Source organism: Marinobacter sp. 3-2 (assembly GCF_003751355.1).
Lineage (GTDB): Bacteria > Pseudomonadota > Gammaproteobacteria > Pseudomonadales > Oleiphilaceae > Marinobacter > Marinobacter adhaerens.
In genome coordinates this window covers 113840-169969 of record NZ_RJUQ01000015.1, presented here as the reverse complement: position 1 = coordinate 169969, position 56130 = coordinate 113840, and the positions used below count along the sequence as shown (strand labels likewise).

General features: G+C 57.1%; 56 protein-coding genes, 1 tRNA gene and 1 pseudogene (2 of these 58 only partly in view). 27 read left to right on the top strand and 31 right to left on the bottom strand.

Annotated features, from left to right (window positions below; all coding sequences use genetic code 11):
- The 12 genes and pseudogenes from trpA to cobA form a co-directional block, all read left to right on the top strand.
- Positions 1–112, top strand: partial view of a tryptophan synthase subunit alpha gene (trpA, locus tag EDB94_RS14975; protein ID WP_008171746.1) — the 3' portion only. Its footprint begins 701 nt before the window's first position; 112 of the gene's 813 nt are visible here — the last part of the coding sequence; the start codon falls outside the window, past its left edge; it ends in the stop codon at positions 110–112.
- Positions 113–158: 46 nt separating this feature from the next.
- On the top strand, positions 159–1085 hold the full coding sequence (gene accD, locus EDB94_RS14970; RefSeq protein ID WP_108018652.1) for an acetyl-CoA carboxylase, carboxyltransferase subunit beta: 927 nt from the start codon (positions 159–161) through the stop codon (positions 1083–1085).
- Positions 1069–2391: a bifunctional tetrahydrofolate synthase/dihydrofolate synthase gene (folC, locus tag EDB94_RS14965; protein WP_108018651.1), complete on the top strand. Its 1323-nt coding sequence runs from the start codon at positions 1069–1071 to the stop codon at positions 2389–2391. Before accD ends, folC begins: the two co-directional genes overlap by 17 nt.
- 123 nt (positions 2392–2514) lie before the next feature.
- The gene (locus EDB94_RS14960; protein WP_014577183.1) at positions 2515–3186 is read left to right on the top strand and encodes an SPOR domain-containing protein; all 672 of its coding nucleotides are present in this window, start codon (positions 2515–2517) and stop codon (positions 3184–3186) included.
- 91 nt (positions 3187–3277) lie between these two features.
- Positions 3278–3847 (top strand): CvpA family protein, encoded by a 570-nt coding sequence (locus EDB94_RS14955; protein ID WP_008171742.1) that lies wholly within the window; start codon positions 3278–3280, stop codon positions 3845–3847.
- Between the two features lie 34 nt (positions 3848–3881).
- Positions 3882–5408 carry an amidophosphoribosyltransferase gene (gene purF, locus EDB94_RS14950; RefSeq protein ID WP_014577182.1) on the top strand — a complete coding sequence of 509 codons (1527 nt, stop codon included), beginning with the start codon at positions 3882–3884 and terminating at the stop codon, positions 5406–5408.
- Positions 5409–5434: 26 nt separating this feature from the next.
- Complete coding sequence (locus EDB94_RS14945; protein ID WP_108018650.1) at positions 5435–6676, top strand: O-succinylhomoserine sulfhydrylase; 1242 nt, start codon at positions 5435–5437, stop codon at positions 6674–6676.
- A 6-nt stretch (positions 6677–6682) separates the two neighbouring features.
- Complete coding sequence (locus EDB94_RS14940) at positions 6683–9265, top strand: DNA translocase FtsK (RefSeq protein WP_108018649.1); 2583 nt, start codon at positions 6683–6685, stop codon at positions 9263–9265.
- Between the two features lie 12 nt (positions 9266–9277).
- On the top strand, positions 9278–9925 hold the full coding sequence (gene lolA, locus EDB94_RS14935) for an outer membrane lipoprotein chaperone LolA (protein WP_108018648.1): 648 nt from the start codon (positions 9278–9280) through the stop codon (positions 9923–9925).
- Positions 9925–11262, top strand: coding sequence for a replication-associated recombination protein A (locus tag EDB94_RS14930; protein ID WP_108018647.1), 1338 nt, complete (start codon positions 9925–9927; stop codon positions 11260–11262). Before lolA ends, EDB94_RS14930 begins: the two co-directional genes overlap by 1 nt.
- Before the next feature lie 87 nt (positions 11263–11349).
- Complete coding sequence (gene serS / locus EDB94_RS14925; RefSeq protein WP_014577177.1) at positions 11350–12624, top strand: serine--tRNA ligase; 1275 nt, start codon at positions 11350–11352, stop codon at positions 12622–12624.
- Positions 12537–13478: pseudogene (gene cobA, locus EDB94_RS14920) on the top strand (uroporphyrinogen-III C-methyltransferase); the annotation flags it as partial. The gene serS and the pseudogene cobA, both read left to right, overlap by 88 nt.
- Before the next feature lie 27 nt (positions 13479–13505).
- On the opposite strand, the gene EDB94_RS14915 reads toward cobA, so the two are convergent.
- Positions 13506–14582, bottom strand: a complete 1077-nt coding sequence (locus EDB94_RS14915) for a 3-deoxy-7-phosphoheptulonate synthase (protein ID WP_008171726.1) — start codon at positions 14580–14582, stop codon at positions 13506–13508.
- Positions 14583–14757: 175 nt separating this feature from the next.
- Between EDB94_RS14915 and EDB94_RS14910 the strand changes: the two genes are divergently transcribed.
- Positions 14758–16581 (top strand): DUF1631 family protein, encoded by a 1824-nt coding sequence (locus tag EDB94_RS14910; protein WP_108018645.1) that lies wholly within the window; start codon positions 14758–14760, stop codon positions 16579–16581.
- A gap of 25 nt (positions 16582–16606) precedes the next feature.
- Positions 16607–17011 (top strand): PilZ domain-containing protein, encoded by a 405-nt coding sequence (locus EDB94_RS14905; RefSeq protein ID WP_088828306.1) that lies wholly within the window; start codon positions 16607–16609, stop codon positions 17009–17011.
- Positions 17012–17082: 71 nt separating this feature from the next.
- On the opposite strand, the gene EDB94_RS14900 is transcribed toward EDB94_RS14905, so the two are convergent.
- The 7 genes from EDB94_RS14900 to gloB form a co-directional block, all read right to left on the bottom strand.
- The gene (locus tag EDB94_RS14900) at positions 17083–17868 is read right to left on the bottom strand and encodes an enoyl-ACP reductase (protein WP_008171720.1); all 786 of its coding nucleotides are present in this window, start codon (positions 17866–17868) and stop codon (positions 17083–17085) included.
- A 65-nt stretch (positions 17869–17933) separates the two neighbouring features.
- A complete protein-coding gene (locus EDB94_RS14895; protein ID WP_108018644.1) occupies positions 17934–19538 on the bottom strand; it encodes an ABC transporter ATP-binding protein in 1605 nt (534 codons plus the stop codon).
- Between the two features lies 1 nt (position 19539).
- Positions 19540–20568 (bottom strand): ABC transporter permease, encoded by a 1029-nt coding sequence (locus tag EDB94_RS14890; RefSeq protein ID WP_108018643.1) that lies wholly within the window; start codon positions 20566–20568, stop codon positions 19540–19542.
- Positions 20565–21650 (bottom strand): microcin C ABC transporter permease YejB, encoded by a 1086-nt coding sequence (locus EDB94_RS14885; RefSeq protein ID WP_008171714.1) that lies wholly within the window; start codon positions 21648–21650, stop codon positions 20565–20567. Before EDB94_RS14885 ends, EDB94_RS14890 begins: the two co-directional genes overlap by 4 nt.
- 15 nt (positions 21651–21665) lie before the next feature.
- Positions 21666–23489: an extracellular solute-binding protein gene (locus EDB94_RS14880; RefSeq protein ID WP_108018642.1), complete on the bottom strand. Its 1824-nt coding sequence runs from the start codon at positions 23487–23489 to the stop codon at positions 21666–21668.
- 12 nt (positions 23490–23501) lie between these two features.
- Positions 23502–25202 carry a LysM peptidoglycan-binding domain-containing protein gene (locus EDB94_RS14875; RefSeq protein WP_108018641.1) on the bottom strand — a complete coding sequence of 567 codons (1701 nt, stop codon included), beginning with the start codon at positions 25200–25202 and terminating at the stop codon, positions 23502–23504.
- A 168-nt stretch (positions 25203–25370) separates the two neighbouring features.
- Positions 25371–26165, bottom strand: coding sequence for a hydroxyacylglutathione hydrolase (gene gloB / locus EDB94_RS14870; RefSeq protein WP_108018640.1), 795 nt, complete (start codon positions 26163–26165; stop codon positions 25371–25373).
- Between the two features lie 96 nt (positions 26166–26261).
- Here gloB and EDB94_RS14865 point away from each other — a divergent pair, with 96 nt between their 5' ends.
- From EDB94_RS14865 to EDB94_RS14845, 5 genes are all read left to right on the top strand, one after another.
- Positions 26262–27056, top strand: coding sequence for a class I SAM-dependent methyltransferase (locus EDB94_RS14865; protein ID WP_108018721.1), 795 nt, complete (start codon positions 26262–26264; stop codon positions 27054–27056).
- A gap of 28 nt (positions 27057–27084) precedes the next feature.
- Positions 27085–27528, top strand: coding sequence for a ribonuclease HI (rnhA, locus tag EDB94_RS14860; RefSeq protein ID WP_108018639.1), 444 nt, complete (start codon positions 27085–27087; stop codon positions 27526–27528).
- Between the two features lie 38 nt (positions 27529–27566).
- Positions 27567–28277: a DNA polymerase III subunit epsilon gene (gene dnaQ / locus EDB94_RS14855; protein ID WP_108018638.1), complete on the top strand. Its 711-nt coding sequence runs from the start codon at positions 27567–27569 to the stop codon at positions 28275–28277.
- A gap of 218 nt (positions 28278–28495) precedes the next feature.
- Entirely contained in the window at positions 28496–30202 is a 1707-nt protein-coding gene (locus EDB94_RS14850; protein WP_062784213.1) for a hypothetical protein, read from the top strand.
- Between the two features lie 4 nt (positions 30203–30206).
- The gene (locus tag EDB94_RS14845; protein ID WP_008171698.1) at positions 30207–30854 is read left to right on the top strand and encodes a hypothetical protein; all 648 of its coding nucleotides are present in this window, start codon (positions 30207–30209) and stop codon (positions 30852–30854) included.
- 62 nt (positions 30855–30916) lie between these two features.
- On the opposite strand, the gene EDB94_RS14840 is transcribed toward EDB94_RS14845, so the two are convergent.
- Positions 30917–31231 (bottom strand): SCP2 sterol-binding domain-containing protein, encoded by a 315-nt coding sequence (locus tag EDB94_RS14840; RefSeq protein WP_008171697.1) that lies wholly within the window; start codon positions 31229–31231, stop codon positions 30917–30919.
- A 231-nt stretch (positions 31232–31462) separates the two neighbouring features.
- Between EDB94_RS14840 and sohB the strand changes: the two genes are divergently transcribed.
- Both sohB and EDB94_RS14830 read left to right on the top strand, forming a co-directional pair.
- Complete coding sequence (gene sohB, locus EDB94_RS14835) at positions 31463–32524, top strand: protease SohB (protein ID WP_014577164.1); 1062 nt, start codon at positions 31463–31465, stop codon at positions 32522–32524.
- Positions 32525–32547: 23 nt separating this feature from the next.
- Positions 32548–33546, top strand: coding sequence for a YhdH/YhfP family quinone oxidoreductase (locus EDB94_RS14830; RefSeq protein WP_108018637.1), 999 nt, complete (start codon positions 32548–32550; stop codon positions 33544–33546).
- 74 nt (positions 33547–33620) lie between these two features.
- Here EDB94_RS14830 and EDB94_RS14825 read toward each other — a convergent pair whose 3' ends face one another.
- The 4 genes from EDB94_RS14825 to metH form a co-directional block, all read right to left on the bottom strand.
- On the bottom strand, positions 33621–34127 hold the full coding sequence (locus EDB94_RS14825) for a DUF934 domain-containing protein (RefSeq protein ID WP_008171689.1): 507 nt from the start codon (positions 34125–34127) through the stop codon (positions 33621–33623).
- Positions 34120–35772 (bottom strand): nitrite/sulfite reductase, encoded by a 1653-nt coding sequence (locus EDB94_RS14820; protein ID WP_062784219.1) that lies wholly within the window; start codon positions 35770–35772, stop codon positions 34120–34122. Before EDB94_RS14820 ends, EDB94_RS14825 begins: the two co-directional genes overlap by 8 nt.
- A gap of 360 nt (positions 35773–36132) precedes the next feature.
- Positions 36133–36369 carry a DUF2970 domain-containing protein gene (locus EDB94_RS14815; RefSeq protein ID WP_008171686.1) on the bottom strand — a complete coding sequence of 79 codons (237 nt, stop codon included), beginning with the start codon at positions 36367–36369 and terminating at the stop codon, positions 36133–36135.
- Positions 36370–36402: 33 nt separating this feature from the next.
- A complete protein-coding gene (gene metH / locus EDB94_RS14810; RefSeq protein ID WP_008171685.1) occupies positions 36403–40101 on the bottom strand; it encodes a methionine synthase in 3699 nt (1232 codons plus the stop codon).
- Between the two features lie 232 nt (positions 40102–40333).
- On the opposite strand from metH, the gene nfuA reads away from it, so the two are divergent.
- From nfuA to EDB94_RS14795, 3 genes are all read left to right on the top strand, one after another.
- Positions 40334–40921 (top strand): Fe-S biogenesis protein NfuA, encoded by a 588-nt coding sequence (nfuA, locus tag EDB94_RS14805; RefSeq protein WP_014577160.1) that lies wholly within the window; start codon positions 40334–40336, stop codon positions 40919–40921.
- A 219-nt stretch (positions 40922–41140) separates the two neighbouring features.
- Positions 41141–42340, top strand: a complete 1200-nt coding sequence (locus EDB94_RS14800) for a hypothetical protein (protein WP_219908259.1) — start codon at positions 41141–41143, stop codon at positions 42338–42340.
- Positions 42341–42381: 41 nt separating this feature from the next.
- A complete protein-coding gene (locus EDB94_RS14795; protein WP_062784225.1) occupies positions 42382–42750 on the top strand; it encodes a hypothetical protein in 369 nt (122 codons plus the stop codon).
- Here the strand turns inward: EDB94_RS14795 and EDB94_RS14790 are convergent.
- The 5 genes from EDB94_RS14790 to EDB94_RS14770 form a co-directional block, all read right to left on the bottom strand.
- A complete protein-coding gene (locus tag EDB94_RS14790) occupies positions 42737–43063 on the bottom strand; it encodes a TusE/DsrC/DsvC family sulfur relay protein (protein ID WP_062784227.1) in 327 nt (108 codons plus the stop codon). The two genes, EDB94_RS14795 and EDB94_RS14790, sit on opposite strands and share 14 nt — an antisense overlap.
- Before the next feature lie 3 nt (positions 43064–43066).
- Positions 43067–43351, bottom strand: coding sequence for a sulfurtransferase complex subunit TusB (tusB, locus tag EDB94_RS14785; protein ID WP_062784229.1), 285 nt, complete (start codon positions 43349–43351; stop codon positions 43067–43069).
- Positions 43352–43356: 5 nt separating this feature from the next.
- Complete coding sequence (locus tag EDB94_RS14780; RefSeq protein ID WP_108018636.1) at positions 43357–43707, bottom strand: DsrE family protein; 351 nt, start codon at positions 43705–43707, stop codon at positions 43357–43359.
- Positions 43708–43709: 2 nt separating this feature from the next.
- The gene (gene tusD, locus EDB94_RS14775; RefSeq protein WP_014577155.1) at positions 43710–44114 is read right to left on the bottom strand and encodes a sulfurtransferase complex subunit TusD; all 405 of its coding nucleotides are present in this window, start codon (positions 44112–44114) and stop codon (positions 43710–43712) included.
- Between the two features lie 103 nt (positions 44115–44217).
- Positions 44218–44916 carry a Bax inhibitor-1/YccA family protein gene (locus EDB94_RS14770; RefSeq protein WP_014577154.1) on the bottom strand — a complete coding sequence of 233 codons (699 nt, stop codon included), beginning with the start codon at positions 44914–44916 and terminating at the stop codon, positions 44218–44220.
- A gap of 211 nt (positions 44917–45127) precedes the next feature.
- On the opposite strand from EDB94_RS14770, the gene EDB94_RS14765 reads away from it, so the two are divergent.
- A tRNA-Ser gene (locus EDB94_RS14765) sits at positions 45128–45218 on the top strand.
- A gap of 138 nt (positions 45219–45356) precedes the next feature.
- Complete coding sequence (locus EDB94_RS14760; protein WP_062784231.1) at positions 45357–45575, top strand: hypothetical protein; 219 nt, start codon at positions 45357–45359, stop codon at positions 45573–45575.
- A 29-nt stretch (positions 45576–45604) separates the two neighbouring features.
- Here the strand turns inward: EDB94_RS14760 and hemH are convergent, their stop codons facing one another.
- The 4 genes from hemH to EDB94_RS14740 form a co-directional block, all read right to left on the bottom strand.
- On the bottom strand, positions 45605–46714 hold the full coding sequence (gene hemH / locus EDB94_RS14755) for a ferrochelatase (RefSeq protein WP_108018635.1): 1110 nt from the start codon (positions 46712–46714) through the stop codon (positions 45605–45607).
- A 37-nt stretch (positions 46715–46751) separates the two neighbouring features.
- Entirely contained in the window at positions 46752–47183 is a 432-nt protein-coding gene (locus tag EDB94_RS14750; protein ID WP_008171670.1) for a TIGR01244 family sulfur transferase, read from the bottom strand.
- A gap of 97 nt (positions 47184–47280) precedes the next feature.
- Complete coding sequence (locus EDB94_RS14745; protein ID WP_008171667.1) at positions 47281–47706, bottom strand: YeeE/YedE family protein; 426 nt, start codon at positions 47704–47706, stop codon at positions 47281–47283.
- Positions 47707–47710: 4 nt separating this feature from the next.
- A complete protein-coding gene (locus tag EDB94_RS14740; RefSeq protein ID WP_014577151.1) occupies positions 47711–48148 on the bottom strand; it encodes a YeeE/YedE family protein in 438 nt (145 codons plus the stop codon).
- 346 nt (positions 48149–48494) lie between these two features.
- Between EDB94_RS14740 and EDB94_RS14735 the strand changes: the two genes are divergently transcribed.
- Positions 48495–48908, top strand: a complete 414-nt coding sequence (locus EDB94_RS14735; protein ID WP_008171665.1) for a phasin family protein — start codon at positions 48495–48497, stop codon at positions 48906–48908.
- A 9-nt stretch (positions 48909–48917) separates the two neighbouring features.
- Here EDB94_RS14735 and EDB94_RS14730 read toward each other — a convergent pair whose 3' ends face one another.
- The 9 genes from EDB94_RS14730 to EDB94_RS14690 all read right to left on the bottom strand — a co-directional run.
- Positions 48918–49547 (bottom strand): TetR/AcrR family transcriptional regulator, encoded by a 630-nt coding sequence (locus EDB94_RS14730; protein WP_108018634.1) that lies wholly within the window; start codon positions 49545–49547, stop codon positions 48918–48920.
- 18 nt (positions 49548–49565) lie between these two features.
- A complete protein-coding gene (gene xthA, locus EDB94_RS14725) occupies positions 49566–50378 on the bottom strand; it encodes an exodeoxyribonuclease III (RefSeq protein ID WP_108018633.1) in 813 nt (270 codons plus the stop codon).
- A gap of 81 nt (positions 50379–50459) precedes the next feature.
- Positions 50460–51200 carry a hypothetical protein gene (locus EDB94_RS14720; protein ID WP_108018632.1) on the bottom strand — a complete coding sequence of 247 codons (741 nt, stop codon included), beginning with the start codon at positions 51198–51200 and terminating at the stop codon, positions 50460–50462.
- Positions 51197–51718, bottom strand: coding sequence for a DUF2878 domain-containing protein (locus tag EDB94_RS14715; RefSeq protein WP_108018631.1), 522 nt, complete (start codon positions 51716–51718; stop codon positions 51197–51199). The genes EDB94_RS14720 and EDB94_RS14715 overlap by 4 nt, the downstream gene beginning before the upstream one ends.
- Positions 51715–52989, bottom strand: coding sequence for a cyclopropane-fatty-acyl-phospholipid synthase family protein (locus EDB94_RS14710; RefSeq protein WP_108018630.1), 1275 nt, complete (start codon positions 52987–52989; stop codon positions 51715–51717). The genes EDB94_RS14715 and EDB94_RS14710 overlap by 4 nt, the downstream gene beginning before the upstream one ends.
- Positions 52977–53861 (bottom strand): DUF1365 domain-containing protein, encoded by an 885-nt coding sequence (locus tag EDB94_RS14705; RefSeq protein ID WP_108018629.1) that lies wholly within the window; start codon positions 53859–53861, stop codon positions 52977–52979. Before EDB94_RS14705 ends, EDB94_RS14710 begins: the two co-directional genes overlap by 13 nt.
- Positions 53862–53863: 2 nt before the next feature.
- Positions 53864–55129, bottom strand: a complete 1266-nt coding sequence (locus tag EDB94_RS14700; RefSeq protein ID WP_108018628.1) for an NAD(P)/FAD-dependent oxidoreductase — start codon at positions 55127–55129, stop codon at positions 53864–53866.
- Positions 55126–55926 (bottom strand): SDR family oxidoreductase, encoded by an 801-nt coding sequence (locus EDB94_RS14695; protein ID WP_014577143.1) that lies wholly within the window; start codon positions 55924–55926, stop codon positions 55126–55128. Before EDB94_RS14695 ends, EDB94_RS14700 begins: the two co-directional genes overlap by 4 nt.
- On the bottom strand, positions 55923–56130 hold the 3' portion of the coding sequence (locus EDB94_RS14690; RefSeq protein ID WP_062784247.1) for a nuclear transport factor 2 family protein. It continues 260 nt past the right edge of the window; 208 of the gene's 468 nt are visible here — the last part of the coding sequence; its start codon lies beyond the right edge, outside the window; its stop codon occupies positions 55923–55925. The genes EDB94_RS14695 and EDB94_RS14690 overlap by 4 nt, the downstream gene beginning before the upstream one ends.

Genomic DNA, 56130 nt, shown 5'->3' with positions numbered 1-56130 from the left:
CGTCCTGGTCGATACAATAGCCAGAAATCAGGCAGATACCGACCAGCTCAAGCGGGCATTGACGGATCTGCTCCACCCGATGCGTGAAGCACTGGACAGTCTCGCCTCCTGAATGAAGGGGAGGAGGGCAAACAGGCGTCAAAGGACAGGATGAGACCATGAGTAACTGGCTGGACAAGATTATGCCGAGCAAGATACGCTCGGAGTCGAAGCAGAGAACCGGCGTACCCGAGGGGCTGTGGAAGAAGTGTCCCAAGTGCGGCGCGTTTCTCTACAAGCCGGAACTTGAGAAGAACCTGGATGTGTGCCCGAAATGTAACCATCATTTGAGAGTCACTGCGCGCCGGCGCCTCGAAATTTTTCTTGATCCAGAGGGTTGTGAAGAAATTGCCGCTGAGCTTGAGCCTTGGGATCGATTGAAGTTCAAGGATAGTAAGCGGTACAAAGATCGGTTGTCCCAGGCGCAGAAAGCTACTGGGGAAAAGGATGCTCTCGTAGCGATGAAAGGCACGACGCTCGGGGTTCCTTTAGTTGCCTGCGCGTTCGAATTTGGATTCCTTGGTGGCTCTATGGGGCAAGTGGTCGGGGAGAAGTTTGTCCAGGCCGCAAATGTTGCTCTCAAGGAGCGTATCCCGTTGGTCTGCTTCTCAGCCAGCGGCGGCGCCCGCATGCAGGAAGCGATTCTGTCGTTGATGCAGATGTCGAAGACAGCCGCTGTGCTTGAGAGGATGAAAGTTGAGGGTATTCCCTATATCTCTGTGATGACGGACCCTGTCTTCGGTGGCGTGTCCGCCAGTCTGGCCATGCTGGGGGATCTCAACATTGCAGAGCCAAACGCATTGATCGGCTTCGCCGGCCCCCGGGTTATCGAACAGACGGTTCGTGAAAAACTGCCGGAAGGTTTCCAGCGCAGTGAGTTCCTGCTTGAGCATGGCGCGATTGATATGATTCTCCATCGCCATCAGATGCGCGAACGCATTGCTCATGTGCTCGCAAAGTTTACTGGCCAGGAGCGCCCGGGAACCGAAGACCCGATTGAGTTTGAAGTCTCGGAGAAGCCCGAAACCGATGCCCCTGCCGAGTAACCCTGCAGACCAGCCCCCGGCATCGCCGGGGCCTGGTGCCACTGTTGATCAGTGGCTTACCTACCTGGAAGCGATACACCCCACAGAGATTGATCTTGGCCTGGACCGGGTCCTCGTGGTTCTGCGGCGGTTGTTCCGGCGAAAGCCGTCCGCCCGAATCATCACTGTGGCTGGCACTAACGGCAAAGGCAGTGCGGTTGCTACTGTCGAGGCGCTTTTGCGCGCGGCTGGCAGGCGGACTGGCGCTTACACCTCGCCCCATCTACAACGCTATAACGAGCGTGTGCGTCTTAATGGTGAGGATATCTCCGACGACGCGCTTGTCAGTGCATTCGAAGCCGTCGAAGAAGCACGCGGCAATGTCTCTCTTACCTATTTTGAATTCGGAACCCTTGCCGCTTTCGTGGCCTTTGCCGATGCGGGCCTCGACGACTGGGTGCTGGAGGTTGGCCTGGGTGGGCGGCTGGATGCTGTCAATGTCCTGGACGCGGATTTTGCCATCCTGACATCGGTGGACATCGACCATGTTGCCTTCCTTGGCGACAATCGCGAAGTCATCGGGTTTGAAAAGGCCGGTGTCCTTAGGCCGGGCATCCCCTCGGTCTATGCCGATTCCGATCCGCCACGTTCGGTGCTTCAGCAGGCCACTGCGCAAAAGGTCGAACTGGGTCTGCTGGGGCGTGATTATGAGCTGGTGACCGAGCAGCAAGCAGGCGATGATGCTCCGGCGGTAGAGCTTCGCCATAAAGGCCAGGCGATTCGTCTGCCCGCCGGCCCATTGCCGATCAAGAGCGTGGCAGCCGCCGTGGTTGCCATACGCGAGCTTGAACCGAACCTGCCGGTACCAGTCATTGAGCAGGTGCTTTCTGGTCTGAGTGTACCCGGGCGTTTCGAGCGTGTTGGTTCCGCACCGGATATCTTCCTGGATGTTGGCCATAACCCCCATGCTGCCGGTTGGTTGTCTGGTCAGCTGAGTCAGCTAAAATCCTCGGGCAGACGGGTGCATGGTGTTTATGGCGCCCTGGCGGACAAGGACGTGGCAGGTGTGGGCAGAGCTATGGTTGATGTGGTCGATGCCTGGTATCTGGCCGGCCTCAAGGTACCAAGAGGCCTGTCCGGTCAAGACCTGCAAGCAAGACTGGCCGATTCGCGGATCCAGGCGCGGGCTTTCGAATCCGTGCGGGAGGCGTTGGTTTCAGCATTGGCCGTGGCTGACCCGAACGATCTCGTGGTTGTGTTCGGTTCTTTCTTCACGGTCGCTGAAGGACGCGAGATTCTGCTCGCTGGCAAGGTAGCCGGAAGCTAGGCAGGCCGCCTTAAACTTTGTCCATGGCCGGCCCTGACACTTTGAGTTCCGCTTGCCGGCCAGTTAGTATCTGCGCATGGGTGCCCGTCGGGGCGCAGTCATAACAGTTGGGAGCCTAGCAACGTGGATGGACTGAAACAGAGAATAATCGGGGCGCTGGTACTTGTTTCCCTGGCGGTTATCTTTGTTCCCATGCTTTTTGATGAGCCTCATTCCGAGCGCACGTCCACAACCATCAAGATTCCGGAAGAGCCGCCTTTCCCTGAAGTGGAAGCGCCCGAATCGGAATTGGCGCCGGCGCCGTCTTACGGTCTTGAGTCCAGCGATAGCGGCCTGGCAGCACCCTCAAGCGCGCAAGAAGCAGGGGATTCCCCGGGTTATCGTATCCTCGAAGAGGCGCCTGGCCAGGATGAGATGCAGGACGTAACCGATTCGTCCGATGCTGCCCAGCCCGAGAGCGGCAACGCTCAGGAATCCGCCAATGAGCCGGCTCAGACATCTGAACAAACCTCGGAGAACGCTGCCACAGAAGCTGCAGAGTATGAGCGGTCGCTGGATGGCGCCTGGGTGGTGCAGTTGGGCAGCTTTGGCAATGCCGACAACGCCCGACGCTTGAGAGATCAGGTCCGGGAAAAGGGCTATGGCTCGCATCTTCAGGAGGTTGTCCGCGGCGACACAACGCTGACAAGGGTCTTCAGCGGGCCCTTTGCGTCAAAAACCGAGGCCGAATCCGCCAAAAGGGCTCTGGACGATGCCTTTGGTCTTAACAGTCTGGTGACCTCCGGCGAAAAATAACGCCCGGGGTCCGGTTTATGTGTGTCTTGCGGTTTGGCGAACCGGGGTTTCCTGATAGAATTCGCGCTTCCTTTTCTCCACCGGGTTTTCAATGGAAGCGCTGATCTGGATTGACTGGGTCATTATCGCCCTGATTACAGTTTCCACCCTCATCAGTCTGAAACGGGGCTTTGTACGAGAAGCCCTCTCGCTGGTGACCTGGGTGGGCGCGTTTATCCTGGCGAGAACCTTCCACCCCCAGATGCAGTCCCTGCTGGAGAGCACGGTTGAAACACCGCTTGTCCGGCTTATTGCTGCTTTTGCCATACTTTTCTTTGGAACGCTCATCGTCGGTGCCATCATCAACAACATGATCGGTCATCTGATTCGGGCCACCGGCTTGTCGGCCACCGATCGGGTGCTTGGAATGGGCTTTGGCCTTTTGCGGGGCGTGGTGGTGGTGATCGTTGCGATTGCATTTACCCGTTACACACCGCTGGCCCAGGATACCTGGTGGCGAACCTCGATCATTATTGATCGCCTGGCGGTGGTTGAAGACTGGTCCAGACGAACCCTGGGCGATGAATTTGCGCGCTTTCTTGGGCCTGCGCCTGAAAACGCGCCGGAACCGGATTCCGTTACAGAGCAGGAAGGCGTGGAACCCGCGTCCGTGTCCCGCTAACATTCAGTTTTAACACTCGGAGATACACTTATCCATGTGTGGCATTGTCGGCATCGTCAGTACTTCCAACGTCAATCAGTCGCTCTATGATGCGCTGACTGTACTTCAGCACCGGGGCCAGGACGCGGCGGGCATTGTGACATTTCAGGATGAACGGTTTTTCCTCCGCAAGGACAATGGCCTGGTTCGGGATGTTTTCCATACCCGTCATATGCGTCGTCTGGTGGGCAACGTGGGTATAGGCCACGTGCGCTATCCGACTGCCGGCAGTTCCAGCTCCGCCGAAGCCCAGCCGTTCTATGTGAACAGCCCGTATGGCATTACCCTGGCTCACAACGGCAACCTGACCAACGCTGATGATCTCAGCAAGGACCTGTTCCGGACCGATCTGCGCCACATCAACACGAACTCCGACTCGGAAGTGCTGTTGAACGTGTTCGCCCATGAATTGCAGAAGCTTGGCAAGCTGGACCCGACCAAGGATGAGATCTTTTCTGCGGTCAGCGCGGTTCATAAACGCTGCCGGGGTGCCTACGCCGTCATTGCCATGATTACCGGCTATGGCATTGTTGGCTTCCGGGACCCGAATGGTATCCGGCCTGCCTGCTACGGCGAACGCACCGACGAGAATGGCCGCAAGGAATACATGATTGCCTCTGAAAGCGTTGCCTTGAACGCTGCGGGCTACACCCTCGTGCGCGATATTGCCCCGGGCGAGGCGGTCTATATCGAAACTGACGGTACCCTCTATACCCGCCAGTGTGCCGAGCAGCCGCATCTTTACCCATGCATTTTCGAACACGTGTATTTCGCCCGGCCTGACTCCATCATAGACAAGGTGTCCGTTTACAAGGCTCGCCTGCGCATGGGCGAAACCCTGGCGGAGAAAGTGCTCCGAGAGACACCGGATCACGATATCGACGTTGTCATGCCGATTCCGGACACCAGCCGAACGTCGGCCATGCAGATGGCGCATCGTCTGGGGGTGAAATTCCGGGAAGGCTTTATCAAAAACCGCTACATCGGCCGGACGTTCATCATGCCGGGCCAGAAAATGCGCAAGAAATCGGTCCGACAGAAGCTTAACCCGATCGATCTGGAGTTTCGTGGCAAAAACGTGATGCTGGTGGATGATTCCATCGTTCGCGGTACAACCTGCAAGGAAATCGTCCAGATGGCTCGGGATGCCGGTGCCCGTAAGGTCTATTTTGCGTCTGCGGCGCCTCCTGTTCGCTACCCGAACGTGTATGGTATCGACATGCCCTCCGCCAGTGAGCTGATTGCCCACGGGCGCACCGTAGAGCAAATCCGGGAACTGATTGGTGCCGACTGGCTGCTCTATCAGGATCTGGAGGACCTTATAACCTGCGTCAGTGAAGTGAACGATGACATTGAGGGATGGGAGTGCTCCGTATTCACTGGCGATTATGTGACCGGTGATGTCGATGAAGCGTATCTGAGCCGCATTGACGGCTTGCGCAATGACGAAAAGCGATCCGAGAGTGCCGGCGGTGCTGACGGGGACAATGGCATTATCGACTTGCATAACGACGAAGACTGAACGCCGCTTTCAGGCAGGAGATGTAGATGACTTTTCGCCGCGAAGAAACTGTCTGGATCCCGGAGTCCGACCTGGACGGGATGTCCGTGGACACCCTGGCCGTGAGGGCAGGGCAGATCCGCACCGGGCAGCTTGAGCACAGCGACGCGATATTCCCCACGTCCAGCTTCGTTTATGGCAGCGCGGCCCAGGCGGCGGCGCGATTTGGCGGCGAAGAGCCCGGAAACATCTACTCCCGGTTTACCAACCCTACGGTCCAGGCGTTTGAAGGTCGGATCGCGGCCATGGAAGGCGGTGAACGTGCCGTCGCCACCGCATCCGGTATGTCTGCGATCCTGAGCACCTGCATGGCGCTACTGAAGAGCGGCGATCATGTGATCTGCTCCCGGGGTGTGTTCGGCACCACCAACGTGTTGTTCCAGAAATACATGGCACGTTTCGGGGTGGAAACCACGTTTGTCAGTCTGACGGATATGGAAGAGTGGCAGGCTTCGATCCGTTCCGAAACCCGGATGCTGTTTATTGAAACGCCGTCCAATCCGCTGTGCGAAGTGGCCGATATGGAGACCCTGGGGCAACTGGCAAGAGACAACGAAGCCCTGTTCGTGGTCGATAACTGCTTCTGCACGCCGGTGCTCCAGCGCCCGCTGGAGCAGGGCGCAGACATCGTGATTCACTCGGCGACCAAATATCTGGATGGTCAGGGTCGCTGCGTGGGAGGCGTCGTGGTCGGATCAGAGAAGATTATGGAAGAGGTCTATGGCTTCCTTCGTTCGGCCGGCCCCACCATGAGCCCCTTTAACGCCTGGGTGTTTCAGAAGGGCCTGGAAACCTTACCAATTCGTATGCGCGCCCACTGTGACAATGCGTTAGAGTTGGCCCTGTGGCTGGAGCAACAGCCGGCAGTTGAACGTGTTTTCTATGCCGGGCTCCAGAGTCATCCGCAACATGAGCTGGCGAAAAAGCAGCAGACCGGATTTGGTGGTGTGCTGTCGTTCCAGCTCAAGGGTGCGCGGGAGGAGGCATGGCGCTTCATCGATGGCACCCGGATGATCTCCATCACCGCAAACCTCGGTGACGTCAAGACCACGATCACCCACCCGGCCACAACCACTCACGGGCGACTATCCCCGGAGGATAAGGCGCGGGCCGGGATCACGGAGAATCTGATACGGATTTCCGTGGGGATCGAAGCCGTAGAAGACCTGAAAACCGATCTTGAACGCGGCTTTCAGGCGCTTCGGAACGAAAGCACCGATAACGTCTGAGCATTCATGGCCGAATCTGCAAAAGCGAAGAAAGCACCACAGGAACTGACAGAGAAGCAGCAGCGCTTTCGCCGGCTGGCCGCCCAGGGCGCTCGCGAAGGCGCCGTCATCGCGCTTATTGCCCTTTGCATTTACCTTTCCATGGCACTGGTTACCTTTAGCCCGTCAGATCCGGGCTGGGCCAGTATCGGTCATGACACCAGCGTGCAGAATTATGCGGGCCGCACTGGTGCCTGGCTCGCCAGCCTGTTCATGGACTTCTTTGGCCACGTTGCCTATCTGTTCCCGGTCATGATTGCGGGCTACGCGTTGATGCTCATCCGTCGGCGTAACGATTCCCTGGATCTGCACTGGCCACTCTTCATGATGCGCTTCGGTGGCTTCTTGCTGATTCTTCTCTCGGCAACCAGTCTGTTGTCACTGTATTCCGTGTTTGGTCTGGGGGCGTCCTCGGGCGGTGTCCTTGGAACGGCTGTTGCCGACGCTATGGTGCGGTTTTTCAACCTGCCGGCAACAACCCTGTTACTGATTGCCATTTTCCTGTTCGCGTTAACGGTTACTACCGGTCTCTCCTGGTTCTGGCTGATGGATCAGGTGGGCGGTTTGACTCTCAGAACGGGCCTTGCCATCAAAGGCCTTTTCAAAGGCAAGCCCAAGTCGGAAAAGCCAGAGCCCAAAGCAGAACCGAAAGCTGAGCCACCGGTGGTCAAGGACCGTGTGCCGGCCATGGACAGCAAACGGCAAAAAGCAGATGCCGACAAACCACGCTGGTGGCAACGGATTCCAGGCTTTGGGCCGAAGAAGCCAAAAGCCCCGAAGCCCGCGTCGAAGCCAGACACCGTTCGAAAAGAGCCCGCGTTGGATGGTCTCTCTGCCGAAGTTGACCCGGAACCTGCAAGGCTCGAAAGCTTCAGTTCACGGGATGAGGCTCCTGTCGCTAACGGGAAACCCGCCAAACCCGAGGCATCTCCTCAGTCTGCCGGACGGTCGCTGAAGATTTCGCCGTTCAAGAAGGACGAACAGCCGACCCAGTCCAAAGACAAGGGCAACAAGCAGCCTTCATTGCTGGAAGATATTGAAAGCCCGATTCCGCCGATTTCTCTTCTGGACCCGCCGGAGGAGCATAAGGAAAGAGGCTACTCCGAAGAATCTCTGGAACATATGTCACGGCTGCTAGAGGAAAAGCTGGGGGATTTCGGGGTATCCGTTGAAGTAGTCGAGGTCAATCCCGGCCCGGTCATTACCCGGTTCGAGATCAAGCCGGCTCCAGGTGTGAAGGTCAGCAAGATTTCCAACCTGGCAAAGGACCTGGCCCGCTCACTGGCCGTACTGAGCGTTCGGGTAGTCGAGGTGATTCCTGGCAAGTCTGTGGTCGGTATCGAGATTCCCAACGAAGAACGGGAAATGGTCCGGCTCAGTGAAGTGCTTGGCGCGCGGGTGTTTCAGGAGTCGAACTCACCGCTGACCCTGGCACTGGGTAACGACATTGGCGGCAACCCGATGGTTGCCAATCTCTCCAAAATGCCGCACCTGCTGGTGGCGGGCACCACCGGTTCCGGTAAATCGGTCGGCGTCAATGCCATGCTGCTCAGTATGCTGCTGAAGGCAGGCCCGGAAGAGGTCCGCTTTATCATGGTGGACCCAAAGATGCTTGAATTGAGCATCTACGACGGCATTCCGCACCTGTTGGCGCCGGTGGTCACCGACATGAAGGAGGCGGCCAACGCACTACGCTGGTGTGTCGCTGAAATGGAACGCCGGTACAAGCTCATGGCCAGCCTCGGCGTCCGTAACCTGGCGGGCTACAACCGCAAGATCAAAGACGCCAGGGCCGCCGGCGAACCATTACTGGATCCGTTCTGGAAGCCGGACGAATACCTTGCCAACGACGAGCAGGAGCGCCCCGAGCTGGACACTCTTCCCTTCATCGTGGTGGTGATTGATGAATTTGCCGACATGATGATGATCGTCGGCAAGAAAGTTGAGGAACTGATTGCCCGGATCGCGCAGAAGGCGCGGGCGGCCGGTATTCATTTGATCCTTGCCACCCAGCGGCCATCGGTGGATGTAATCACCGGCCTGATCAAGGCCAACATTCCGACCCGGATGTCGTTCCAGGTCTCGTCCAAGATCGATTCGCGTACGGTGCTGGATCAGGGTGGTGCCGAGCAGCTCCTGGGGCATGGTGACATGCTTTACCTGCCACCGGGTTCGGGCCTGCCGGTTCGGGTGCACGGGGCTTTTGTCGATGACGACGAAGTCCATCGCGTGGTCAGTGCCTGGAAAGCCCGGGGCGAACCCGTGTATGTGGACGATGTTCTCAATGGCGCCGAAGGCGAGAGCCTGCCGGGCGTTCCCAACCTCTCGGAAGGAGGCGGGGATAGTGAAGGGGATGCCCTTTACGACGAGGCCGTTGCCTTCGTCACGGAAGGGCGCCGTGTTTCGATTTCCTCGGTACAGCGAAAATTCAAGATCGGGTACAACCGGGCAGCGAACCTGGTTGATGCCATGGAAGCATCCGGCGTGGTAAGCGCCGCTGGCCACAACGGGGCTCGTGAAGTTCTGGCTCCGCCGCCACCCAGAGATTAGGAGTAACAAGCAATGGGACAATCTTTTGTGAAATGCCTGGCCACCCTGGTCATGGCGGTGTTGATTGCCGGCCCTCTGAGTGCGAGTGAGGGTAGCGATAGCGCGAACGAGTTGGCCTCGTTGCTGAAGGGCTACGAGTCCTACCAGGCGGATTTTATCCAGATTGTTGTTAACGAGAATGGCACTAAGGTTCAGGAAACCCGTGGCTCCCTGAAGGCCAAGCGCCCCGGGCTGTTCTACTGGGAGACCAGTGCGCCACTGTCGCAGTTTATTGTCAGTGATGGCGACACCGTGGAGGTTTACGATCCGGACCTGGAACAGGTCACGATCCACAATCTCGACGATCGAGTGCAATCCACACCCGCGCTTTTGCTGAGCGGTGAGGTGGATAATCTGGAGGATACCTACAGGGTGTCCGGTCGCCAGATAGGCGACAACACCCGTGAATTTACTCTGGAGCCAAGAAGCCCGGACTCCCTCTTTACGTCCCTCAGGCTGACGTTCTTCAAGGGTGAGCTCCAGGAGATGCGTATGCAGGATTCCCTGGCACAGCTCAGCGTCCTGAGTTTCGACCGGATCAGGCTGAACGAACCGGTTGAAGCGGGTGCGTTCACCCTCGACTATCCGGAGGGTGTGGATATTATCCGGGACGGGGCCTGATGCAGGACAGTCTGTTCGCGGAGTCCGCGGGCTTTCGGCCGCTGGCCGCGAGAATGCGGCCGGCAAGCCTGAATGACTATGTGGGCCAGGCTCATCTGGTCGGGCCCGGCAAACCGCTGCGGCGCGCTGTTGAGCAGGGCCAGCTTCACTCGTTGATCCTCTGGGGCCCTCCCGGAGTCGGTAAAACCACCTTCGCCCAACTACTGGCCAATGTCAGCGATCTCAGTTTCGAGACGGTTTCGGCCGTACTGAGCGGTGTGAAAGAGATCCGGGCCGTTGTTGAGCGGGCACGTAATCGCGAGCAGTCACAGGGTCGGGACACTCTGTTGTTCGTGGATGAAGTGCACCGCTTCAACAAAAGCCAGCAGGACGCGTTTCTCCCCCACATTGAAGACGGTACCTTCATCTTCGTTGGTGCGACCACTGAGAATCCCTCTTTTGAGCTGAACAGTGCGTTGCTTTCCAGAACACGTGTCTACGTGCTCAAGAACCTTGAGGAAGAGGACATCCTTCAGTTGCTACGCCGCGCGCTGACAGTTGATGAAGGATTTGGTGGACGCCTGCGAGTTGATGAAGACGTGCTGACCCTGATGGCGGCCGCGTCTGGTGGCGATGCCCGCCGTGCTCTCAATATTCTTGAAGTGGCGGCTGACCTGGCAGAGCCGGATGAGGCCGGCACGGATCGGGTAACGGCGGATCAGCTTGAGCAGGTCATGCAGACCAGTCTGCGCCGCTTCGATAAGGGCGGTGATGTGTTTTACGATCAGATCTCGGCACTGCACAAATCCGTTCGCGGTTCCGATCCGGACGGCTCGCTGTATTGGCTGTGCCGGATGCTGGATGGCGGCTGTGATCCTCTTTATGTCGCCCGGCGTCTAGTGCGAATTGCCAGTGAAGACATTGGTAACGCCGATCCCCGTGCTCTGCAACTCAGCATGGAAGCCTGGGACGCCCAGGAGCGGTTGGGATCTCCGGAAGGGGAGCTGGCACTGGCCCAGGCAGTGACCTACCTGGCCATGGCGCCCAAGAGCAATGCAGTTTACAACGCCTTCAACAGGTGCATGGCGGACATCCGGCAGGATCCGGACTACGAAGTCCCGGTGCACCTGCGCAATGCGCCCACCAAGCTGATGAAGAGCATGGGCCACGGAGATACCTATCGGTACGCACACTACGAACCGGAGGCCTTCGCCGCCGGCGAGTCCTATCTGCCTGAGGCGATCCACCAGCGCCGATACTACGAACCCGTGAATCGTGGGCTGGAGATCAAGCTGGCGGAGAAACGCCAGCGCCTGGATTCCCGCAACGCTGAAAGCCCCCGCAAACGCTATACCTGAGCCTCCTGCTGCGGTAGCCACGAGCGCCAGTGCAGGTATAATGGCCAGTCATTCAAAACATCGCTAACCGGAAGATTCAGGATAATCATGCTCGATCCCAAACGTGTCCGCACCCAGACAGAAGAGATCGCCCGTCGGCTGACCATCAAGAATTTCGAATTCGATACCGCCACCTTCGAGCAGCTTGAGGAACGCCGCCGCGCCCTTCAGGTAAGCACGGAAAACCTGCAGAGCGAGCAGAACAAACGGTCCAAATCAATCGGGAAAGCCAAGGCAGCCGGTGAGGACATCCAGCCGCTGCTGGATGAGGTGGAAGATCTGAAGAAAAAGAGATCCGAAGCTGAAGACGAGCTCCGTTCGCTGCAGGAGGAGCTCAACGGGTTCCTGGCCGGAATCCCGAACCTTCCGGACGAAGATGTGCCTGCTGGTGAGAGCGAAGACGACAACGTCGAGATTCGAACCTGGGGCACGCCCAAGACCTTTGATTTCGAGCCCAAAGATCACGTTGCCCTTGGGGAGGGTCTGAAAGGCCTGGACTTCGAGACCGCGACCCGCCTGGCCCACTCTCGGTTTGCTGTCATGCGAGGGCCGGTCGCACGGCTGCACAGGGCTCTGGCCCAGTTCATGCTGGATTTGCACACTCGCGAACATGGCTACCTGGAGACCTACGTACCTTACCTCGTGAATGCTGATAGCCTCTATGGCACGGGCCAGTTGCCCAAGTTTGAGGAGGATCTGTTCAAAACCGAGGGCGAACACCCGCTTTATCTGATTCCAACCGCGGAAGTACCTGCCACCAATCTGGTCTCAGATTCCATCCTTGATGCCGCGGAGTTGCCACTGCAGATGGTCTGTCATACGCCCTGTTTCCGCAGTGAGGCCGGCTCCTACGGCCGGGATACCCGCGGCATGATCCGTCAGCATCAGTTCGATAAGGTTGAACTCGTGCATGTCGTTCGTCCCGCCGATTCCGACGCCGCCCTGGAGGCGCTCACCGGGCACGCGGAAAAGGTTCTGCAAATGCTGGAGCTGCCTTATCGCGTCGTTGTACTGTGTGGCGGCGACATGGGCTTTTCGGCGGCGAAGACCTACGATCTGGAAGTCTGGTTGCCGGGACAGGACAAGTTCCGCGAAATTTCATCCTGCTCCAACACACGTGATTTCCAGGCACGCCGCATGCATGCGCGTTGGCGTAACCCGGAAACCGGTAAGCCGGAACCTGTGCATACGCTGAACGGTTCAGGTCTTGCGGTTGGCCGTGCGCTGATTGCGGTTATGGAGAATTACCAGCAGGCAGACGGCAGCATTGTGGTTCCGGAGGTTCTCAGGCCGTACATGGGAGGCGTCGACATAATCCAATGAGTGATCAGCAACAAAGTGCGCCAGGGAAGGGCGTTGGTGCAACCCCTGCACCGGTAAGGTACAGGGTAAACCCGGTGACCTCGAACCCGAACACATCAGCGGGCGAAGTGGCCCTCGTCGGGGCTGGGCCGGGCGACCCTGAACTGCTGACACTCAAAGCCTGGAGGCTGATTACGTCCGCCGAAGTCGTGCTTTACGATCGCCTGGTGTCGCCGGAAATACTGGCCATGATTCCAGATACTGCCGAGATGATTCATGTTGGCAAGCAGCGGGCCAACCACACCTTGCCTCAGGACCAGATCAATCAACGATTGGTGGATTTGGCCAGGCAGGGTCGGAAGGTGGTCCGTCTCAAGGGCGGAGACCCGTTTATCTTCGGGCGCGGGGGTGAAGAAATTGAAACTCTGGCCGACGCCGGCGTACGCTTTCAGGTGGTGCCGGGTATAACCGCCGCTTCCGGCTGCGCGGCCTACGCCGGAATTCCGCTCACACATCGGGATTATGCCCAGTCAGTCCGGTTCGTGACTGGCCATCTCAAGAACGATACCTGCGATCTTCCTTGGCGAGACTTTGTTCAGAACAACCAGACCCTGGTGTTTTATATGGGGCTCGTGGGTTTGCCGATCATCTGCCGGCAACTGGTTGCGCATGGCATGTCTCACGATATGCCCGTTGCGCTGGTTTCCAAGGGAACCACAAGGGATCAGCGTGTGGTCACAGGTAACCTCTGTAATATTGTCGAAAGGGTAGACGCTGAAGCTGTTCAGCCGCCGACGCTGGTCATCATCGGCCATGTGGTGGCGCTCAGGGAGAGGCTGGACTGGATAGGTGGGGTAATAAAAACGGGAAGCTGAGGCTCCCCGTTTGGTATCCGGCTCCGATCAGCCGATCTTGCGCTTGGGAAGTACGTCTTTCAGCTTGTCGCGCATATCCCGAATCGCTTTTTCCGTGGTCGGCCAGTCAATGCAGGCGTCTGTCACAGAGACACCGTACTTCAGATCCGCCAGGTTCTCGGGGATCGACTGGTTACCCCAATTGATGTTGCTTTCCACCATCAGGCTCTGGATCGAGGTGTTACCTTCGAGGATCTGGTGGGTGACATCCTGCATGACCAGCGGCTGAATGGCCGGATCCTTGCTGGAGTTGGCATGGCTGCAGTCAATCATCATCGACTTGCGCAGGCCTGCTTTATCCAGCGCCTGTTCGCAGAGGGCGACGCTCACCGAATCGTAGTTGGGTTTGCCACCGCCACCGCGCAGAACAACGTGGCCGTAGTTATTGCCCTTGGTGCGGATAATCGCCACCTGCCCCTGCTGGTCGATGCCCAGGAAACTGTGCGGGTGAGACACGGACTTCATGGCGTTCACCGCGACGTCCAGGCTGCCGTCGGTGCCGTTCTTGAAACCGATCGCCATGGACAGGCCACTGCTCATCTCTCGGTGAGTCTGTGACTCGGTAGTACGGGCGCCGATGGCGGACCAGGCAATGGTGTCCTGCAGGTACTGCGGGGAGATCGGATCCAGCGCTTCGGTGGCTGCGGGCAGGCCAAGCTCGTTGATATCCAGGAGCAGACGACGACCGATGTGAAGTCCCTGCTCAATATCAAAGGTGTCGTTCAGGTGCGGATCGTTGATGAGACCTTTCCAGCCAACGGTTGTGCGAGGCTTCTCGAAATAGACACGCATAACGATCAGCAGCGTATCGCTGACTTCATCGGCAAGCTTCTTCAGGCGCGCGGCGTAATCTCTCGCAGCTTCAACATCGTGAATGGAGCAGGGGCCCACCACGACGAATAGCCGGTGGTCCTTGCCATCCATGATGTCATAGATCGCCTGGCGGCCCTTTGAGACGGTTTCTGCGGCCTTGTCGGAGAGCGGCATCTCCTTCTTCAGCGCTTCAGGAGTGATCAGTGCTTCCTGGCTCGCCACATTCAGATTCTCTAGTTTGTTGCCCGACATGTTGTTCTGCTTCCCCGATTCTGATCGTTGCAGCCCTGGTGGACGATAGAATATGCCAACAGGGTTGCAGATTAACGCGAATAGCGCCGGTGCACGGTTGCGGTAAACCCCGGCGAGTTGGTTATACTGCGTTATTTACAGGGCCTTTTCAACGCTTCTTAAGTACGGGGAACGGATGTCGCAAAACAGGCAGAGACCGAAGGATGTGCCTTCCGTTGCAGCGGTTTCAGGCAAGATTGACGATGTCCTGGCCGGCATTCGTGTTCCTGACCTTCCATACCCGGCTGGCAAGCTCGAACCAGACGCCGTCAGCGACTGGCGCCCACTGCTGGTTTCCTGTTGGTCCGAACAGCGTGACGAGCGGGTTACCCATGTTATCCGCTCTGTTCATCTGGAGTGGTCAGCCCGACAGGTGAACGCCGCCTATGTGGCTGACCGCATCATGGACGTGTTCCTGAAGACAAGCGGCCTGCATCCGAGCCTCGCCCGCCGGGTGGCAAGGCTGCGCTTCTATCTTGCCTGGCGCATGAATCTGGAGGGCAAGAAAGCCTTCAGCAAGGCGCTACTGGAGTGGCTGGACAGCCTTCAGGAGTGGCGCGGCTGGAGTGATTCCGGAGGCCGTTCCGCCAAGGTTCTGATGGATCAGCTGGATTCGCTGGTTATCGCCGTTTCCGCAAGTTTTGAATCCGGCAAGACGGAACCGGTGAACGAATTCTGTCATCGCTGGCAGGAAGACGCCGGGAAGAGGAATGCCCAGGTTGGAAAGCTCCGCCAACGGCTGCTGGAAACCGAGCAGGGCGCTGCAAAGCAGCGCAAGGCAGAGCAGTCTTCCCGGGCATTGATCGGTCGGGCTCTCCAGGGGCGCAAGCTGCCGCTTCCGATTGTCCGCTTTATCCTTGATCACTGGCAGGGTCTGCTGAAACAGTCGATCTGGGATTCCGGTCTTGAGGGAGAGAATCTGCGACATGGCAGCAAGTTGCTGGAATGGCTGGTCTGGATTGGTGATCCGTCGCTTTCCGACAAGGACCGTAACCGGCTCTATCACGTGGGCGAACAGATCGGCGATCGCATCCTTGATGTCTGGAAACGGGTTTTTAATGAATCACTGCCTGCGGAGTCCCTGTCCGGGATCGAATCCGCTATGGTTTCCAGGCTGAGAGGAGAGGCGCCGGATCTTGTGGAGGCTCTGCCGGCGGCGGGGAGTTTCCACTGGGACAGCACTTGGCTCAGCTTCGAAGTGCCCGCGGCAGAAGCTTTTGAACCGTATGAGGGGCAATGGTTTGTCGAGGGCGAGGGTGTCGGAGAGCAGCGCCGTTACTTCTATGCGTTCTTGCCGGAATCGGCAGAAATCCTCTGGACCAACGGCGCCGGCGTGAAACTGGGGCTGCAGACCTGGGGCGAGTTTCAGAGGGCCCTTGAGCAGGAGCAGATCCGGCCATTGCCGCAGCTCACGCCGTTCGGAACGGTGTTGGCAGAAACCGTGGAACTGCTTGCCCGGGTCTGCGAGAAGCAGCGTCGGCAGAGGGAGCAGGCGGCGGAAGCTGCCAGGCTGCGCGCCGAGGAATTGAGGCGGGAAAAAGAAGCCGCGGAAGAACGGCGCAGAGCTGAGGAAGCGGAGCGTGAAGCCGAGCTTGAGCGCCAGCGGCAAGCCGATGAAGAGCAACGACTCGCCGATGAACAGGCTGAAAAGGAACGGATCCGGAAGGAAAGAACACTGCTGGCCGAGAAACAGGTGGATGCTATCAAGCTTGGTGGCTGGATTGTCGTTGAACCCGATGAAACGTCTGATGAACCTGCCCGTCTGAAACTGGCCGTGCGCATCAATGCGTCGAGAAAGCTCGTGTTCGTGGACCGTCTGGGCCTGAACAGGCGCGAATTTCTCGAGGACGCCCTGGTTGAGGGGATTGTCGAAGGACGCATCCGGGTTCTGGGAACCTCCGCGGAATTCGACGACACCCTTAGCAGGGTAGTCGGGCGGATTCGTGTTGGCCGCAACTGATATTGCCGAAGCAGGAAAAACAACAATGGCAGATAATGACTATAGCTTTGGAACCCGGAATGAGCCGCCCGTTGATCAGGACAATCGGGCAGATTACCGTCTTACGGCGCGAGCCAGGGCAATACTCGAGCTTGAGTCCGGCTTGCCGGAAGAAACCGGAGCCGAGGAGCGGGACCTTGTCTGCGGTATTCGTGATATTTCGGCCAGTGGCCTTTGCCTGACAGCTGACGAACCCCTTTCCCTGGGGGCCCTGCTGCCGGCGAGCGTATTTCTTGGTAACCATGCCCAGCCTTTCGGTCTGATGGTCGAAGTGGTCTGGTGTCGGCCCAACGAGTCGAGCTTTCTGGTGGGGGCGCGAATCATTGAGTCTGACGAAACCGCATACGTCGAGTGGGTGGAGGCCGTGGCCTCGGCGATGGCCCAGGATTGACTCTTGTCCGTGCAATCCAACGAAAAGAGCCGGCATAACGCCGGCTCTTTTACGTTCGGGGAGGGTGAGACTTACTCTTCAAGTTCACCCATTCCGGTAATGTTGAAGCCACCGTCCACGTACATGATCTCGCCGGTAATACCGGAGGACATATCAGAGCCGAGGAATGCGGCAGCATTACCCACTTCGTCGATGGTGACGTTTCGCCGCAGCGGCGCACGCCTGGCATTTTCGGCCAGCATCTTACGGAAGCTCTTGATGCCAGAGGCGGCCAGGGTCTTGATCGGACCCGCGGAAATGCCATTCACCCGAATGCCGTCCCGGCCCAGGCTGGCGGCCATGTAGCGAACGTTGGCTTCCAGGGAAGCCTTGGCCAGGCCCATCACATTGTAGTTCTGCAGAACCTTCTCGGCGCCGAGGTAGCTCAGGGTAATCAGCGAGCTGCCTTCATGCATCATGCCGCGGGCACCCTTGGCCAGCGCGACAAAGCTGTAGGAGCTGATATCGTGGGCAATGCGGAAGCCATCACGGGTGGTCACGTCGACGTAGTTGCCGTCCAGCTCGTGTCCAGGCGCATAGCCGACAGCATGCACAATGATGTCGATGTTGTCCCAGTGCTTGCCCAGCTCTTTGAAGACGTTTTCAATTTCTTCGTCGCTTGCGACATCGCAGGGGAAAGTCAGCTTGCTTCCCCACTGTTCGGCGAACTTCTCAACCCGTGGTTGAAGTTTTTCATTCTGGTAGGTAAACGCCAGTTCGGCACCCTCGCGGGCGAAGGCCTCGGCGATACCGTAAGCAATGGACAGTTTGCTGGCTACGCCAACGATCAGTGCTTTCTTGCCACTGAGGATTCCCATGGGTCGTTCTCCCTGTGTTCCTGATTTGCGAGCATTATCCCTGAGTGCTCTGGTCGGGGTAACGCTCAAATAGTCGTAGTTGGTTTCTGGTAAAAGAATGCGGCGTTCAGCAGTTCACGGGTGTACTCCGCCTGCGGTGCAGCGAAAATCCTGGCCGCGTCACCATATTCCACGATCCGGCCATGCTGCAGCACCAGTAGCTTATGGCTCAGGGCGCGTACTACAGCCAGGTCATGGCTGATAAAGATATAGCTTAGACCATAACGGGTCTGGATAGCCCTCAACAGCTCAATGACCTGCTTCTGCACGGTGCGGTCCAGGGCGGATGTGGGTTCGTCCAGAATGATCAGGTCGGGCTGCAGCACCAGAGCCCGGGCGATGGCAATGCGTTGGCGCTGGCCGCCAGAGAATTCGTGTGGATAACGATGCCGTGCCTCCGGATCCAGGCCAACGTCGGTCAGGGCGCGAATTACTTTGCTGTCGTGTTCGGCTGCGTTTTCCGCGTCGTGGACCTCCAGCCCTTCGCGGACAATTTCGGCAATGGACATTCTGGGACTCAGGCTGCCAAACGGATCCTGAAAGACAATCTGCACGCGCCTTCGCCAGGGCCTGAAATCCTTCTGGTTAAGAAACGCCAGCTCCTCGCCCCCAAGGCGGATACTCCCGGTACTGGCGGTAAGCTTCAGCAGCGCATGGCCGATGGTGGTTTTGCCGCTGCCACTTTCCCCGACGATCCCGAGCGTTTCGCCCCGATTGAGCTGGAAATTGGCGCCCTGCACAGCGTGAAAGGATTCCTTCACCTTGCCCAGAAGGCTCTTTCGTATCGGGAAACGCACGTCCAGTCGCTCAACAGCCAGCAACGGTTCTGCACGTTTATCGAGGGGTAGGGGTGCTTCCGGGGGCTCGGCATCCAGAAGCTTTCGTGTATAGGGGTGTTGTGGGCTGGCAAACAGGGCATCGGTATCAGCCTCTTCCACGAGTTTGCCGTGTTCCATGACAGCCACCCGGTCGGCGTACCGCCGAACGATGGTCAGGTCATGGGTAATCAGAAGAATGGCCATACCCAGTTTCTTCTGAAGGTCCCTGAGCAATTCGAGAACCTGTTTCTGGACGGTTACATCCAGTGCCGTCGTAGGCTCGTCCGCGATAAGGAGATCGGGTTCGTTGGCGAGGGCCATGGCGATCATCACCCGCTGCTTTTGCCCCCCCGAAAGTTGGTGGGGATAGGCGCCAAGCTTGCTTTCCGGGTTCTGTATCCCCACGAGTTGCAGCAGCTCCAGACAGCGCTGTTTTGCCTGTGGCCCGCGCATTCCCTTGTGCAGTTCCAGGGTTTCGCCAATCTGCTTTTCCACGGTATGTAGAGGATTAAGGGATGTCATGGGCTCCTGGAATATCATCCCGATCTCCCGGCCGCGGATCTGGCGCATGCGCTTCTCGGTGGCGGCCAGAAGATCTTCATCGCGGTACCGGATTTGCCCGCTGGGGTAACTGGCGTGCCGTGCATCGAGGAGGCGCAGAATCGACAGTGCCGAAATGGATTTTCCGGAGCCGCTTTCGCCCACCAGTGCGAGGGTCTCGCCCTCACGGATTGCCAGTGACAGGGATTCGACGGCTGGAGGCCCGTGATCAAAACAGATGGAAAGATCGGAAATCTGAAGTAACTGGCTCATATCAGCTCTTCCTCGGATCGAAGGCATCGCGTACGGCTTCACCCACGAATACCAGCAAGGTGAGCATCAGCGACAGCGATACGAAGGCGGATATGCCCAGCCAGGGCGCATGCAGGTTGGCCTTGCCCTGGGCAATCAGTTCCCCCAACGAGGGCGAACCGGAGGGCAGGCCAAAGCCCAGGAAATCCAGGGAGGTCAGGCCGGTAATTGCCCCCGTCAGAATGAACGGGAGGAACGTCAGCGTGGCTACCATGGCATTGGGGAGTATATGCCGGAACATGATTTTGCGGTTGTCCAGACCCAGTGCACGGGCAGCTTTGACGTATTCGAAGTTACGGGCACGCAGGAATTCCGCACGGACCACATCCACCAGCCCCATCCAGCTGAACAGCAGCATGATGCCCAGCAGCCACCAGAAGTTTGGCTGCACAATGCTGGAGAGAATGATCAGCAGATACAGTACCGGCAGGCCGGACCAGACCTCGATAAAGCGCTGGCCCAGCAGATCAATTTTGCCGCCGTAAAAGCCCTGGATGGCGCCGACCACTACGCCGACAATGCAACTGGCGATGGTCAGGGTAAGGCCGAACAGAACCGAAATGCGGAAGCCATAGATCACCCGGGCTGCAACATCCCGGCCCTGATCGTCGGTCCCCAGCCAGTTCTCTACACTCGGCGGCGCCGGTGACGGAACCTCGAGATCGTAATTGATGGTGTTGTAGCTGAACCGGATCGGTGGCCAGACCATCCACCCGTTGGCGCTTATCTCATCGGCGATAAAGGGATCGCGATAATCGGCTTCCGTGGGCAGGAAACCTCCAAAGGTTTCTTCCGGCACGGATTGGACCACCGGGAAGTAGAGGTCGCCTTTGTACGACACGACCAGCGGTGAGTCGTTGGCAATGAGCTCGGCGACCAGTGACAGGCCAAACAGGGCGAGAAAGATCCACAAAGACCAGAAGCCCCGGCGGTTTTTCCGGAAGTTCCGCAGGCGCCGCTGTTGGATCGGAGTCAGAGACCGGAAACTCACGCACCCTCCCGGCTTTCAAAATCGATCCGCGGATCGACCAGGACATAGGTAATGTCGCTGATCAGCTTCAGGATCAGGCCCATCAGGGTGAAGATATACAGGGTGCCGAAGATCACGGGATAGTCGCGGTTCAGGGCCGCCTCGAAGCCGAGCAGCCCGAGCCCGTCGAGGGAGAAGATCACTTCAATCAGCAGGGAGCCCGTAAAGAACAGAGCGACAAGGACGCCTGGCAGGCTGGCAATCACGATTAGCATGGCATTGCGGAATACGTGGCCATACAGCACTTCTTTCTGGTCCAGACCCTTGGCGCGGGCGGTTACCACGTACTGCTTTCCGATCTCATCCAGGAAGGAATTCTTGGTAAGCAGGGTCAGGGTGGCAAAACCGCCGATCACATTTGCGGTGACGGGCAACGCCAGGTGCCAGAAGTAATCCCCGATTTTCTGGTACCAGGTAAGCTCGTCGAAATTCGAAGAGGTCAGGCCCCGGAGCGGGAACCAGTCAAAATAACTGCCCCCGGCAAACAGCACGATGAGCAGTATCGCGAAGAGGAAGCCCGGAATGGCATAGCCCACCACAATGGCTGAGCTGGTCCAGACATCGAACCTGGAGCCGTCTGTAACGGCTTTCCGTATGCCCAGGGGGATAGAAATAAAATAGATGATCAGCGTCGACCACAGCCCCAGGGAGATCGAAACGGGCATTTTATCGATTATCAGGTCGATGACGCTTTTTTCCCGGAAGAAGGAGTCACCGAAGTTGAAGGTGGCGTAATCGCCAAGCATCTTGAAGAAGCGTTCGTGAGCAGGCTTGTCGAAGCCATACATGACTTCGATTTCTTTCAGAAGCTCATCGGGTATGCCGCGGGAACCACGCGTGTCGCCGGAAGAATCGGCTACCTCGCCACCGGTTCCACCACCGGAAGCCCGGGCCAGCGCGCTGCCCCCGTGGCCTTCCATCTCCGCGATAAGCTGCTCAACGGGACCACCGGGGGCCGCCTGCACAATGACAAAGTTGAGCAGCATGATTCCGATCAGCGTGGGGATGATCAGCGCCAGACGCCTGAGTATGTAGATGCCCATTTGGCGGCGTTTTCCTCAGGGCTTCGCCCACCAGTTGTCCAGATCAATGCCGTTTTTCGGCGTCTCGGCTGGACGTTGCAGATGGTTCCAGTAGGCGACACGGTCGCTTCTCAGGTGCCAGTGAGGAATCACATAATAGTGGTGCAGCAGAACCCGGTCCAAGGCGCGAACCCGGTAAACCAGTTCCTCTCGGTTTGGCGCCTGAATGACCATGTTCACAAGCTCGTCGATCACCGGATCGCTCACGCCCATGTAATTCCGTGAACCTTTGGCATCCACGGTGGATGAATGCCAGTATTCCCGCTGTTCATTGCCCGGGGAATCCGATTGGCCGAACACCTGGGTGATCATATCGAAATCGAATTCCCGCAGGCGCTGGATGTACTGGTTGCTGTCCACGAGGCGTACGGTCACATCGATACCGAGACGGCCGAGGTTGTTCTTGAAAGGCAGAACCACCCGCTCGAAGCTCTTCTGGAACAGCAGGATCTCGAACGCCAGTGGTTCGCCGGTTTCGCCGTGTACCATCTTGCCATCGCGGATGATATACCCGGCGGACTTGAGCAGACCCAGAGCCGTCCTCAGATTCTCGCGGAGGCCCTGCTGGCCTTCGGTGGTGGGTGGCTGGTACTCCTCGGTAAACACATCATCGGGCAACTGATCCCGGTAAGGTTCGAGTATTTCCAGTTCACGGCCGGTGGGGAGACCCGAGGAAGCGAGATCGCTGTTTTCAAAGTAGCTGTCGGTACGGGTGTACTGGTCGAAGAAGAGGTTCTTGTTGGCCCACTGGAAGTCGAAACCATAGGCCAGCGCTTCACGAACCAGCGGGTCCGAAAACACCTTTCTGCGGGTGTTGAAGGCAAAACCCTGCATGCCTGAAGGCCGGTGATGCTCGATGGCTTCCTTGATGATCGTGCCGTTTTCGAACCGCTCCCCGGTGTAGGCTGTGGCCCAGTTCTTGGCAGAAGACTCCAACCGGAAATCGAAACTGCCGGCCTTGAACGCCTCCAGCGCCACGGTGTCATCGGTGTAGTAGTCGTAGGTGATCTGATCGAAGTTGAAGCGGCCATTCCGGACGCCAAGATCCTGTGCCCAGTAATCGTCAACGCGTTCGTAAGTAATCGACCGGCCTGCTTCGAAGTCACCAATCCGGTAGGGGCCACTGCCCAACGGCGGGTTGAGGCCATTCTTGCCAAATTCGCGATCGGCCCAGTAGTGTTGGGGCAAAATGGGCATCTGGCCGAGGATCAGCGGCAGCTCCCGATTGCTGGTTTCCTTGAAGTCAAAACGTACTCGCTGAGGGCTTTCTATCGTGACTGTTTCTACGTCAGCGTAGTAGTTCCGAAAGAAGGGATGCCCCTGGGTAGTAAGCGTGTCGAAGGAGAATTTCACATCCTCAGCGGTAATGGCTTCGCCATCGTGGAACCGCGCCTGTTCACGGATATTGAAAACCACATAGCTCCGGTCTTCGGGTGTCTCCAGGGATTCGGCAATCAGGCCGTAGGCCGAAAAGGGCTCATCGTCGGACGACTCAAGGAGTGTGTCATACAGATAGTTGCTGATGCCCGCGGCGGCAACACCCCGTATATCAAAAGGATTGAATGAGTCGAAGCCGTTGGCAACAACCGCCATTTTCAGGGTGCCGCCTTTCGGGGCTTCCGGATTCACGTAATCGAAGCGGCTGAACCCGGCGGGGTATTTAGTGTCCCCGTGCATGGCAATGCCATGTGCTGGCATTGCCTCGTCGGCGACGGAAAAGGGTGAGATAAGCGGTGTGGCAATAAGTGCCAGGGCTGATAAAAACGACGTAAGGGATGAGGCTTTCCGTGTTCTTGTCATAAGTCTCGCACGTCAGGGACTGTTTCGGATATCAACGTAGAGTACCAGACTTTGCCCGGGTTGCAGATAACGGGCGGTATTCAGATCGTTCCAGCTTGCGATGTCCCGCACATTCACGGAAAACCTGCTGGCAATCCGGGCAAGGGAGTCGCCTTTGCGCACCCGGTAGCCTACTTTCCGAACCATAGCCTTGCCACGGCCACTGTTGGCTGCCACAACCGTCGGCTGACTGGTTTTGGACCAGATGACCAGCTCCTTGCCGGGTATCAGCGGATCGCCGGGCGCCATACCGTTCCAGGCAGCAACTTCACGTACGGACACCCGGTGCTCGCGGGCAATGTCCCAGAAGGTGTCGCCCTTGCGCACCATGTAACGAACCTTGTTACCGTCCCGCTTACGCTCCTGTTTGCGCTCAAGGCGCTGGGAGGCGCTCAGGGCGTAAGCATCGCTGCCCTTGGAAGCAGAGGGAATCATCAGGCGCTGGCCAATTCGTATCAGGTCGCTGTCCAGATTGTTGACCTGCTGCAGCACTGACGGTGTTGTGGAGAACTTGCGGGAGATCGAATTGAGACTGTCTCCGGATTTGACTTCGTAGTTGCGCCAGGACACCCGTTGATTGGCTGGAATTTCAGCCAGGGCGGCACGGAACGTCTCCGCATTCCCAACCGGAACGAGCAACCGGTGAGGTCCATCCGGCGAAGTTGCCCAGCGATTGTAGGAGGGATTCAGGAGGTAGATCTCGTCGACATCTACTCCGGCCAGTTCTGCCGCCTGGGCAAGGTCGAGCTGGGAGCCGGTATCAACAACTTCGAAGTAGGGTTCGTCTTTCAGCGATGGCAGTTCGATGCCATAGGCCTCGGGATTGTCGAATATTTTCGCCAGAGCAATCAGTTTGGGGACGTAGTGTCTGGTTTCCCGGGGCAGGTGAAGAGACCAGAAGTCTGTCGGCTTGTTGGCGTTCCGGTTGCGGCGCATGGCGCTGGAAACCGTGCCGCCGCCGCTGTTGTAGGCGGCAAGGGCGAGCGTGTGGTCGCCATCAAACCGGTTTGCGAGGCGCTCGAGATAGGTCAGGGCAGCGTCGGTTGCGGCGATGACGTCACGACGGTCATCGTGCCACCAGCTCTGTGTCAGGCCAAAGTATTTGCCCGTGGAGGGAATGAATTGCCAGAGACCGGCCGCGCGCCCATGGGAGTAGGCAAACGGATCGAACGCGCTTTCAACAACGGGGAGCAGAGCATATTCGGCAGGCAAGCCCCGCTTTTCGGTCTCGTTGACGATATAGTGAAGGTAGCGACTGCCGCGTTCCACAACCCGGTCAATGTAGCCGGGATGTCGGGCATACCAGTTCAACTGGTCCCGAACTCGTTCATTGTCGATATCATGATCCAGAACAAATCCTGAACGCAGTCTTGCCCACAGATCCTGCTCAACTGCCTCCCCCTCAGCGGTTTTCTGAACCGGATTGTCGAGCTTCTCCCGGGCATCCCTGGCAGCATCCTTTAATTCCGGAGCAATAGCTTCATCCAGCGGCTCGTCGCGGGCAGCGTCACGGTTTTCTCCGGTCTCCACAGCTTTCTTAAGCCCTTCATCGCCCGCGGCGACCGTAACTTCCTGTGTGTTCAGCGGGCTTTGCTCTCCCTGGCTGATCAGGCTGGTGCAGCCACTCGCGAGGGCTCCGGCGAAAAACAAAAACGACAATCGTCTGGCCGACATAACAGCATCCGGGTTCAGGTTGAGGCCGGATTCAGCATCTGAAACTCCGGCATATTGAACAATTTACGGTCACAATTTTGAAATGATTCTATGGGACCGATTAAAATGGGGTCAAGAAACCTCTCGTTACGGCTCTGAGAGGATTTGTTAAGTGCGTATCGCCAGGCGTCAGAAATTATCCTTGGCGTGGCGAATGGCCGCAAAAATAGCGTTATCGGAATCGGCGGGCAGGCCGCGGCTTGAGCAATAGGCCCGGGCGTAGTCCACTACCGCCGGATCATCCCACCGCAGAAACGGATTGAGCCGTTTCTCGTTCTCGAGGATTGAAGGAACCGTCGGTTCTCCTGCATCGCGGGCGGCCTGACACTCCTGCTCGAACGTCCGGAGACCTTCGTCTTCCGGCAACCAGCTGCGGGCAAAGCGCAGGTTCGCGAGGGTGTACTCGTGGGCGCAGTAAACGGCGGTCTTGCCAGGCAGCGCCCGGAGGGTCTGAAGAGACTGACGCATCTGCTCCGGTGAGCCCTCGAACAGACGTCCGCATCCACAGACAAAAAGGGTATCGCCACAGAAGAGAACCGGCCGACCATTTACCTCGACGTCGGTGAAGTAGGCAATATGATCGAGAGTATGGCCGGGAACGCCCAGGACCTGGAAGGTGATATCTTCCCAGATCACCTCGTCACCGGGATGAACCAGGTTGGTACTGCCTTTGTAGGGCGAATCCGCGGGGCCCGTTACCCTGCAATCCGGAAAACGGGAGAGCAGGTCTTTGACACCGCCGACATGGTCCGGATGATGGTGGGTCACCAGAATGGTATCCAGGGTCAGTCCGTTCTCGGCCAGATGGTTCAGGACCGGTTGTGCCTGGCCCGGGTCCACGATCAGCGTCTTGTCGCTGGCGGTGTCGGAAAGGCACCAGATATAGTTGTCACTGAAGGCGGGTATGGCGGAAATGGTCAGCATAGGGCCCCACATGTGCTTATCGAATGTGACTGATATGATAGAGCATTAAATACAAGGCCCCAACCATGGGAAAGGGCTTCCGGGAGTGGCGCATTGGTGAGTGAATCCGAGGCAGTTGATTATTCTGCCAGACATGAGAGCTTTGAGCGCTGGTTCCAGACTCCACTGGGTCGGGCACTGTTGGCCGACCAGAGACGCTTTGTCGACGCCGAGCTACAGCGTCTGACAGGCGCCAGGCAGTTGCAGGTTGGGATCAGCCATCGGCTGCCATTGGCTACCGGCACGGATTTTTCCCAGAAGATCATGACAGCGCCAAGATGGTATCCCCATATTCCGGATGGAGTCGCCATCTGCGATGCCGACGAGCTGGCCTTTCCCGGTGACTCGATGGATCTTGTCGTGCTGCATCACACGGCCGATTTCTCTCCTTACCCTCACCAGGTGATTCGCGAGGCGGCGCGCGTGCTCCGGGGAGAGGGCACGATGGCCCTGTTTGGTTTTAATCCTCTGAGCCTCTGGGGTGCGCGCAAACTGATCTCCAGGAACAGCGAGGGCCCGTGGGGCGGTCGCTTCCTCTTGCGCGGACGCATGGAAGACTGGCTGCACCTGCTGGGCTTTAATGTCGAAGCGTCGATTACCCGGTTTTTCAGGCCACCACTGCAGCGCAGTGGTCGCAAGCCGACAAGCCGGATTGACAACCGTTTGTCCGGAAATCGACTCCTGCCAGTAGGCGCCTATTACTGTATCCTTGCCAAAAAACGCGTCCACGCCCGGTTGCCGAGGCGCCCCGTCTGGCGCCAAAGCAAGGTGATTGCTCTGCCGGGCACCGGTACCGTTGGCGCCTCCCGAGGTTGCAGCCGCAGTGGCTCGCCGATTAACAGACCGAAGTGAATCACCGAAAATTAAATCAGGAGGCTGAATGGCCGGCAAGGTAATCCTCTATACGGATGGCGCCTGCAAAGGCAACCCCGGGCCCGGCGGCTGGGGCGTGGTTTTGCGCTATGGCGACAATCGAAAGACCCTGCACGGCGGGGAGACGAATACCACGAACAACCGCATGGAATTAATGGCAGCCATCCGTGGTCTGGAGGCCCTGAAGCGCCCGTGCGAGGTGGAGCTGTTTACAGATTCGCAGTACGTGCGCAAAGGCATTACGGAATGGATGGCAGGCTGGAAGCGGAACGGCTGGAAGACCTCCGCGAAAAAGCCCGTGAAGAACGAAGATCTCTGGCGCGAGCTGGATGCCGAAGTGGCCCGGCACCAGATTAACTGGCACTGGGTAAAAGGGCACTCTGGTGTTCCTGACAATGAGCTGGCGGATGAACTGGCCAATCGCGGCGTCGACGAGCTTTCCGGCGCATAGATTCAGAGCGCATAAATACAGATAACCAGGTGCAGGCAATGAGACAGATCGTACTGGATACAGAAACCACGGGTATCGACCCGGCAGAAGGTCACCGGATCATCGAGATCGGTTGTGTTGAATTGATGGAGCGTCAGCTCACCGGCCGCAACTACCATGTCTATATCAACCCGGACCGGGAAGTAGAGGCTGAGGCGATCACTGTTCACGGCATCACCAACGAGTTCCTTGCCGACAAACCCCGTTTCGCGGAAATCGCCGATGAGTTCTTCGAGTTCATCAAGGGCGCCGAGCTGGTTATCCATAACGCTGCGTTCGACGTCGGCTTCATGGACTCGGAATTTGCCCGCCTCAAGCCGGTACGGAAAACCGCGGACCACTGCGGAATTGTCGACTCCCTCGCTATCGCAAGGGCCCGTCACCCGGGGCAGAAGAACAACCTGGATGCGCTCTGCAAGCGCTACGGTGTGGACAATAGCAACCGTGACCTCCACGGCGCCTTGCTGGATGCGGAAATCCTGGCCGATGTTTACCTCCTCCTTACCGGTGGCCAGACCGCGCTGTCACTGGATGCCGGATCCGAGAACGGCGGCGGTAACGGCGGAATTCGAAGGCTACCTTCTGACAGAGCGCCCCTGTCGGTGGTTCGTGCTTCCAGTTCAGAGGCCGAGGCCCACGAAGAGTTCATGTCCCTGCTCGAAAAACAGGCGGGCGAAACTGTGTGGGGCAAACTCCAGAGCCCGGAATGAGAACTGGGTCGGGCTGTACCAAATGTTACATTCCGCCTTTCTTGAGGTACTTGAGTTTTATGTTATAAGTAATGATAAGTTCGCCAGTTTTTTGCGAACTGGCTTTGGCCGGAAAAGGGGTTAGCCGGCCCAGAACAAAAAGGCCTGGTACGCGACAGCCGGACCAGTGACCACCAAAGAGGATGCGGTAGTCTCCGCAACATTAACGGGAAGCGTTTATGGTTCAGTCGTCTCTCGCGACGAAATCGCAGTCGTTTGATCTGGTCAAAAGTGAAATAGAGCAGACCATCAAGCAGGCAGAATCCAGCCTTGAACGCTTTCAGGAAAACCGCGAAAGGGGTGAGGATCTCCAGAACTGTGTTGATTTTATCAACCAGTTGCGGGGCATTTTCATTCTGGTGGAGCTGCGGGGCGGAACGCTGCTGTGCCAGGAAGCAGTTACTATGGCCAACGACGTTCCCGTTGGCGCTAATGACGACAAGAACATCCTCCTTACTACCCTCAATAGCGCTCTGTTCATTCTTCGGCGCTATGTCGAGTACTATCATCAGCAGCGGGAGGACCACCCCGAGCTGTTGCTTCCCGTGATCAATGACCTCCGAGAGGCCCGCCGGGAAAAACCCTATCCCGAATCCTGTTTTTTTGATGTCGATGTCAAAGAGAGGCCGGATTTTTGTGCCGGTTTGTCATTACAGCCGTTTGAGGGCAATGAGGCGGATTACGAAGTCATGGCGCGTCGCATGCGTCTGACCTTCCAGGTTGCGCTTTTGGGAATTCTTCGCGACCGGAACGATGTGGTAAACAAGAAATTGATTGGCCGCGCTTCGAGAGGACTTGCCCGCCTTTGCCAGGGCGCACCTATGGGGCAGATGTGGTGCCTTGTCGGCATTGTTGCGGACACCATGCTTGATCGCGCTATGGTCTTTAACAAGGCCCGCAAGCGCATGTTCATGCGGATCGAGAAGTACGCCCGGGAAGTGGTGTACGTGGGCAAGGTTGCCACGGGTAAAGACGCGCCAGATTCGCTGATTCGGGATCTGGTCTATCTGCTGTACCGCAGCGGGTCTGCTAACCCTGAAGTTACCGAGGTGTTATCCGCTTACCATCTCGCGCCGGCGGATTTTCCGGATTCTATGCTGGAAGCCCATGCGCGCAGGTTGTACGGTCCTGGCAGTGATGTCCTTAAATCCCTGTCAGAAGCGCTGCAGGATGAACTGAACCAGTTGAAGGACAAGCTGGACATCATTGAACGCGGTATCGAGCCGGATCTGGCGGAGCTGTCTTCGATTGCCGATGCCCTCGAACGACTGGCCAACACTTTGGTGATGCTTGACCTGAACAAGCTGGCGGGCGTTTCAAGAGAAGAGGCGAGCAAGCTTCGGGGTTGGGAAGCAGAATCTCGCTTGCCAGGTGATGATGAACTGTATCGACTCGCCGATTCCGTCCTGGGAATCGAAGACGCCGTCATGCAGATCGTGACCCGCGGCATCACGTCGGAAACCGACGCGTTGGCCGGTGGTGAACGCAAGCGGGAGGAGTCTGTCTACCTCCGTGAGGCGCTCTATGTCGTGGCTGACGAAGCCCGTGGGGCATTGACCCTGGCAAAGCGTGCAATCACCGCTTTTATCGAATCCGACTACGACAAACTGCATCTTGCCAATCTGCCTGCAACCCTGCACAGCATCTGGGGTGGCCTGCAAATGGTGAATGATCCTGGAGCCGCCGGGGTTCTCGAGCGGGTTGCGGCTTCAATCCAGGAGCGCTTGCTGGATGCGAAGGAAGCGCCAGCCGCCCAGGTGCTCGAGGCGCTGGCGGACGCTCTGACTTCGCTGGAGTACTACATCGAGAGTATTGGCAAAAGCGAAGACCGCAACGTAGATCTACTGAAACTGGCTGAATCGTCGCTGGACGATGTAGGTTTGTAGTTCCATGTCCCACACGCTCGCTATCATTGTACTGGCCGCTGCCGGCGCTGTGATGGTTATAGCGGGCCTGCTGTTTTTCAGGCACCCCCGATGGTTGCTCACCTGGATTAAAGGAACGGCGGTTTTCGGTGTCATTCTGGCCGGTTTATATGTCCTCGTGATTGCGGTAAATCTGAGCAGCTATCATTCACTGGTAGGCTTGCAGACCGCGGCAAGCATCTCCACCCAGAGACAGGCCGAACAGATCTGGCAGGTTTCCCTTCAGAGTCAGGATGGGTTGTCTGTGGTGAGAACGCTGCAGGGCGATCAATGGCAGATTGACGCCAGGATTCTCCGTTTTACCGGCCCCTTCCGTTGGCTTGATATCGCTCCCGGTTACCGGCTCGAGCAATTGAGTGGGCGTTACACGTCGCTTGAGCAGGAGCGGTCGGCTCCGAGGACTTCCATAGGCCTTGCTGAAGGCATCTGGCCTGATCTCTGGCAGTGGGACCGTCAATTCAACTTGCCGTTTGTGGAGGCCGTGGACGGAAGCATGACGTTCATGCCAATGCGGGATGGGGCTGTTTTCGAGGTAAAGCTTTCCTCTTCGGGCCTGGTTGCTGTTCCGGTAAACGAGCAGGCGAGGGAAGCCGTGCAGTTCTGGAATCAATAGATTCTCGGGCATAAAAAAAGCCTGCGTCGAGACGCAGGCTTTTTTGTGCTTGACGGGGGCAATCAGCCCATCTTGAACAGTTCGCCCAATTTGGTTGCCAGCATCATATCGCCTTCGGCGCGCAGTTGACCTGCCATGAATGCCTGCATGCCGTCGGTCTCGCCTGAAACGATGCCCTGCAGGGTTTCGGAGTTCATGATCAGGGTAACAGAAGGATCGTCATGGGCGCCTTCGTGCATTTTGCACGTGCCGTCATTGATGACGAGGTGGTAGGTCTTGTCGTCCTCGATGTCGAACTGGAATACCAGGTCCAGGCCTTGAGCTGCGTCTGCGTTGAAATTCTGTTCGAGTTGTTCAAATACCTGAGCTACAGACATTGTTTTACCCTTTTGATGGTTGTCTAGTCATGATCACGACGGCTTGATGTCCCTGGCTGCACGAGCCTGATCGAATGCCCGGGTAGAGCCGACCTCGCAATCCGACTTTATGGTGAGTGGTCGGCCCTGTCAAGATCGATCGAACGCTTGTTTTAATTTTTTTGCTCTCCTTATCACCATAAATTCGGTAAGTTACACTCTTGTTCCCGCACACTGAGTTGGAGAAGCACTTTGGAGTTCCTGACAGAATACGGTTTGTTTTTGGCCAAGATCGTTACTTTCGTGGTGGCGGCCCTGGTAGTGATCTCTGTCATCATGTCCGCGGCCCAGAAGGATCGGGGCGATCATGAGGGCGAGGGAGAACTCAAGATCCGGAAACTCAACGAGAAATACGAAAAGCTGCGTGAAACGATTCAGTCACGGCTGATGTCTGATCACCAAAGAAAGGTGTTCCAGAAGGCCCGGAAAAAGGCTCAGAAGGCGGAGAAGAAAGCGGCCAAGGCCGCGAAGAATACCGATGAGCAGGATGACAGTCGTGGTCGCGTCTATGTTCTGGATTTCGACGGCGATATCAAAGCCAGCGACACAGATCCGCTTCGCAGGGCAATTACTGCGGTGCTGAGTATTGCCGATCCGGAAAAAGACGAAGTGGTTATCCGCCTCGAAAGCGGTGGTGGGCTGGTTCATTCCTATGGCCTTGCGGCCGCCCAGCTGGACCGGATTCGCAGCAAGGGTCTTCGCCTCACCGCCTGCGTTGACAAGGTGGCGGCCAGTGGAGGCTACATGATGGCCTGCGTCGCAGACAGGATCGTTGCTTCGCCCTTTGCCATCCTGGGCTCGATCGGTGTGGTTGCCCAGCTTCCGAATTTCCATCGTTTCCTCAAGAAGAATGACGTGGACTTCGAAGTGCTCACCGCTGGAGAGCACAAACGCACCATGACTATATTTGGTGAAAACACCGATAAAGGACGACAGAAATTTCTGGAAGATCTTGAAGACACTCACGGTCTTTTCAAAGAGTATGTCAGCGAACGCCGGCCGGACCTGGACATTGCAGCCGTTGCCAATGGAGATATCTGGTTCGGCAAGCGAGCGCTCGAAGTGAAACTGATCGACGAGATCAAGACCTCCGACGAATATCTCATTGAAGCCTGCGACCGGGCAGACGTAGTCTCAGTGGCATATCAGCGCAAGCGGACCCTTCCGGAAAAACTCGGATTGGCCACCAGTTCGGCGCTTGAACACACTGTCTGGAAAGTCCTGGGCGCCTTCCGCAACCAGAAGTTCCAGTAGACCACCGAAAGCGGAGAAGAATGATGACCACCAATTCCGAATTCAAGGCCTGGCGCGTTGAAGAGCAGAACGGCGAGTATGTCGGTGCGGAGAAATCTTTGAGTACTGCCGACCTTCCTGATGGTGACGTCCTGATACGGGTAAGCCACTCTTCTCTCAACTACAAGGATGCGCTGTCGGCTTCCGGCAATAAGGGCGTTACCCGTTCCTTTCCCCATACCCCGGGTATTGATGCAGCAGGAGAGGTCGTCGATTCCGACACTGGCAACCCCTCGAACGGCAGTCCGGTTATCGTGACCGGGTACGACCTGGGCATGAATACAGACGGCGGTTTTGGCGAATACATCCGCGTACCTGCCGCCTGGTGTGTTCCCATGCCGGAAGGATGGAACGCTCGTACCGCTATGATCTATGGCACCGCCGGCCTCACCGCCGGTCTCTGTGTTCAGAAGCTTCTGACTATGGGCGCCAAGCCGGAGCAGGGCAAAGTCGCTGTTTCAGGAGCCTCCGGTGCCGTTGGCACCGTTGCGGTGGAACTGCTTGCCAAACTTGGGTTCGACGTCGTCGCCATAAGCGGCAAGGCCGACCATGTAGACGATCTCAAAGCTCTTGGGGCTAAAGAAGTTGTGGGTCGTGAAACCCTGGCCGAGGAAAAGAAACCCCTCGTTAAACCGGCATTTGCGAACGCTGTCGATACGGTGGGTGGTAGCCCATTGGCCGAACTGCTCAAGCAGATCAAGCCTGGTGGCTCAGTATCCTGTTGTGGTCTCGTAGCCGGTCCGGGCCTTCAGACCACCGTGCTGCCGTTTATCCTGCGAGGCGTGAATCTGCTGGGTGTCGATTCGGTAGAGATTCCCCTGCCAGAGAAAGAAGCGGTATGGAAGAAATTCGCCGGGGAGTGGGCGTGTCCGAAGACCGAAGCGTCTGCCCGGGATATCGGTCGCAGTGAGCTGGATGGGGCGCTGAAGGCGTTCTTGAAAGGTGAATCAGCCGGCAAGATTGTCCTGGATCACTCTAAATAAGAAGCGACTCCAACCGATAAGATGGAATAGAAGAGAGGGAAAAGCCCCTCTCTTCGTACTCTAAAGCTTCATAACTAGGAGGCCCGACGCCGGAACAGCGGGATCTCCGTATCGGTCGCGGCCTGGTAGCCCTGGCTGAAGAAGTTCAGGCACCGCGCAGCTTTGTTGATGTCCTTGTCAGCCCGAAGGACATAAGCATCGAATCCGCAGCGCTTCATGAACTGCAGCTGATCCAGCAACACGTCTCCAATCGCCCGAAGCTCATTCTTGTAGCCGAAACGTTCACGCAGTAGCCGGCCAATGCTGTATCCACGCCCGTCACTGAACTTCGGAAAATTCACAGCAATTACCGGCAGTTCGTTCACCCGACCGTCCAGAATCTCCGGCTCGTCGTGGCTGTCGAACCACACGCCAATCTCCTGCCGTCCGGTAAAATGCTCATAGCCTGCCAGCCAGAGATCCGCAGGGATTAACGCCGGCTGGTCGGCCGGAATATCCAGCGATTCGCCCTCGGCGGGGCGGGGCACCACTACCCAGTTGTCCTGGCGGATGCTGCCATCCGGAGAAATAACGTTAGGCATAAACCCGCTCCTTGAATGGATCAATTCCTACGCGGCGATAGGTGTCGAGGAAGGTTTCCTCTTCCGTGCGCTTGTCCACGTAGACATCAATGATCTTTGAAATCACCTTGGGCATCTCATCCCGTGCAAAGGAAGGCCCCAGAATCTTGCCGATTGAGGCATCGTGATGGGACGACCCGCCCAGACTGATCTGATAGAACTCCTGGCCTTTCTTGTCGACACCAAGAACACCAATGTTGCCGACGTGGTGGTGACCGCAGGCATTCATGCAGCCGGAAATGTTCAGATCGATATTGCCCAGGTCGTACAGGTAATCCAGATCATCGAATTGCCGCTGGATTGCCTCGGCCACCGGGATGGACTTGGCATTGGCCAGGGCGCAGTAATCACCGCCGGGGCAGCAGATAACATCAGTCAGGGTATTCAGGTTCGCGGTACCGAAACCCATGGGCGTAATCGCCTGCCACAGTTCAAACAGCCGATCCTGGCGCACATCGGCCAGCACCACGTTCTGTTGGTGAGTGACCCGGATTTCACCGAAGCTGAACTCGTCTGCCAGATCAGCAATCTGTTCAAGCTGCTTGTCACTGACATCGCCAGGAGGAGTGCCGGTTTTCTTCATCGTCAGGGAGACGATGGCATAGCCTGCCTTCTTGTGGGTGTCCACGTTGTGGGTCAGCCACTGGTCAAAGCCCCGGTTCTCAAACCGCTGGCTGGCCAGCAGGTCCGTGGCATTGTCGATAGCCGCGTAATCCGGTTCGGTAAAGTAGGCCTGGATGCGTTGAATCGCCTCGGGCGTCAGCCGGGTCGGGGATTCCTTGATATGCTGCCACTCTGCTTCCACTTTTTCAGCAAAGCCCTCAGGGGTCAGAGCCTTCACCAGAATCTTGATCCGGGCCTTGAACTTGTTGTCGCGCCGACCGTATCGGTTATAGACGCGAAGCACGGCCTCCAGGTAGGTCAAAAGATCCAGTTCCGGCAGGAAATCGCGAATTACCGGCCCGACCATGGGCGTACGGCCAAGACCACCGCCCACGTGTACCCGGAAACCGAGATCGCCGGCCTCGTTGCGTACCATCTGAAGCCCGATGTCGTGCACCTGGATGGCGGCTCGATCGGTTTGCTCGGAAGCGTTCACGGCAACCTTGAATTTCCGCGGCAGGAAGGCAAATTCCGGATGGAACGTGGACCACTGGCGAATGATTTCGCAGTAGGGCCGCGGATCCGCAATCTCGTCCGACTGAACACCGGAGAACTGGTCTGTGGTGGTATTACGAATGCAGTTGCCGCTGGTCTGGTTGGCGTGCATTTCCACTTCAGCGAGTTCCGCAAGAATGTCGGGAACGTCTTCCAGCGCCGGCCAGTTAAGCTGAACATTCTGGCGGGTGGTGAAGTGCGCATAGCCTTTGTCGTAGTCTCGGGTGATTCGCGCAAGCCGGCGAAGCTGGTCTGAGCGCATCATGCCGTAAGGAACACAGATCCTGAGCATGGGGGCAAGACGCTGAACGTACAGGCCGTTCTGCAGGCGAAGGGGAAGAAACTCGTCTTCAGCCAATTCTCCGGCCAGCGCTCTTTCTGTCTGGTCACGGAACTGGGCAACCCTCTCGGCAGCCATTTGCCGATCGTGTTCATCATATACGTACATAGTGGGAAGATCCTGCTTGAAAGCGACATATCCAGGCCGACGGCCTTATATCTGACGGGAAGGATAACAGCGGGTTTTTATTCTTAAAATGATTATTTCAAAATATGTTTATCGACTCAGGCGATAAGCAGAAGGAACAAGGGACTGGACGAATATCAATTAACTGCTTAACTTGGAGGATGACGTTAGCAGTGTGCGCTGCTGCCGTGATAACAAGAAAAACACGAGACAAAAACTCGGAAAGAGGAACAGACATGAAAAAGACCGCACGTTCTGACAGTCAGGCCGATGCCGTTGCCGCAGTGCTGCTGGTGGTTCTTGCCGTGGCTTTCGCGGTGGTCTGGGTAGCTGGCCAGTAGTCTACTGGCTCGCCAGGACCAGATTTACAATAACGATCAGGCCTACAACAAAGCTGGCTGTGAACAGAATGCCGGCAATGATGTAAGGCCAGGGGCTATGGCTTGAAAAGTCCTCTTCCCGGCGCTTGTCGGACTGAACTCCGAACGCGCCGGCGAGTATGCTTTGCATGACTTTCAATACGCCAGGTCCACGCGGCTTTTTTTCGTCCCGTTTTTCCGCTTCTGAAGATTCAGTCATACATCCGCCCCTGATCTGTGCTTCACCCGAAGCTTACTCTGCCGGATCGTACGCCAGGCTTGGCGCAAGCCAGCGTTCTGCCTCGGCCTTGGAAATGCCTTTGCGTTCAGCATAGTCCTCAACCTGGTCAGCGCCAATTTTCCCTACCGCAAAATACTTGGATTCCGGATGCGCAAAGTACCAGCCGGAGACGGCAGCGGTCGGGAACATGGCAAAGTGCTCGGTCAACTCAATGCCTGCAGTATCAGTGGCCTCAAGCAAATTGAACAAGGTTGCCTTCTCCGTGTGGTCCGGGCACGCCGGGTAGCCGGGTGCCGGACGTATTCCGCGGTACCTTTCCTTGATCAGGTCATCGTTGGCCAGCTTTTCATCAGCGGCATAGCCCCAGAACTCCTGGCGAACCCGCTCGTGCATCCGCTCGGCGAAAGCTTCTGCCAGGCGGTCGGCCAACGCCTTCACCATAATCGCGTTATAGTCGTCGTTGGCATCTTTGAACTCTACCGAGAATTCTTCTGCACCAATGCCGGTGGTGACCGCGAAACCGCCCACGTAGTCCACGGTCCCGGAGCCTTCAGGCGCGACAAAATCCGACAGCGCCATCATGGGTTTGCCCGGTGCCTTTTCATCCTGCTGACGGAGGTGGTGCAGGGTAGTCAGCTCCTCGGTGCAGGATTCGTCCGTGTATAGCACAACATCGTCACCACGGCGGTTGGCTGGCCAGAAACCGATGACGCCACGGGCAGAGACCCGCTTTTCATCAATCATCCGGTGCAGAATCTTCTGGGCATCGTCAAAGAGGTGGCGGGCAGCCTCGCCACGCTTCGGGTCATCAAAAATGGCCGGGTACTTGCCGGAAATATCCCAGGACATGAAGAACGGCGTCCAGTCGATGTAGTCCACCAGCTCGTTGAGGTCATATTCCTCGAACACCCGGATGCCGGTGAAAGCCGGCTTTGGAGGCTGGTAGCCTTCGAAGGAGATGTCGGGGGCGCGATCACGAGCTTCCTTCAGGGAAACCAGCTTGGTGCGGTCACCCCGGTTCTTGCGGCGCTCGCGGATTTCGTCATATTCCGTACGGGCGGCTTCCACAAACTCGGGCTTCGCATTCTTGCTCAGAAGCTGGGATGCGACGTTCACGCAGCGGGATGCGTCCGACACGTACAGCGCGATGTCGTTCTTGTACTGGGGCTCGATTTTTACCGCGGTATGCGCCTTGGAAGTTGTTGCGCCACCGATCATCAGCGGAATGTTGAAATCGAGTCGTTGCATCTCGCGAGCCACGTGGACCATTTCGTCCAGAGACGGTGTAATCAGACCGCTCAGACCAATAAGGTCGACATCGTGTTCTTTTGCAGCAGCGAGGATCTTGTCGCAGGGCACCATCACACCCAGGTCAATCACCTCATAGTTGTTGCATTGCAGGACCACTCCCACGATGTTCTTGCCGATATCATGGACATCGCCCTTTACCGTGGCCATCAGGATCTTGCCCTTGGCTTTCTGGTCTTCCGTTTTCTCCGCTTCGATGTAGGGAATCAGGTGTGCAACCGCCTGTTTCATGACGCGGGCGCTTTTGACCACCTGGGGCAGGAACATCTTGCCATCGCCGAAGAGGTCTCCGACCACGTTCATGCCATCCATCAATGGGCCTTCAATGACCTCAATGGGATGTGTGGCTCTCTGGCGGCAGGCTTCGGTATCGTCCACGATATAGGTGGTAATGCCTTTGACCAGTGCATGTTCCAGACGCTTCTCCACCGGCCATTCACGCCAGGCAAGGTCTTCCTCCTGGGTTTTGCCGCCTTTGCCTTTGTAGCGTTCGGCGATCTCAAGGAGCCGGTCAGTGGAATCATCACGGCGGTTCAGGACAACATCTTCCACCAGCTCTTTGAGCTCCGGGTCGATCTCGTCGTAAATCACCAGTTGGCCGGGGTTCACGATGCCCATGTTCATCCCCGCCTTGATGGCGTGGTAGAGGAACACCGAGTGGATGGCTTCACGGACTACATCATTGCCGCGGAACGAGAAGGACACGTTGCTCACGCCGCCGGAAATTGAGGCGTGGGGCAGGTTTTCCCGAATCCAGCGGGTGGCGTTGATGAAATCCACCGCGTAGTTGTTGTGTTCCTCGATGCCTGTGGCAATGGCAAAGATGTTCGGATCAAAAATGATATCCGCCGGGTTGAAGCCGATGCCGGTCAACACGTCGTAAGAGCGCTTGCAGATCTCGGTCTTGCGCTCGTAGGTGTCTGCCTGGCCCTGTTCGTCAAAGGCCATTACCACCACGGCGGCGCCATAGCGCATGCAGTCTCTGGCGCGCTTGACGAACTCCTCTTCGCCTTCCTTGAGACTGATGGAGTTCACAACCGCCTTGCCCTGGATGCAGCGCAATCCTGCTTCGATCACATCCCACTTGGAGGAGTCGATCATGATCGGCACCCGGGAGATGTCCGGCTCGGAGGCGACGAGGTTCAGGAAGGTGACCATCACCTCTTTCGACTCCAGCATGCCCTCATCCATGTTGATGTCGATGATCTGGGCACCGTTTTCCACCTGATCACGGGCGACGCTGAGGGCCTCTTCGTATTGCTCTTCCTTGATCAGACGCAGAAAGCGCTTGGAGCCGGTGACGTTGGTCCGCTCACCCACGTTGATAAACAGAACATTGTCGTCGCCTGTGAACGGCTCAAGGCCAGAAAGACGCAACGCTTTCGGGCGTTCGGGAATCTTCCGGGGCGGGTACTTGGACACCGCCTGGGCGATGGCTTCGATGTGATCCGGCCGGGAGCCACAGCAGCCACCGATGATGTTCAGAAAACCGTCACGGGCGAAGCCTTCGATGATCTCGGCCATTTCCTCGGGTGTCTGATCGTATTCACCAAACTCGTTGGGAAGGCCGGCATTCGGGTGGGCGCTGACATAGGTTTCCGCCTTTGCAGACAGCTCTTCCACATAAGGGCGCAGGGCGTCGGCCCCCAGTGCGCAGTTCAGGCCAACGGATATGGGTTTGGCGTGGGCCACCGAATTCCAGAAAGCCTCGGTGGTCTGACCGGAAAGGGTTCGGCCGGAGGCATCGGTAATGGTGCCGGAAATCATGATCGGCAGGGTGATGCCGCTGTCCTCAAAATACTGCTGAGTGGCGTAGATCGCCGCCTTGGCGTTCAGCGTATCGAAAATGGTTTCAATCAGGATCAGGTCGCAGCCGCCTTCGACCAGGCCTCCTACCGCTTCGTAGTAGTTATCGACCAGGGTCTGGAAATCGACATTGCGGTAGCCCGGGTTATTGACATCCGGTGAGATGGAGGCGGTCCGCGATGTCGGCCCGACGGCACCGGCGACAAATCGCGGCTTTTCCGGGTTTTTCGCGGTGTACTCATCTGCGATTTGCCGGGCCAGTTCGGCTGCGGCCACGTTCAGTTCCCTGGCAATCGCTTCCAGCCCATAGTCCGCCTGGGAAAGCTGGGTGGAGTTAAAGGTGTTGGTCTCGATAATGTCTGCGCCGGCGTCCAGGTAGTCCGCGTGGATGTTGCGGAGCAGGGCGGGCTGGGTCAGGTTCAGCAGGTCATTATTGCCCTGAACTTCCCGTTCGTAGTCGGCAAACCGATCGCCACGGAACGCCTTCTCGTCCAGCTTGAGATTCTGGATCATGGTGCCCATGCCGCCATCAAGGATCACAATGCGTTCCTGCAGGGCCTTGTGGAGCTGGTCGAGACGGGTGGTGCGATCGGTCATAGGTTTACTTCCGGATGTCGTTAAAAACGCGGTATTAAATTCAATGGCGCGGGATCATAGCAAAATTGCCCGAGCCCGTCTTAGTACGAATGACGATTATCAATTGCCTACTGCAAATACCTGCCAATACGGGAAATTCATTACCTTCGTAAAGCCCGACTATTTTACTTGGTCTTTCATGTTCCCGCGAACTCCCTTAAAATGAACCCAAACTTTCAAACGGGTTGAAAACATGGCTCAGGTTACTGTGACAGATCCCGCTCGGGATTATCTTGCACAACTTATCGAAAAACAGGACGTGGAAGGCATGGGCGTACGTATCTTCGTGACCCAGCCCGGCACCAAAAACGCCGAAACCTGTCTGGCCTACTGCCCGCCTAACGAAGTAGTACCGACGGACGAGCAGGTAGATCTGGACAAGTTCGTCCTGTATCTGGACCACAATTCCGTGCCCTTCCTCGAAGAGGCCTACGTGGATTACTCCAAGGACCAGATGGGTGGGCAGCTCACCATCAAGGCACCAAACGCAAAAGTGCCCAAGATTGATGACGACGCACCTCTGCCGGATCGGGTGAACTACATACTCGCTTCCGAGATCAATCCGAATCTGGCCGCCCATGGCGGCGAGGTGTCCCTTGTGGAGATCGTCGACGAATCCGTGGCCGTGCTGCGTTTCGGTGGCGGTTGCCAGGGTTGCTCGGCAGTCAGCCTGACCCTGAAGCAGGGCGTGGAATCAACCTTGAAGGAGCGGGTTCCGGAAATCACTGCAGTGCGTGACGTGACCGACCACTCCTACACCGAAAACGCCTACTACCAGTAAGTCCTTCCTTCCCGTTTTGCCGCGCCCTCCGGGGCGCGGCATCTATTCGGCCTGCCGCATTACCGCTTTCGCCATGGCTGCTCGGCCAATGTTGTGACATTTCAATTACTTCATCATGTGTCGCATACACAGCAACTGCAGGCAGGTACTATCCTGTCTGTCCGTTAACGGCATTATCACCGCCTTAAAACGGATTACACTCTTCTACCGGGGTCAAACTTGTTCGACGTTGCGCTTCTGTCAGTGCCTCTTATGGCGGCCGTTGTTGGTTGGCTGACCAACTGGCTGGCCATCCAGATGTCCTTCTATCCGGTACAGTTCATCGGAGTGGGGCTGATAGGGTGGCAGGGCGTTATTCCCCGCAAAGCGGAAAAGATGGCGCATATCTGCATCGACAGGACGCTTCGGCAGTTCGGCGACCTCAACGCTGTCTACCAGAGGCTTGAACCGCAGCGCATCGTTGAGCAGGTGATTTCCCAGGTGACCCCGCGGATGGATGAGTACATCGATGAGGTTATGTACGAAATCCAGCCGGTCCTTTGGGACAACCTTCCCTTATTTGTCAGAAACCGGATTTATCAGTGGGCCCGTGAACAGCTGCCCTCCAGGGTAGAGGAGCTGGTGGAGGACTTTGGTGACGATCTGGACGAGTTGGTCGACCTCAAGGCTCTGCTCAGCCGCGAACTCGAAAAACATCCGGACATGATGAACCGGATTTTCCAGCAAGCCGGTGCGGTGGAGCTTCAGTCTGTGATCAACCGAGGTGCGGTTATCGGAGGCATTCTTGGAGCTCTCCTTGTGCCCTTATGGACTCGCTATCCGGAGCCCTGGCTGCTGCCGCTGGGCGGCTTCGTGGTCGGTTTCGTGACCAACTGGATTGCCATCAACCTGATTTTCGCGCCGCTCAGGCCCCGACGAATCCTGTTTTGGAAGGTTCAGGGTTTGTTTTTGCGCAGGCAGCCAGAAATCAGTGATGTCTGGGCCAGGCTGGTGGCGGAGGAACTGATTACTGTAGAGAAGGTTGCCGAAGCCATGATCAACGGCAGCCACGGTGACAGAACCCGTGCGATTATCCAGAAACACCTTCGCCCCTTACTGGACAACTCTGTCATCATGAAGCTGACGGCGCAGGTCACCGTTGGTATGACGGGTTACACCGAGCTCAAGAAAGCCATGAACCAGAAGGCGGTACTGGCTACGCGTGACGTGTTCAGTGACCCGGCTTTTAACCGTGAGCGGGCACCTGTGGTAGCCGAAGTTCTGTCCGGCCAGATGAAAGCGCTGAAACCCGATGAATTCCAGGACATCCTGCGCCCGGCGTTCCGGGAAGAAGAGGTCCAGTTGATGATTGTGGGCGGTATTTTTGGTGCCCTGGCAGGGTTGCTTCAGTTCGTTTCCCTGAACTATCTGAATTTCTAGCCGGAATGAATCCCGTTATCGGGAGTACAAGGAGGAAGGCGATGCCTTTTTGGCTAACACTGACAATCCAGATCCTTGCAACCGTTGGCGCCGTGCTTGTCACTCTCTGGGGGTTCTGGCGTTTCGTGGTCCGTCCATACCTCGATGCCAGGGTGGCGGAACTGATTAAGGCCGGCCGTGAAATCGAACCGGCGGTGACTCGTGGCGTAAAAAAGGGTGTGGCAGATACCATCCGGGAACTGCCAGAAAGCGCCCTTGACGGCACCGTTAAAGAATCGACCCGCCAGTTCCTGAAATTTGGCTCTGGCCTGTTTGAGAACGGCCTGAGCAGCTTCCTTGGCAGTGCAGCCGACCTCGAACGCAACAGGCAGAAGGACGGCGCCGCCTCAAAGGACTCTAAAGACAGTTAGTTGGCCTTGGCAGCCCCGCAATCCTGCAGGCGGTCTTTGCAGGGGTGCCGGGAAACAGCTGCATCAGGTAGATGCTGTTCCCCTTATCCTCGCCGAGCGCTTCTTTGACCGCCTTCACAAACAGGCGATTAGAGGGTGGCGACATTTCATGCTCTTCATAAAAAGACCGAAGAAACTTTATGATTTCCCAGTGTTTTTCTGTGAGATCCACGTCGTCCTCGGCAGCGATGGCCGTCGCAACACCTTCGGTCCACGCCTGGGCGTCTTCAAGAAAGCCTTCGTTGTTTCGTTGTGGCATTGCATTACTGACCATGGTTTACCAACTGATTACCCGTTGTGCCTGCAATGAAAGCGTTACCATCTCCGCAAAGTCCACAGAACTGACGTTGCCGCTCAGATCTCCCAGTCCGCGCGCCTCGACGTCCGGAATGAGCGCAAAGACCTTGCTGGCGCCCGGCAGAAGGTTCCCGCGTGCCAGCAACAGCACGCCGTTGCCGGTCAGAAGAAGGCCGTCTTCTGCAGACACCATTTCAACGCACCGCGCGGCCCGGGGATGATCGGGGGATTTGTTCAATATGTGCAATGTCTGGATGCCAGTCATCTGATCTAACCTGCAAATGCGGTGTGGTCATAGTCAGTGAGGAGATCGGCATCAGCATCTACCAGGGTGACGCCTTCAATCAGCGAATGCTCATCGAGGCCGTAGGCAATGCAGGCAGCCCGATCAGCCAGGATCGCGTCAATGCCGAATACCGGTGCTGCAGCGAGATTCTTCTCCACAGACTTCTGTTCAATGCCTCCGGCGTGCTGAGCCTGTCTCAGCCAGTTAACGCCAGGCCCGGTGAATAGCAGGGATGCCGACTGGTCGAAGGCTGCCAGCGAAAACGCCATATCCAGTGCTTCCCGTCCAGTCCACGCGCCGTAGGGAGGCTGGTCAATCATGATCAGTGTGCTCATGGTCAGTCTCCAGCGTGGAAATAAAGCGTGCGCGTGGATTTGATTCGTCCCTCGACCCATTCTCCGAGACCAGCGATTTCAAACGGGGCCCGAAGATTGGCCGAAGGCAATTCATAGCGTTTCTGTTCGGTTTCGTTGACGAGGCCACGACGCAGCGCGGAGGCAATGCATGCCACGCCGGGAATGTTGTGCTGAGTCAGAAACCGCGACCATTCGTCTGGCCAGTGGGTTTCGTCAGACGGCGGCGCGCAGAGCGCAGAGGCCAGATGGACCCCGTCACCGTAGAGGAACACCCGGTCAATGTGATGGCCAGCATCTACCGCTGCCTTCGCAAAGCCGAGAGCAGTCTGGGGCGCCTGAGACGAGTAGGGCGCGCCAGTAATTACCAGGGTAAAGGTTTCGGACATGGTTCCTGTTCGTTATAAGTCTGCAAGACAATGACTTTCAGTTTACCGAAAGCAAAAACCCCGGCAACTGCCGGGGTTTCGAAGCGGCTGATTCAGCCTGGTATCAATCTTCGCCACTGAACGCAGACAGCAGGTGCAGCAGGCTGACGAACAGGTTGTAGATGGATACGTACAGACCAACAGTGGCGATCACGTAGTTACGCTCACCACCCTTGATGATCTGGCTGGTCTCGAACAGGATCATGATCGATGCAAAGATCGTGAAGCCGGCGGATACTGCCAGATGCAGAACAGAGCTCTCCATCAGGAAGGCCAGAAGCATGGCGCCGATCAGCACAAACGCACCAGCAGTCAGGAAGCTGGACATGAAGCTGAAGTCTTTCTTGGTGATGATGGCCGTGGCAGACAGACCAACAAACGCAACTGCGGTCAGTGTCAGCGCCTGGGCGACAATCGAGGAAGCGCCGGCAGCTACGAAGGCGCCAATGATCGGACCCAGGGTGTAACCCATGAACCCGGTCAGGGCGAAGGTAGTCACGATGCCCCAGGGGCTGTTTTTCAACTTATAGGTTGCGAACAGCAGCCCAATGTATCCCACGATGGTGATCAGGAAGCCCGGGTGGGTTCCGTTCATGTTCAGGAATGCTGTCAGCGCCGAAAAGGCGAGTGTCATGCCAAGCAGCATATAGGTGTTGCGCAACACCTTCATCGCATCATCGCTGATGCCTGTGGTCGCGCGCTCCGTCTGGGGAGTCGAATAGGCTCCCTGAGAGTTCTGAACGCCGAATCGTCTGTCTTCCATTGTCATCTCCGTTTATAACGACTGGATACTGGTTCCCATAATAGTGTCAGATACGCAACTTTCAATCATTTACGACAGGAAACCTTCTTCCGGATTCCATTAAAAACCGTTAATGTTTAAAAATGCGGCGGGTTTTATGCAGAGCGTTGACAGCACAGGCAATTCCGGTATCATGCACACCGCTGTCGCAATGACGGCGAATGGAAAAACCGGTGGGCTGGCAGAGTGGCTGAATGCAGCGGTCTTGAAAACCGCCGAAGGTTAGTAGCCTTCCCGGGGTTCGAATCCCTGGCCCACCGCCATTTTTCCTCTTACCTTTCTTTCTTCCGAATCTCCAGTTCCCCACGTGATATTTCCCGTCATAACGACGTGGTTATCCCTACTTGGTTTGAAGCCAGTTAACCCTCATTATTCTTGCATAGAGACTACGAGAGGGTGTTATGGGCGAATTTCAGAATCATCAAACATCTGATACCGGTTCGGCCGAACGCCGGAACCGCAAGTTTTCCGTGTCCGCAAATCGGGGCAAGGCGAGCCATAAGGTGCGTTATGTGGAGGCTGGCGGCGCCGCCGTTGATACGGACGAATGCACGTTCTGCCAGTCTGTACCGGATCTTTCAGAGGGCTTTGAAGGTAAGGAGGGAAACCGGGGCAGCTGACGCAGCCCCGGCTATAACTCGGGGGCGGATCAGAGATGCCGGCCCGGATAGATTGCTTCTTTCTGCTCGTCTGCCCGCTGCTGGCGAGCTGCCAGAGCCTCTGGCTCGTTCTTTGGCACCTGCCAGCCTTCCAGATTTTCCTCGATCAGTTTTACCAGGGCTTCGATGTGCCCGGGTGTGGCGTTCAGCGCTGTGATGTAGCTGAACCCTTCACCGCCGGCCTCCATGAAGTACTCACGGTTTTCTTCGTCGATTTCCTCAATGGTTTCCAGGCAATCGGATGAAAAGCCGGGGCAGAATACGTCGATGGATTTGACGCCTTTGCCTGGCAGGGACTTCAGGGTTTCATCCGTGTAGGGCTTGAGCCACTCTTCCTTGCCAAAGCGGGATTGGAACGTGGTCATGTAGTCCTCTTTGCTCAGGCCCAGCCGCTCAGCCAGCAGGCGAGACGTTTTGTGGCACTCGCAGTGATAAGGATCGCCCTTGGTCAGGTACTTGAGCGGCACGCCATGGTAGGAAAATACCAGCTTCTGGTTGCGTCCATGGTTGGCCCAGTGCGCCTCGATATGGCGCGCCATGGCTTCAATGTACGGAGGATAATCCGGGTAGTGAGAGATGAAACGGAAATCCGGCAGCCAGCGCCGTTTCGAGAAATCCTTGGCAATGGCATCGAAGGTGGAGGCCGAGGTCGACGCGGAGTATTGGGGGTACAGCGGCAGAACCAGCAGTTTCCGTACGCCCTGTTCCTGCATCTCATCAAGAACCCGGGAAATTGAGGGGTTGCCGTAGCGCATCGCAAAGCCGACGACCACGTTAGGGCCGTACTTGCGCTTGAGTGCCTCTCGGATGCCCTCAGCCTGCTTTGCAGTGTGCAGCAGCAGGGGAGAGCCCTCGGGCTGCCAGACGCTGGAGTAGGCCTCTGCGCTTCGCTTGGGGCGAATTCTCAGGATCACACCGTGAAGGATCAGCCACCAGAGCGGCCGCGGCAACTCGACCACCCGGGGGTCCGAGAGAAATTCAGCCAGGTAGCGACGGAGGGCCGAGGTTGTTGGCGCATCCGGTGTCCCCAGGTTGGTAACCAGCACTCCCAATCGGTCAGACTGGTTGTGGCTGAAATTCTCTGAACCTTTGTATTGCATGCGGTAGATCCTGAACGTTGGTTAGGCGGTGGCAGTGTCAGCCTTTGTCGGCGGCCTGCTGCGCCATTCTTGGTGCAAGGCCGGAAATGTCGTAACCGGCGTTGCGTGCTTTGGTAAAAATCTCATCGGCTGATGTGTTTCTGGCCGCGCTCAGAGCCCAGAGCACGGTGCAGCGGGTCCCGGAACGACAGAATGCCAGTACGGGTTTTTCGGCGTCCCGGATCATCGGCGCGAAGCGGTTTACGTCGTCGTCAGTGATGTTTCCCGACTCCACCGGCATGTATACCCACTCAAGGCCCTGTTCCCTGGCGGCGGCTTCAATATCCGCCATGGCAGGCTGGCCCGGCTCTTCGTGGTCAGGGCGATTTGCTACGAGCGTCTTGAAGCCCAGCTTCGCGGCTTCTGCCACATCTTCAATGGAAATCTGCGGGGCCACCGAAATGTTGTCGTCGATTTTTCTGATATCCATGGATGTCGTTCTCCGAATCGGGTAGTGGAGCTGCCGCCATGATCGCACAGCCCCCGGGCTGTGTCAGAATGGCGGCGGGTAAATTTACAGAAAATACTTACACTTTCGCACGGTTGCGCTCAATGACTTCGAAAATGCCCATGCCCGCAACCATTGCCGCAACAAACACCGCCGCCTTGGTTTCACCGGCACCGAGCGCGACCAGTCCCGGCCCGGGGCAGAAGCCGGCGATACCCCAGCCAACGCCGAACATAAGACCCCCGAGTACCAATCGTTTATCGATATGGGCACTGGTGGGCATTTTCATGTGGAACCCGAGGAAGGAAAGGGTGCGCTTGCGGGCAACGGCAAACGCGACCACACCCACCATGATGGCGCCGCCCATCACAAACGCCAGTGAAGGATCCCAAAGGCCTGCGATATCAAGGAAGCCGAGCACCTTTTCAGGATTGGCCATGCCGGAAACGATAAGCCCCATTCCGAAGACAAGGCCAGCAAACAGAGAAGCAAGAGAAAATTTCATGGCGTCACACCCCCATCAGGTGACGAATCACGTACACGGTGACAAATCCGGCAGCCATGAAGCTCATCGTGGCTGCCAGCGAGCGCAGCGATAGGCGGGACAGACCGCAAACCCCGTGTCCACTGGTACAGCCGGAACCGTATCGGGTGCCGATCCCCACCAACAGCCCCGCAACAATGAGCGCGGGATAGCCGGCCTCGATTTCGATCGGGGGAAGCTCGGTAGCCAGTACCCAGACTGCCGGTGCACCAATCAGTCCGGCAAGGAACGCCACGCGCCAGGCAATATCGCCTTTTGCCGGTGAAAGAAGTCCGCCAAGAATGCCACTGATGCCTGCAATCCGCCCGTTGAGAAGCAGAAAGCTGGCGGCAGCTATGCCCACCAGTATGCCACCCGCCAACGCTGACCAGGGGGTGAAGTTACTCCACGCAATTTCAATCATCTGATACTCCGAATTTTATAGACTTTCATTTTGGAATAAGCATATATCTTGGGGCAATAATAACAAAAAAAAGCCCGGCAAAGGATGCCGGGCAGAGGCGTGCGAGTAGTATCCATGAAAGACTTCCAGACAAACCGGCATCAGCAGGGACGCCGGTATTGGGAAGTATTGACTATATTTTGAACACTTCAAGCGAGACTCACTTTCGTTTGAAAACATTTTTTCATATCGGATGCGTCTTTATACTGCCGCCTTTCGTTGCGCGGGTTCCAGGCCGACTGAAATCCGGGCCAAGCTGTAATACAATGGCGGTTAGAAAGAACTATCCGCACTCCCGAGGTTGTACATGTCTGACGAGAACGACAATAAGCCGGAGAATGATCCGCAACTGGCGGCAAAAATCAAGGGTTCAGCCCGCCAGATCTGGCTGGCCGGGTTGGGCGCCTATACCAAAGCCGAGGAAGATACTGGCCGTTTCTTCGAGCGTCTTGTGCAGGAAGGTGAGCAGCTCGAGAACAAAACCCGGGGCGTCGTCGAAAAGCAGATCAAGTCCGTGGAAGATCGGGTTGAAGGGGTTCGGGAGCGAGCCACTGGCACCTGGGATCGGCTTGAGCACATGTTTGATGAACGGGTGTCCGGTGCCCTGAGACGTCTGGGCATACATCGCCGTGAAGAAATCGAATCTATGGAGCGGCGTATTGAAGCCCTTGAATCAGAACTTGCCCGCCTGCGGAAACGTGCCGGTGACGACGAAGAATAACGTTACGGCTCAGAGATAATCCCGGCTCATCAGCCGGGCTTCCTCCCGGTCGGCCGGCGCAAGGTAGGGCAGCACCAGGTACATCATCTGGTAAACACCCCGCCCCGGATCCACTGCCTCCCGGTCATCCAGGTGAGAGAGCGTATCGAAAGCGCTCCAATAACAGGCGGTTAGCGTCAACTGCTCACAAAGAGAATCAAGCTCTTCCTGCTCAATCGCCATAATGCCCTGGCGTCGAAAGCTCTCGCAAATCGTCTTGAAAGCCAGTCTTTTCTTTTTCTGGATGCGCTTGAATCGTACCTGCAGCTGATCGTACCGGGACAACACGTTCACCAGATCCTGATAGAGGAACCGGTAGCGGGCTACGGTCTCGAACAGCAGGTGCAGAAAGAACCCCTGCTGGTCGAGGCTGATGTCGGCGTCTTCCGGAACCGCCAACAAGTCGACCATGTCGTGTTCGTACTGGTCGAAGATTTCCTCGACAATGTCACCTTTGCTCTTGAAGTGGTAATAGAGGTTACCCGGGCTGATATCCATCTCATCAGAGATCAGCAGGGTGGTAACATTGGGTTCGCCGACGGTGTTAAACAGCGCCAGGCTGGTCTGGAGTATACGGTCGCGGGTTTTGATTTTTTTCATATCGCGCCGGGCCAGCCCCTAGAGCTCGAAGCTCGCCCAGACCGGACAGTGGTCGGACGGCCTTTCCATGGCTCGAATGTCATAGGAAACACCCGCTTTCCGGGCTTTGGGCAGCAGGCTGTCACTGGCCATGATCAGATCAATCCGCAGACCACGCTTGGGGTCTCGCTCGAAACCCTTGCTGCGGTAGTCAAACCAGCTGAAGGTGTCCGCTTCATCGGGGTGAAGGTGCCGGAAAACATCGGTATAACCGCGAGACTCGACCTGGCCCAGCCATTCCCGTTCCTCCGGGAGGAAAGAGCATTTGCCGGTTCGTAGCCAGCGTTTGGCGTTGTCGGCGCCAATGCCAATGTCTTTATCGGTTGGAGAGATGTTCATATCCCCCATGACCACCACGTGGCCGCCCGCTTTCTTGAGCTCGTCCAGGTAACGCATCAGATCCGCGTAGAACTTTTCCTTGGCAGGAAACTTCACCGGATGGTCACGACTTTCACCCTGGGGAAAATAGCCGTTGATCACCGTCAGCTTTTCGCCATTGACCGTGAACTGGCCGGTAATCAGCCTGCGCTGGGAATCCTCACCATCCCACGGGTAGCCTTTGATAACCTCCTCCGGCTCCGCTTTTGAGAGCAGGGCAACGCCATAGTGGGTTTTTTGCCCGTGGAAATGCACGTGGTAGCCAAGGTCCCGGATTGCTTCTACCGGAAAGTCGTCGTCCTGAACCTTGGTTTCCTGAAGGCCGATAAAATCCGGTGCGAGGGCGTCTATTACGGCTTCAAGCTGGTGCAGGCGGGTGCGGATACTGTTGACGTTGAAAGAGACGAACATCATTTCAAAATACTCTCCGGCGTTGATTCCCGTCGGAGTTTACCATACTGACCCCCGGGGTCTGCCTTGGCAGGGGCGACAGTTTCAGGGGGTCAGTTCACAATCCGGGGTGGTATTCACTTTATAGCGGATATGGGCGGTGTAGTTTTCATCCTGGTTTTTCCGGATATTGGTGAGGCCCAGATAGTCGGAAAGGGCACCCGAGCTGCTGTAACCCAGTACGATGGGGTCAACCAGGAAACGCAGTACCATGCCGGTAGGGCGTATCTGTACTACATGGTCAGCATTCACCCGGTCGTTCTCGACCCGTTCCAGAACGAAACCGTAATGCTCGCCCCGGGTAGGCCCAAGAAACCGGAATTCAACCGGCTCGCCAGCCACAACACTCTGCCAATTCTGGCGTACGAAGTTATCAAACCCGGCATCCACAACGGTAGTGGCCGGGTATTTCACCTCGAATTGCTCTGAATCGCCGCCTGGCGTCTGCCAGTCGATCATCAAAGTGTCGGGTGCAGGGTAGGTGATCTGCATTTCTTCACTGAATGTCGGCTGAACGAAGTCTACGGACGGACGCAGTACTGAAACCTCGTATTCAAGGTCTTTGCGGGCGAATGACTCGTCCGCGTCCGGTTTGAAGTAGGTCACCTCGTGTTGCCGGGGCCGGAACATGCCTTGCTCACAGGTACCATCAACGGAGTGGCGCTCTTCGTAAATGACGTTGCCCTCTCCGGTGCTTGCGGTACCGATGAAACTGAAATCTGCGGCCGCGGCCGGCCATGCGGCTGCCAAGAGCGCCACGTAAACTGACCAGGTAGCGCGTTTCATCGAACCAGCTCCGGGTAAAGCGTTTTGCGGGCGAACAGCAGCAGCGGGAAGACAATCAGCCAGCCAAATCCGAGTGCAATCAGCGATGGCAGCAAGTCTGGCAGCTGCACTGCACCGAGCTGGCTCGCCGACCAATAGGCGAAGGGGCCGGCAAAGGGCGCAAGTACGAAGGGCAGCCAGGCTTTCTTGCTGATCCAGTCGAGGGAATGGCTCAGAGTCGTCATGAAGATGGCCCAGATGGCGACAAGCCACGGGGGAGTGAGCATCACTTGTCCGGAGCCATCGTCCAGAATGCCGGTCCGGAACCAGATGCCGTCCAGAACTGAGCCGACGACGGTTCCCAGGCCGATGAACTGAAGCTCGGTCATCCGGTTCTGGCTGACCAGGACAAAATGCAGCACCAGAAATATCACCACGATCCCGGCGCCGATCAGCCCGGGATAAAACACGCAGGCAAACCAGCCTGCCTGGAACAGCAGGAAATTAAGAACGTTACGGGCAGTTTCGGAGGCGATCATACGCTCAAGATGTTCTCGCGTTTGTTGCCGGGCTTGGCGAACACCAGCTGCGCAACGCCAATGGCCCGCTCGCTGAAGCCCGCTTCACAGTAGGCAAAGTAAAAGTGCCACAGGCGCCGGAAAGCCTCGTCGTAACCCATCGATTCAAGCTTGTCCCGCTGGCCCATGAACCGGTCGCACCAGTCGTGGAGGGTCCTGGCATAGTGGAAGCCCGTATCCTCGGCATGGGTGAGTACCAGCTTGCTTTCTTTTCGAACCGATTCGAGGATGGCTCCGAAAGAGGGAATAAAGCTCCCCGGGAAGATAAATCGCTGGATAAAATCAACGTTTTTCAAAGCTCTCTGGTACCGCTGCTCCGGCATGTTAATGGCCTGCACCAGAGCCAACCCGTCGGGCTTCAACAGGGCGTTAATCTGGGAGAAATAGCTGTCGAGAAACTGAGGGCCAACGGCTTCAATCATCTCGATGGAAACAAGTTTGTCGAATTGCCCCTCGAGGTCCCGGTAATCGTCAAACAGTAGGGTAATCTGGTCCTCCAGCCCCTCTTTCTGAACCCGCTCCTTCGCGAGCTCCAGCTGCTCTCTGGAAATGGTCGTCGTGGTAACATGACAGCCGTAGTGTTTGGCGGCATGGATCGCAAAGCCGCCCCAGCCGGTGCCGATTTCAATCACCTTGTCCCCGGGCTGGAGGTCCAGCTTCCGGCAGATGGTGTCCAGTTTGTGCACAGCCGCTTCCTCAAGGCTCGATTCGGCGCTGGGATAGATCGCCGACGAGTACATCATGGTTGGATCGAGGAATGTCTCGAACAGGTCATTGCCAAGATCGTAGTGGGCGCTGATGTTCTTTCGGGAGCCTTCCTTGGTGTTCCGGTTCAGCCAGTGCAGACCTTTGAGAGCAGGCTTGGTAACCCAGCTGAACCGGTCTTCAAACTCGTTCATGCGGTCGACGTTGCGGGTAAAGAACCGGAGCAGGGCAACCAGATCGGGGGTTGACCAATCACCAGCGACATACGCTTCCGCCGCGCCGACGCTTCCGCCAGTCAGAAGGTCCCTCCAGGTGCTGTGATCGTGGATAATCAGCTCTGCCGGCTGGTATTGACTGTCGCCATCCCCGAATACCAGATCTTCGAATCCGGATTCCCGAACCGTCAGTTTGCCCTCGCCCAGCAAACGGAGCTGTTGAATCACCAGGGTACGTGCGAAACGGCTGATAGCCGGCAGGCTGCCCGATTCGGATTTGGTGTTTTCAACCGAAGTATTCAGGTTCTCCATGAACTTACCCTTCCACGAATCTTGTCATTGGTCTCAGAGCTGGTGATATCCAGCCCCGAATCATCGTGCCCACGGCGGTAGGCGGTATCGTCCTCGGAAAGCTTATCGGGGTGGGTGTAGAACGGTGCCCCCTTGAGCTTGAGGCGCAGGGCGTGCCAGTAAATACCTGCCACAACCTTGAATGCCTCGAGCGGAAACTTTCGAAGACTTCTGTGTATATCTTTACGAGTGAGAGGGGTACGTTGGACTACCAGAGTGGCATCAAAATGCTTGCGGCCCTCTTCCAGAACATTCATATGAATTCTCAGATCAGGGCCCCGGAAACTGAATGTCCACTCGTAGTGCTGGTTCATGCCGTTGAAAGGCGACACATGAAAGCGTTTGCTGAAACCAAACTGTTCAGTGCGCCAGCCCGCCTGGTTCGGCTCTGCGCCGGTCGTCTCCAGGCAATAGGCATGACGGTCATGCCACGGGGTGTTGGTAATCTGGGCAACGATGACCTTTGGAACCACACCATCCGCCGGGCATTCCCCGGCGCGATAGCAGAAATAGAAGCTGACCGGATTGAACACGTAACCAAAGTAGCGCGGATGGGTAATCAGCTCGACTTCGCCATCCGGGCGCCAGCCGGTGGCGCGTTCCACGTGGTCACGCACAGCGCCTGAGAGGTCGCCTGTCTCCGGACGAAAGTAGTCCCTGCGCTTCAGAGACATCCAGTTGAAACGTTCCAGGGAGAATAGCGGGCTGATATCGGAAACCTGGTTCCACTCGTCGGTGTCCAGGGCCAGCATGCCGGTGCTGTAGCTGAATTCGTGTTGCACCGGGTACTTCCGCCTGTGCCGGACAGTACCCTCCAGCCATTGGCTGTTCACGGTCAAAGCTCCACCCCGAACGCTTCGGTGACCCGCAACGCGCTGCGAACGCCATCTTCATGGAATCCGTTGAACCAGTATGCACCACAGAAATGGGTTCGATTGTGGTTACCGATTTCGTCGTAGCGTTCCTGGGCTGCCACCGCGTCCAGTGTGAATACCGGATGGGCGTATTCGAAGCGCTTGATCACCTTTTCGGGGTCGATATCTCGGCTGCGATTGAGGGTCACACAGAAGGTTTCCGGGGCATCATGGAAGTTCTGCAGTATGTTCATGTTGTAGGTGACAGAAACCGGTTCAGTACTGTGGGTCGGAATAAAGTAGTTCCAGGCAGCCCATGCCCGGCGATTGTCCGGCAACACGCTGCTGTCTGTATGGAGCACGACATCGTTGTTCTGATAGGCCATGGCACCGAGTATGTCCCGTTCCTTGTCGGTCGCGTCAGCGAGCATGGCAAGGGCCTGGTCGCTGTGGCAGCCAAAAATCACCTGGTCAAAGTGGTGTTCCTCGCCACTAACGGTAACGGTCACGCCGTCTTCGTGGCGGACAACCCTGTCGACAGGGCTGTTCAGGTGCATGCCATCACCCAGCCGTTCCATCATTTTCTTCACGTATTGGGCAGACCCTCCGGAAATCACCCGCCAGGTTGGGCGGTCATCCACAGACAGCATGCCGTGATTGTTGAAAAACTGCAGGAAGAACCGGATTGGAAACTGTTCCAGCACGATTTCCGGTGCTGACCAGATCGCCGCGCCCATCGGAACAATGTAGTAGTTCCTGAAATAGCGGGAGTACCCGTTCCGGTTCAGGTATTCCCCCAGTGTTTCTTCATTGTTGATATTGCCGGCTTCAAGGTCTGCACGGGTTTCCTTGTTAAAGCGCAGAATCTCCCTCACCATCTTCAGGAACGGCAGGTTGAACAGATTCTTTCGCTGGGCAAACAGGGTATTCAGGCTGGTGCCGTTGTACTGCAGGCCGGTGCTGCTGCAGTCCACGCTGAAGCTCATGTCGCTGACTTCCGACGGAACTCCCAGACGCTCCATCAGTTTGATGAAATTCGGGTAGGTCCAGTCGTTGAAAACGATGAAGCCAGTATTCACCGGCCAGGTCCGGCCACCGGCTTCGACCTGTTCGGTGTTGGTGTGACCGCCGGCATAGTCGCCCGCTTCAAAAACCTGAACATCGTGTTTCTCGGCCAAAAGCCAGGCAGCCGTGAGGCCGGAAACGCCGGCCCCAATGACAGCAATCCGCTGACGCTCACTACTCATCCATTATTTTCCTGTTCGGTGTTGCTTTTACGGGCCATAGAGGCCGACATACGGTCGATCAAGGGCCGGGGAAGGGCGCCCAGCGCTTTCAACATCCAGGTGAAGCGCTTGGGGAATGCAATCTCGTTCTTGCCACGCGCTAGACCACTGACAATACGTTCCGCCGCATCCTCTGCAGAAACCAGGAAGGGCATTGGGAAATCGTTCCGATCGGTCAATGGTGTCTTGACGAATCCGGGGGAAACCACCACTACGTCGATCCCTTCGGCGTCAAGGTCTGCCCGGAGTGCATGGGCAAAATAGGTCAGCGCCGCCTTGGAAGCGCCGTAGCCTTCAGCCCGGCCGAAAGGGAACCACCAGGCTGAAGAGCTGACGATCACGAGGGTCGCCGGCTGGCCTTTAGCCCGGCTGCGCCTGAGGGCAGGCAGAGCAATATCGAGACATCGCGCCGTGCCAATCACATTGGTGTGAATGTTCTTCTCGATAACGTCACTGTTGTAGTGCGCTATCTCCAGATATTCACAGGTGCCGGCGTTCAGTATAACCATGTTCAGATCGCCGTGATTTTCCAGTGTGCCCGCGATGGCCTGGAGGTCTTCTTTGCTGGTGGTGTCTGCCGCCGCCGGTATAATCCGGTCTGGCGCTGCAGAAGCCAGTTCTTCGAGAGCACCCTGTCGGCGACCGGTAATCACGAGCCGGTGACCACCGCGTGCCAGGGCACGGGTAACGGATTCGCCAATGCCCGAACTGGCGCCGGTAATCCAGATGTTCGAGGTTTCCTGAAGTCGATCACTCATCCTGCCTGATCCTTGATCCAGCGAATGGCCCTGCCAATCACCGGCAGGTTTTCGTAGAGCATTTCCCCGGCGTCAAAGTAATCACGGTGGTAGCACACCATTCCGTCCCGGATTTCGAGGTGGCTGATGCCCTGCACCTGGACTTCACGCCCCTTGCGAAGGCGCTTGTGACGAAGGTGCATAACCCAGGGCAAGGCGGCAAAC

Excerpts from the sequence above, each read along its gene's own strand:
- accD (WP_108018652.1), top strand. The coding sequence starts at position 159 with ATGAGTAACTGGCTGGACAAGATTATGCCGAGCAAGATACGCTCGGAG.
- folC (WP_108018651.1), top strand. The coding sequence starts at position 1,069 with ATGCCCCTGCCGAGTAACCCTGCAGACCAGCCCCCGGCATCGCCGGGG.
- EDB94_RS14955 (WP_008171742.1), top strand. The coding sequence starts at position 3,278 with ATGGAAGCGCTGATCTGGATTGACTGGGTCATTATCGCCCTGATTACA.
- purF (WP_014577182.1), top strand. The coding sequence starts at position 3,882 with ATGTGTGGCATTGTCGGCATCGTCAGTACTTCCAACGTCAATCAGTCG.
- EDB94_RS14945 (WP_108018650.1), top strand. The coding sequence starts at position 5,435 with ATGACTTTTCGCCGCGAAGAAACTGTCTGGATCCCGGAGTCCGACCTG.
- EDB94_RS14940 (WP_108018649.1), top strand. The coding sequence starts at position 6,683 with ATGGCCGAATCTGCAAAAGCGAAGAAAGCACCACAGGAACTGACAGAG.
- lolA (WP_108018648.1), top strand. The coding sequence starts at position 9,278 with ATGGGACAATCTTTTGTGAAATGCCTGGCCACCCTGGTCATGGCGGTG.
- EDB94_RS14930 (WP_108018647.1), top strand. The coding sequence starts at position 9,925 with ATGCAGGACAGTCTGTTCGCGGAGTCCGCGGGCTTTCGGCCGCTGGCC.
- serS (WP_014577177.1), top strand. The coding sequence starts at position 11,350 with ATGCTCGATCCCAAACGTGTCCGCACCCAGACAGAAGAGATCGCCCGT.
- EDB94_RS14915 (WP_008171726.1), bottom strand. The coding sequence starts at position 14,582 with ATGTCGGGCAACAAACTAGAGAATCTGAATGTGGCGAGCCAGGAAGCA.
- EDB94_RS14910 (WP_108018645.1), top strand. The coding sequence starts at position 14,758 with ATGTCGCAAAACAGGCAGAGACCGAAGGATGTGCCTTCCGTTGCAGCG.
- EDB94_RS14905 (WP_088828306.1), top strand. The coding sequence starts at position 16,607 with ATGGCAGATAATGACTATAGCTTTGGAACCCGGAATGAGCCGCCCGTT.
- EDB94_RS14900 (WP_008171720.1), bottom strand. The coding sequence starts at position 17,868 with ATGGGAATCCTCAGTGGCAAGAAAGCACTGATCGTTGGCGTAGCCAGC.
- EDB94_RS14895 (WP_108018644.1), bottom strand. The coding sequence starts at position 19,538 with ATGAGCCAGTTACTTCAGATTTCCGATCTTTCCATCTGTTTTGATCAC.
- EDB94_RS14885 (WP_008171714.1), bottom strand. The coding sequence starts at position 21,650 with ATGGGCATCTACATACTCAGGCGTCTGGCGCTGATCATCCCCACGCTG.
- EDB94_RS14880 (WP_108018642.1), bottom strand. The coding sequence starts at position 23,489 with ATGACAAGAACACGGAAAGCCTCATCCCTTACGTCGTTTTTATCAGCC.
- EDB94_RS14875 (WP_108018641.1), bottom strand. The coding sequence starts at position 25,202 with ATGTCGGCCAGACGATTGTCGTTTTTGTTTTTCGCCGGAGCCCTCGCG.
- gloB (WP_108018640.1), bottom strand. The coding sequence starts at position 26,165 with ATGCTGACCATTTCCGCCATACCCGCCTTCAGTGACAACTATATCTGG.
- rnhA (WP_108018639.1), top strand. The coding sequence starts at position 27,085 with ATGGCCGGCAAGGTAATCCTCTATACGGATGGCGCCTGCAAAGGCAAC.
- dnaQ (WP_108018638.1), top strand. The coding sequence starts at position 27,567 with ATGAGACAGATCGTACTGGATACAGAAACCACGGGTATCGACCCGGCA.
- EDB94_RS14850 (WP_062784213.1), top strand. The coding sequence starts at position 28,496 with ATGGTTCAGTCGTCTCTCGCGACGAAATCGCAGTCGTTTGATCTGGTC.
- EDB94_RS14845 (WP_008171698.1), top strand. The coding sequence starts at position 30,207 with ATGTCCCACACGCTCGCTATCATTGTACTGGCCGCTGCCGGCGCTGTG.
- EDB94_RS14840 (WP_008171697.1), bottom strand. The coding sequence starts at position 31,231 with ATGTCTGTAGCTCAGGTATTTGAACAACTCGAACAGAATTTCAACGCA.
- EDB94_RS14830 (WP_108018637.1), top strand. The coding sequence starts at position 32,548 with ATGACCACCAATTCCGAATTCAAGGCCTGGCGCGTTGAAGAGCAGAAC.
- EDB94_RS14825 (WP_008171689.1), bottom strand. The coding sequence starts at position 34,127 with ATGCCTAACGTTATTTCTCCGGATGGCAGCATCCGCCAGGACAACTGG.
- EDB94_RS14820 (WP_062784219.1), bottom strand. The coding sequence starts at position 35,772 with ATGTACGTATATGATGAACACGATCGGCAAATGGCTGCCGAGAGGGTT.
- EDB94_RS14815 (WP_008171686.1), bottom strand. The coding sequence starts at position 36,369 with ATGACTGAATCTTCAGAAGCGGAAAAACGGGACGAAAAAAAGCCGCGT.
- metH (WP_008171685.1), bottom strand. The coding sequence starts at position 40,101 with ATGACCGATCGCACCACCCGTCTCGACCAGCTCCACAAGGCCCTGCAG.
- nfuA (WP_014577160.1), top strand. The coding sequence starts at position 40,334 with ATGGCTCAGGTTACTGTGACAGATCCCGCTCGGGATTATCTTGCACAA.
- EDB94_RS14795 (WP_062784225.1), top strand. The coding sequence starts at position 42,382 with ATGCCTTTTTGGCTAACACTGACAATCCAGATCCTTGCAACCGTTGGC.
- EDB94_RS14790 (WP_062784227.1), bottom strand. The coding sequence starts at position 43,063 with ATGGTCAGTAATGCAATGCCACAACGAAACAACGAAGGCTTTCTTGAA.
- tusB (WP_062784229.1), bottom strand. The coding sequence starts at position 43,351 with ATGACTGGCATCCAGACATTGCACATATTGAACAAATCCCCCGATCAT.
- EDB94_RS14780 (WP_108018636.1), bottom strand. The coding sequence starts at position 43,707 with ATGAGCACACTGATCATGATTGACCAGCCTCCCTACGGCGCGTGGACT.
- tusD (WP_014577155.1), bottom strand. The coding sequence starts at position 44,114 with ATGTCCGAAACCTTTACCCTGGTAATTACTGGCGCGCCCTACTCGTCT.
- EDB94_RS14770 (WP_014577154.1), bottom strand. The coding sequence starts at position 44,916 with ATGGAAGACAGACGATTCGGCGTTCAGAACTCTCAGGGAGCCTATTCG.
- EDB94_RS14760 (WP_062784231.1), top strand. The coding sequence starts at position 45,357 with ATGGGCGAATTTCAGAATCATCAAACATCTGATACCGGTTCGGCCGAA.
- hemH (WP_108018635.1), bottom strand. The coding sequence starts at position 46,714 with ATGCAATACAAAGGTTCAGAGAATTTCAGCCACAACCAGTCTGACCGA.
- EDB94_RS14750 (WP_008171670.1), bottom strand. The coding sequence starts at position 47,183 with ATGGATATCAGAAAAATCGACGACAACATTTCGGTGGCCCCGCAGATT.
- EDB94_RS14745 (WP_008171667.1), bottom strand. The coding sequence starts at position 47,706 with ATGAAATTTTCTCTTGCTTCTCTGTTTGCTGGCCTTGTCTTCGGAATG.
- EDB94_RS14740 (WP_014577151.1), bottom strand. The coding sequence starts at position 48,148 with ATGATTGAAATTGCGTGGAGTAACTTCACCCCCTGGTCAGCGTTGGCG.
- EDB94_RS14735 (WP_008171665.1), top strand. The coding sequence starts at position 48,495 with ATGTCTGACGAGAACGACAATAAGCCGGAGAATGATCCGCAACTGGCG.
- EDB94_RS14730 (WP_108018634.1), bottom strand. The coding sequence starts at position 49,547 with ATGAAAAAAATCAAAACCCGCGACCGTATACTCCAGACCAGCCTGGCG.
- xthA (WP_108018633.1), bottom strand. The coding sequence starts at position 50,378 with ATGATGTTCGTCTCTTTCAACGTCAACAGTATCCGCACCCGCCTGCAC.
- EDB94_RS14720 (WP_108018632.1), bottom strand. The coding sequence starts at position 51,200 with ATGAAACGCGCTACCTGGTCAGTTTACGTGGCGCTCTTGGCAGCCGCA.
- EDB94_RS14715 (WP_108018631.1), bottom strand. The coding sequence starts at position 51,718 with ATGATCGCCTCCGAAACTGCCCGTAACGTTCTTAATTTCCTGCTGTTC.
- EDB94_RS14710 (WP_108018630.1), bottom strand. The coding sequence starts at position 52,989 with ATGGAGAACCTGAATACTTCGGTTGAAAACACCAAATCCGAATCGGGC.
- EDB94_RS14700 (WP_108018628.1), bottom strand. The coding sequence starts at position 55,129 with ATGAGTAGTGAGCGTCAGCGGATTGCTGTCATTGGGGCCGGCGTTTCC.
- EDB94_RS14695 (WP_014577143.1), bottom strand. The coding sequence starts at position 55,926 with ATGAGTGATCGACTTCAGGAAACCTCGAACATCTGGATTACCGGCGCC.